Source organism: Thiohalorhabdus denitrificans (assembly GCF_001399755.1).
GTDB classification, from domain to species: domain Bacteria; phylum Pseudomonadota; class Gammaproteobacteria; order Thiohalorhabdales; family Thiohalorhabdaceae; genus Thiohalorhabdus; species Thiohalorhabdus denitrificans.
In genome coordinates, this window is the sequence record NZ_LJCP01000005.1 from 56,225 (window position 1) to 111,908 (window position 55,684).

53 protein-coding genes, 1 other RNA gene and 1 pseudogene (2 of these 55 cut by a window edge) are annotated in these 55,684 nt (G+C 68.6%); 21 read left to right on the plus strand and 34 right to left on the minus strand.

Annotated elements, in window-relative coordinates; genetic code table 11:
* The 9 genes from AN478_RS00720 to AN478_RS00760 all read right to left on the minus strand — a co-directional run.
* Positions 1-63 carry the start of a NuoB/complex I 20 kDa subunit family protein gene (locus tag AN478_RS00720; protein WP_054964706.1) on the minus strand. The gene continues 417 nt to the left of window position 1, outside the view, so only the first 63 of its 480 coding nucleotides appear in the window; its start codon is at positions 61-63; its stop codon lies beyond the left edge, outside the window.
* Positions 54-410, minus strand: a complete 357-nt coding sequence (locus AN478_RS00725) for an NADH-quinone oxidoreductase subunit A (protein WP_054964707.1) — start codon at positions 408-410, stop codon at positions 54-56. The genes AN478_RS00720 and AN478_RS00725 overlap by 10 nt, the downstream gene beginning before the upstream one ends.
* Positions 411-710: 300 nt before the next feature.
* Positions 711-1,085 (minus strand): preprotein translocase subunit SecG, encoded by a 375-nt coding sequence (gene secG / locus AN478_RS00730; RefSeq protein WP_054964708.1) that lies wholly within the window; start codon positions 1,083-1,085, stop codon positions 711-713.
* Positions 1,086-1,127: 42 nt separating this feature from the next.
* Entirely contained in the window at positions 1,128-1,892 is a 765-nt protein-coding gene (gene tpiA / locus AN478_RS00735; RefSeq protein WP_054964709.1) for a triose-phosphate isomerase, read from the minus strand.
* 368 nt (positions 1,893-2,260) lie between these two features.
* On the minus strand, positions 2,261-3,622 hold the full coding sequence (gene glmM, locus AN478_RS00740; protein WP_231627296.1) for a phosphoglucosamine mutase: 1,362 nt from the start codon (positions 3,620-3,622) through the stop codon (positions 2,261-2,263).
* Between the two features lie 86 nt (positions 3,623-3,708).
* Positions 3,709-4,548 (minus strand): dihydropteroate synthase, encoded by an 840-nt coding sequence (gene folP / locus AN478_RS00745; protein ID WP_054964711.1) that lies wholly within the window; start codon positions 4,546-4,548, stop codon positions 3,709-3,711.
* A gap of 104 nt (positions 4,549-4,652) precedes the next feature.
* Positions 4,653-6,563 (minus strand): ATP-dependent zinc metalloprotease FtsH, encoded by a 1,911-nt coding sequence (gene ftsH, locus AN478_RS00750; protein WP_054964712.1) that lies wholly within the window; start codon positions 6,561-6,563, stop codon positions 4,653-4,655.
* A gap of 167 nt (positions 6,564-6,730) precedes the next feature.
* On the minus strand, positions 6,731-7,345 hold the full coding sequence (locus AN478_RS00755; RefSeq protein WP_231627297.1) for an RlmE family RNA methyltransferase: 615 nt from the start codon (positions 7,343-7,345) through the stop codon (positions 6,731-6,733).
* 45 nt (positions 7,346-7,390) lie between these two features.
* Entirely contained in the window at positions 7,391-7,615 is a 225-nt protein-coding gene (locus AN478_RS00760; protein WP_054964714.1) for a hypothetical protein, read from the minus strand.
* Positions 7,616-7,626: 11 nt separating this feature from the next.
* On the opposite strand from AN478_RS00760, the gene yhbY reads away from it, so the two are divergent.
* Complete coding sequence (yhbY, locus tag AN478_RS00765) at positions 7,627-7,923, plus strand: ribosome assembly RNA-binding protein YhbY (protein ID WP_054964715.1); 297 nt, start codon at positions 7,627-7,629, stop codon at positions 7,921-7,923.
* 16 nt (positions 7,924-7,939) lie between these two features.
* Here the strand turns inward: yhbY and greA are convergent, their stop codons facing one another.
* From greA to hrcA, 8 genes are all read right to left on the minus strand, one after another.
* Positions 7,940-8,416, minus strand: a complete 477-nt coding sequence (gene greA / locus AN478_RS00770) for a transcription elongation factor GreA (protein ID WP_054964716.1) — start codon at positions 8,414-8,416, stop codon at positions 7,940-7,942.
* Positions 8,413-11,655: a carbamoyl-phosphate synthase large subunit gene (gene carB / locus AN478_RS00775; protein ID WP_054964717.1), complete on the minus strand. Its 3,243-nt coding sequence runs from the start codon at positions 11,653-11,655 to the stop codon at positions 8,413-8,415. Before carB ends, greA begins: the two co-directional genes overlap by 4 nt.
* 51 nt (positions 11,656-11,706) lie before the next feature.
* A complete protein-coding gene (carA, locus tag AN478_RS00780; RefSeq protein WP_143004163.1) occupies positions 11,707-12,879 on the minus strand; it encodes a glutamine-hydrolyzing carbamoyl-phosphate synthase small subunit in 1,173 nt (390 codons plus the stop codon).
* Between the two features lie 198 nt (positions 12,880-13,077).
* Positions 13,078-13,881 (minus strand): 4-hydroxy-tetrahydrodipicolinate reductase, encoded by an 804-nt coding sequence (dapB, locus tag AN478_RS00785; protein WP_054964718.1) that lies wholly within the window; start codon positions 13,879-13,881, stop codon positions 13,078-13,080.
* Positions 13,882-14,061: 180 nt separating this feature from the next.
* Positions 14,062-15,198, minus strand: coding sequence for a molecular chaperone DnaJ (gene dnaJ / locus AN478_RS00790; protein WP_054964719.1), 1,137 nt, complete (start codon positions 15,196-15,198; stop codon positions 14,062-14,064).
* Positions 15,199-15,289: 91 nt separating this feature from the next.
* Positions 15,290-17,233: a molecular chaperone DnaK gene (gene dnaK, locus AN478_RS00795; protein WP_054964720.1), complete on the minus strand. Its 1,944-nt coding sequence runs from the start codon at positions 17,231-17,233 to the stop codon at positions 15,290-15,292.
* A 59-nt stretch (positions 17,234-17,292) separates the two neighbouring features.
* On the minus strand, positions 17,293-17,907 hold the full coding sequence (gene grpE, locus AN478_RS00800; RefSeq protein ID WP_054964721.1) for a nucleotide exchange factor GrpE: 615 nt from the start codon (positions 17,905-17,907) through the stop codon (positions 17,293-17,295).
* Positions 17,908-18,084: 177 nt separating this feature from the next.
* Complete coding sequence (gene hrcA, locus AN478_RS00805; protein WP_054964722.1) at positions 18,085-19,140, minus strand: heat-inducible transcriptional repressor HrcA; 1,056 nt, start codon at positions 19,138-19,140, stop codon at positions 18,085-18,087.
* 240 nt (positions 19,141-19,380) lie between these two features.
* Between hrcA and AN478_RS00810 the strand changes: the two genes are divergently transcribed.
* A complete protein-coding gene (locus AN478_RS00810; protein WP_054964723.1) occupies positions 19,381-20,262 on the plus strand; it encodes an NAD(+) kinase in 882 nt (293 codons plus the stop codon).
* Positions 20,263-20,377: 115 nt separating this feature from the next.
* Positions 20,378-22,063, plus strand: a complete 1,686-nt coding sequence (gene recN / locus AN478_RS00815; protein WP_054964724.1) for a DNA repair protein RecN — start codon at positions 20,378-20,380, stop codon at positions 22,061-22,063.
* A gap of 105 nt (positions 22,064-22,168) precedes the next feature.
* On the opposite strand, the gene fur is transcribed toward recN, so the two are convergent.
* On the minus strand, positions 22,169-22,600 hold the full coding sequence (gene fur, locus AN478_RS00820; protein ID WP_054964725.1) for a ferric iron uptake transcriptional regulator: 432 nt from the start codon (positions 22,598-22,600) through the stop codon (positions 22,169-22,171).
* A 123-nt stretch (positions 22,601-22,723) separates the two neighbouring features.
* On the opposite strand from fur, the gene AN478_RS00825 reads away from it, so the two are divergent.
* Positions 22,724-23,074, plus strand: a complete 351-nt coding sequence (locus AN478_RS00825) for an outer membrane protein assembly factor BamE (RefSeq protein WP_054964726.1) — start codon at positions 22,724-22,726, stop codon at positions 23,072-23,074.
* An 82-nt stretch (positions 23,075-23,156) separates the two neighbouring features.
* Here the strand turns inward: AN478_RS00825 and AN478_RS00830 are convergent, their stop codons facing one another.
* The 3 genes from AN478_RS00830 to AN478_RS00840 form a co-directional block, all read right to left on the minus strand.
* Complete coding sequence (locus AN478_RS00830) at positions 23,157-23,492, minus strand: RnfH family protein (RefSeq protein ID WP_054964727.1); 336 nt, start codon at positions 23,490-23,492, stop codon at positions 23,157-23,159.
* Positions 23,493-23,514: 22 nt separating this feature from the next.
* Complete coding sequence (locus tag AN478_RS00835; protein WP_054964728.1) at positions 23,515-23,952, minus strand: type II toxin-antitoxin system RatA family toxin; 438 nt, start codon at positions 23,950-23,952, stop codon at positions 23,515-23,517.
* Between the two features lie 61 nt (positions 23,953-24,013).
* Entirely contained in the window at positions 24,014-25,681 is a 1,668-nt protein-coding gene (locus AN478_RS00840; RefSeq protein ID WP_054964729.1) for a sodium-dependent transporter, read from the minus strand.
* A gap of 205 nt (positions 25,682-25,886) precedes the next feature.
* Here AN478_RS00840 and smpB point away from each other — a divergent pair, with 205 nt between their 5' ends.
* Positions 25,887-26,351 (plus strand): SsrA-binding protein SmpB, encoded by a 465-nt coding sequence (gene smpB, locus AN478_RS00845; RefSeq protein WP_054964730.1) that lies wholly within the window; start codon positions 25,887-25,889, stop codon positions 26,349-26,351.
* Between the two features lie 188 nt (positions 26,352-26,539).
* Positions 26,540-26,899: a transfer-messenger RNA gene (ssrA, locus tag AN478_RS13410) on the plus strand.
* 333 nt (positions 26,900-27,232) lie between these two features.
* On the opposite strand, the gene AN478_RS00850 is transcribed toward ssrA, so the two are convergent.
* Both AN478_RS00850 and AN478_RS00855 read right to left on the minus strand, forming a co-directional pair.
* Positions 27,233-27,391: a YqaE/Pmp3 family membrane protein gene (locus tag AN478_RS00850; protein ID WP_074471451.1), complete on the minus strand. Its 159-nt coding sequence runs from the start codon at positions 27,389-27,391 to the stop codon at positions 27,233-27,235.
* 85 nt (positions 27,392-27,476) lie between these two features.
* Entirely contained in the window at positions 27,477-27,923 is a 447-nt protein-coding gene (locus AN478_RS00855) for a hemerythrin domain-containing protein (protein WP_054964732.1), read from the minus strand.
* A 564-nt stretch (positions 27,924-28,487) separates the two neighbouring features.
* Here AN478_RS00855 and AN478_RS00860 point away from each other — a divergent pair.
* The 13 genes and pseudogenes from AN478_RS00860 (at position 28,488) to AN478_RS00915 (ending at position 39,169) form a co-directional block, all read left to right on the plus strand.
* Positions 28,488-29,669, plus strand: coding sequence for an NAD(P)H-dependent flavin oxidoreductase (locus AN478_RS00860; protein ID WP_054964733.1), 1,182 nt, complete (start codon positions 28,488-28,490; stop codon positions 29,667-29,669).
* A 102-nt stretch (positions 29,670-29,771) separates the two neighbouring features.
* Positions 29,772-30,251 (plus strand): SUF system Fe-S cluster assembly regulator, encoded by a 480-nt coding sequence (locus AN478_RS00865; protein ID WP_054964734.1) that lies wholly within the window; start codon positions 29,772-29,774, stop codon positions 30,249-30,251.
* Between the two features lie 53 nt (positions 30,252-30,304).
* Positions 30,305-31,756 (plus strand): Fe-S cluster assembly protein SufB, encoded by a 1,452-nt coding sequence (gene sufB, locus AN478_RS00870; protein WP_054964735.1) that lies wholly within the window; start codon positions 30,305-30,307, stop codon positions 31,754-31,756.
* A gap of 91 nt (positions 31,757-31,847) precedes the next feature.
* The gene (gene sufC, locus AN478_RS00875) at positions 31,848-32,627 is read left to right on the plus strand and encodes a Fe-S cluster assembly ATPase SufC (protein WP_054964736.1); all 780 of its coding nucleotides are present in this window, start codon (positions 31,848-31,850) and stop codon (positions 32,625-32,627) included.
* A gap of 4 nt (positions 32,628-32,631) precedes the next feature.
* Positions 32,632-33,969, plus strand: a complete 1,338-nt coding sequence (sufD, locus tag AN478_RS00880) for a Fe-S cluster assembly protein SufD (protein ID WP_054964737.1) — start codon at positions 32,632-32,634, stop codon at positions 33,967-33,969.
* Positions 33,966-35,231: a cysteine desulfurase gene (locus AN478_RS00885; RefSeq protein WP_143004161.1), complete on the plus strand. Its 1,266-nt coding sequence runs from the start codon at positions 33,966-33,968 to the stop codon at positions 35,229-35,231. Before sufD ends, AN478_RS00885 begins: the two co-directional genes overlap by 4 nt.
* 70 nt (positions 35,232-35,301) lie before the next feature.
* A complete protein-coding gene (gene sufU, locus AN478_RS00890) occupies positions 35,302-35,760 on the plus strand; it encodes a Fe-S cluster assembly sulfur transfer protein SufU (RefSeq protein WP_054964739.1) in 459 nt (152 codons plus the stop codon).
* A 57-nt stretch (positions 35,761-35,817) separates the two neighbouring features.
* A pseudogene (locus tag AN478_RS14185) lies at positions 35,818-36,057 on the plus strand (gamma-butyrobetaine hydroxylase-like domain-containing protein); the annotation flags it as partial.
* A gap of 57 nt (positions 36,058-36,114) precedes the next feature.
* The gene (locus AN478_RS13415) at positions 36,115-36,438 is read left to right on the plus strand and encodes an SUF system Fe-S cluster assembly protein (protein ID WP_054964842.1); all 324 of its coding nucleotides are present in this window, start codon (positions 36,115-36,117) and stop codon (positions 36,436-36,438) included.
* A 197-nt stretch (positions 36,439-36,635) separates the two neighbouring features.
* Positions 36,636-36,956 (plus strand): Rieske (2Fe-2S) protein, encoded by a 321-nt coding sequence (locus tag AN478_RS00900; RefSeq protein ID WP_054964740.1) that lies wholly within the window; start codon positions 36,636-36,638, stop codon positions 36,954-36,956.
* A gap of 117 nt (positions 36,957-37,073) precedes the next feature.
* Positions 37,074-37,397: a Rieske (2Fe-2S) protein gene (locus AN478_RS00905; RefSeq protein ID WP_054964741.1), complete on the plus strand. Its 324-nt coding sequence runs from the start codon at positions 37,074-37,076 to the stop codon at positions 37,395-37,397.
* Between the two features lie 9 nt (positions 37,398-37,406).
* Positions 37,407-38,780: a deoxyribodipyrimidine photo-lyase gene (locus AN478_RS00910; RefSeq protein ID WP_054964742.1), complete on the plus strand. Its 1,374-nt coding sequence runs from the start codon at positions 37,407-37,409 to the stop codon at positions 38,778-38,780.
* A complete protein-coding gene (locus AN478_RS00915) occupies positions 38,777-39,169 on the plus strand; it encodes a DUF4389 domain-containing protein (RefSeq protein WP_054964743.1) in 393 nt (130 codons plus the stop codon). The genes AN478_RS00910 and AN478_RS00915 overlap by 4 nt, the downstream gene beginning before the upstream one ends.
* Before the next feature lie 90 nt (positions 39,170-39,259).
* Here the strand turns inward: AN478_RS00915 and AN478_RS00920 are convergent, their stop codons facing one another.
* Positions 39,260-40,267, minus strand: coding sequence for an NAD-dependent epimerase (locus AN478_RS00920; protein WP_054964744.1), 1,008 nt, complete (start codon positions 40,265-40,267; stop codon positions 39,260-39,262).
* A 4-nt stretch (positions 40,268-40,271) separates the two neighbouring features.
* On the minus strand, positions 40,272-41,615 hold the full coding sequence (locus AN478_RS00925) for a UDP-glucose dehydrogenase family protein (RefSeq protein WP_054964745.1): 1,344 nt from the start codon (positions 41,613-41,615) through the stop codon (positions 40,272-40,274).
* A gap of 151 nt (positions 41,616-41,766) precedes the next feature.
* On the opposite strand from AN478_RS00925, the gene AN478_RS00930 reads away from it, so the two are divergent.
* Complete coding sequence (locus AN478_RS00930) at positions 41,767-42,294, plus strand: DUF1269 domain-containing protein (RefSeq protein ID WP_231627298.1); 528 nt, start codon at positions 41,767-41,769, stop codon at positions 42,292-42,294.
* Between the two features lie 16 nt (positions 42,295-42,310).
* Here AN478_RS00930 and AN478_RS00935 read toward each other — a convergent pair whose 3' ends face one another.
* From AN478_RS00935 to galU, 9 genes are all read right to left on the minus strand, one after another.
* Entirely contained in the window at positions 42,311-42,895 is a 585-nt protein-coding gene (locus tag AN478_RS00935; protein WP_054964746.1) for a nucleotidyltransferase family protein, read from the minus strand.
* Positions 42,892-43,917 (minus strand): XdhC family protein, encoded by a 1,026-nt coding sequence (locus AN478_RS00940; protein ID WP_054964747.1) that lies wholly within the window; start codon positions 43,915-43,917, stop codon positions 42,892-42,894. Before AN478_RS00940 ends, AN478_RS00935 begins: the two co-directional genes overlap by 4 nt.
* A gap of 12 nt (positions 43,918-43,929) precedes the next feature.
* Positions 43,930-46,098 (minus strand): xanthine dehydrogenase family protein molybdopterin-binding subunit, encoded by a 2,169-nt coding sequence (locus AN478_RS00945; protein ID WP_054964748.1) that lies wholly within the window; start codon positions 46,096-46,098, stop codon positions 43,930-43,932.
* Positions 46,098-46,568: a (2Fe-2S)-binding protein gene (locus AN478_RS00950; protein ID WP_054964749.1), complete on the minus strand. Its 471-nt coding sequence runs from the start codon at positions 46,566-46,568 to the stop codon at positions 46,098-46,100. Before AN478_RS00950 ends, AN478_RS00945 begins: the two co-directional genes overlap by 1 nt.
* A 233-nt stretch (positions 46,569-46,801) precedes the next feature.
* Positions 46,802-48,220 (minus strand): SpoVR family protein, encoded by a 1,419-nt coding sequence (locus tag AN478_RS00955; RefSeq protein ID WP_317622989.1) that lies wholly within the window; start codon positions 48,218-48,220, stop codon positions 46,802-46,804.
* An 89-nt stretch (positions 48,221-48,309) separates the two neighbouring features.
* Complete coding sequence (locus tag AN478_RS00960) at positions 48,310-49,491, minus strand: DUF444 family protein (RefSeq protein WP_231627299.1); 1,182 nt, start codon at positions 49,489-49,491, stop codon at positions 48,310-48,312.
* Between the two features lie 218 nt (positions 49,492-49,709).
* Positions 49,710-51,665, minus strand: coding sequence for a PrkA family serine protein kinase (locus AN478_RS00965; protein WP_054964751.1), 1,956 nt, complete (start codon positions 51,663-51,665; stop codon positions 49,710-49,712).
* Positions 51,666-52,110: 445 nt separating this feature from the next.
* Positions 52,111-53,823 (minus strand): bifunctional sulfate adenylyltransferase/adenylylsulfate kinase, encoded by a 1,713-nt coding sequence (locus AN478_RS00970; RefSeq protein WP_054964752.1) that lies wholly within the window; start codon positions 53,821-53,823, stop codon positions 52,111-52,113.
* A 75-nt stretch (positions 53,824-53,898) separates the two neighbouring features.
* On the minus strand, positions 53,899-54,807 hold the full coding sequence (gene galU / locus AN478_RS00975; RefSeq protein WP_054964753.1) for a UTP--glucose-1-phosphate uridylyltransferase GalU: 909 nt from the start codon (positions 54,805-54,807) through the stop codon (positions 53,899-53,901).
* Positions 54,808-55,116: 309 nt separating this feature from the next.
* Here galU and AN478_RS00980 point away from each other — a divergent pair, with 309 nt between their 5' ends.
* On the plus strand, positions 55,117-55,684 hold the 5' portion of the coding sequence (locus AN478_RS00980; RefSeq protein ID WP_054964754.1) for a thioredoxin family protein. 290 nt of this gene lie beyond the right edge of the window; 568 of the gene's 858 nt are visible here — the first part of the coding sequence; the start codon lies at positions 55,117-55,119; its stop codon lies off the right edge, out of view.

The following is a 55,684-nucleotide window of genomic DNA, read 5'->3' on the forward strand; positions in this document are numbered from 1 at the left end:
GTTCACGAGTTGGTCGGCCGTGGTGGTGACCACGCCCTTCTCAAGCGCCCCTTCTACTCCCATTCCAAGGCTCCTTTTTTCCACTCGTACACGAAGCCGATCACCAGGATGCCCAGGAAGATCGCCATCGCGACGAAGCCGGTGGCGCCCATCTCATCGAGGACCACACTCCACGGGAAGAGGAAGGCGATCTCGAGGTCGAAGATGATGAACAGGATGGCCACCAGGTAGTAGCGCACATCGAAACGCATGCGCGCGTCCTCGAAGGCCTCGAAACCGCTCTCATAGGGGGACAGCTTTTCGGGGTCCGGGTTTCTCGGCGCCACCAGGCGGTTGATGGCAAGCGCCACGACCCCGATCAACAGGGCGAGCACCAGAAAGACGAGGATGGGCAGATACTGTTCCAGCATCAGCGTTCCTTACCCGGCTCAAGTGGAGAGATCGGGAACCCCGCCCATCCCTCGCGAGGGGCGGCGCGGGCCCGCGGCCAGTCCGTCGGCTGGTAAGCCAAGCGGAGTCTATGGGGTGCCCCTCCCCCTGTCAAGAAATGGCGACACCGCCGTTTCCTCCCGCAAATTTCCCGGCCACATCCGGTGCAACGCCGCCCAAAAAAAGACCGCCCTTTCCCTACGGAAAGGACGGTCGCGATGGGTCGGCGCGAAGGGGGCTACCCCCAGTCCGGCCTACGGCCGGGCGGACCTTCCCCGCCGCTAGTCGCCCGCTCCCTGGCCCGGCGTGGTTCCGGGGACGGGTGGGGCCTGCGGCTCGGCCGGCGGAGCGGAATCCGTCGGCGGCGTGGGCACGGACTCCTGCTGCCCGGGCGCTCCTTCCGGCTGCTCCATGAGGCTCTCATCCCCGCCCGTTGAGAATATCGCGAGGGTGAGCGACAGGAGGAAGAAGGCGGTGCCGAGGACCGCCGTCAGGCGCCCCAGAAACCCGGTGGACCCCTGGCTTCCGAACAGGGACTGGGAGCCCCCGCCGCCGAAGGCGGTCCCCATTCCGCCGGCCTGACCGGGCTGCATCAAGACCACCACGATCAACGCGATGGAGACGAGGATGTGAAGGATCCACAGAAACGTGACCATGCGGGCTCCCGCTTGGTTGTGAGGATGCGAGACCGGGGCTGGCTACAGGTCGGAAGCCACCGCCGCTCGCAGGATGCCGATGAATTCGTCCGCCTTGAGGGAGGCCCCGCCGATCAGGCCGCCGTCGATGTCCTCCTGGGCCATCAGCTCCGGCGCGGAGGCGGCCTTCATGGAGCCGCCGTAGAGGATCTTGAGGGACTGGCCGGTGATGGGATAAGCCTCTTTGATCAATCCACGGATCAGGGCGTGCATCTCCTGGGCCTGCTCGGGGGTGGCAGTGCGGCCGGTACCGATGGCCCACACCGGCTCATAGGCAATCACCGCGTCCCGGAAGACGTCCTCCTTGCCGTCGCCCAGGACGGCCTGGACTTGCTCGCGCACCACCTCCCCGGCCTTGCCGGCGTCGCGCTCCGCCTCGGTTTCGCCCACGCAGAGGATGGGGATCAGGCCGTTGCGCTTGGCGGCGAAGAACTTCTCGGCCACCAGTTCGTTGCTCTCGCCGAAGAGGTCCCGGCGCTCCGAATGGCCCACGATCACGTAGGTGCAGCCCAGATCCTTGAGCAGGGGCCCGGCCACCTCGCCGGTGAAGGCGCCGCTGTCCTCCTGGTGGAGGTTCTGGGCGCCCCAGCCCACCGGGGAGTCCTGCACCGCGCTGGCAACCCGGTCGATCAACGGGAAAGGCGGGCAGATCCCGGAGGACACATGCTCCCAGTCCACCTCGGCCCCGGCGATGGCCCGGGCCAGCTCCTCGGCCTCGCCGAGGCGACCGTTCATCTTCCAGTTGCCGACCACTAGCGGCTGGCGCATGCCTCCCTCCTTAGGTGGATCCAGCGGAAAACCGGGCATCTTATCCGCGCGGGGGAAGACGGTCAACGCGGGGGCGGCTTGGGCGGGAAAAGAAACGCAGGGACTGCAGGAAACGCCCGATTTTTACCGCAGAGGTCGCAGAGGGCACGGAGGACGGCAAGGAGAAGTCTCGGCGGCATCCTTAGGAGCGGCATCCGCCCCGCTACCGCGCCGTGTCACTGGAAGGCTCGTCCTTCCTGGCCAGCGCCCGCTGCCCCGGCGACTGGCGGTCGGCCAGCCTTCGCCACCTTTTTCCATTACCCTGTGGATAGGCGCCTTTTGCGTTTCCTCTGCGTCTCCGCGGTCCAGGGAACCGCCGGAGCGAAGCCTCAGACCTCTGCGGCGCCCACCTCGGTGCGCACCACCTCGGCGATTCGCTCGGCGAGGGCGCGGGTGCCGGCCTCCTCACGCCCCTCCACCATCACCCGGACCTTGGGCTCGGTCCCGGAGTTGCGCACCACCACCCGGCCCTGCTCGCCGAGCTCGGCCTCCACCTCCCGGATGACCTCGGCCACCGCGGGGAGGTCATCCACCTCGCACTGCTCGGTCAGCCGCACGCTCACCTGGGCCTGGGGGCAATGCGGCAGGTCGGCCACCGCCTCGTCCAGGGACTTTCCGGAATGGGCCAGCTCGGCGAGCACCATTAGGGCGGTGACGATGCCGTCCCCGGTGGTGTTGCGGGTCAGGCACATGACGTGGCCGGAAGGCTCGCCGCCCAGGATCCAGCCCCGGTCCTGCAGCAGCTGGAACACATGGCGGTCGCCCACCGCCGCGCGCTCGAAGGGGATCCCCGCCGCGGCCAGGGCCTGCTCGAGCCCCAGGTTGGACATGATGGTGCCCACCACCCCGCCGTTGAGCTCGCCGCGCTCCTGCATCTCCAGGGCGGCCAGGTAGAGGACCCCGTCGCCGTCCACGATGCGGCCCCGGGAGTCGGCGAACACCACCCGGTCGCCGTCGCCGTCGAAGGCCATCCCCGCGTCCGCGCCGTGGGTCACCACCTGCTCGGTCATGGCCTCCGGCTGGGTGGAGCCCACCTGCTCGTTGATGTTGAACCCGTCCGGACGGGTGCCCACCTCGATCACCTCGGCCCCGAGCTCGCGGAAGACCTGGGGCGCCACGCGGTAGGTGGCCCCGTGGGCACAGTCCACCACCAGGCGCATGCCCTCCAGGGTCAGCTCCTTGGGGAAGGTGTGCTTGCAGAACTCGATGTAACGACCGGCGGCGTCGTCCACGCGAGTGGCCTTACCCAGCCGCGCCGGCTCCGCCGTAAGCAGGGGGTCGGCCATGCGGGCCTCGATGGCCGCCTCCACCTCGTCGGCCAGCTTGCACCCCTCCGGGCCGAACAGCTTGATCCCGTTGTCAGCGAAGGGGTTGTGGGAGGCGGAGATCACCACCCCGGCGTCCGCCCGCAGGGCGCGGGTCAGATAGGCGATGCCGGGCGTGGGCATGGGGCCGATGAGGAGGACGTCCACCCCGGCCGCGGACAGCCCAGCTTCCAGGGCCGACTCCAGGAGATACCCCGACACCCGGGTGTCCTTGCCGATCACCACCCGCGGATGATCCCCGTTGTCCCCGGCCAGGACCCGTCCCGCCGCCCAACCGAGCTTCAGGACCTGGTCCGGGGTGACGGGCCATTCCCCCACCCGGCCCCGTACGCCGTCCGTTCCGAACAAGCTGCGTTTTCCGCTCAAGCCTGCCTCCTGCCGTTGCGCCGCCGCCCGGGCGGCGTTCTGCGGGGCGCGGCCGCCCCCTTTTTGTCTCGCGCCGGCCCGCCCGTTCAGGACCGGCCCTGCATGAGGATCTCCGTCATGCAGACCACATCATACATGGCCCCCACATCGTGTACCCGGACGATGTCCGCTCCGTGGCTGACGGACCACCCCACCAGGGCCGCGTCGAAGTACTGCCGCTGGTGGACCGCCCGGTTGAACAGCTTGCCGGCGAGGGACTTGCGGCTGGTCCCCACCAGCAAGGGATGGCCCAGGTCGGCAAAGGTGGACAGGGAGTGCATGAGGGCGAGGTTATGGTCCACCGTCTTGCCGAAGCCGATGCCGGGGTCCACGAGGATATTATCCGGGCGCACCCCGGCCCGCTTGCAATCCTCCACCCGCCTAACCAGGTACTCCCGGACCTCCCCCACCACGTCGTCGTAGCGGGGATCGTCCTGCATGGTCTCAGGAGTACCCTGCATGTGCATGAGACAGACCGCCACCTCCAGCTCGGCCACCGTCGTCAGGGCGTCGGGGTCGTGCTCCAGGGCGGAGACGTCGTTGATCAGGTGCGCCCCCGCAGCAACCGCCTCCCGCATCACCGCCGCCTTCCGGGTGTCCACCGAGACCGGCACCCCGAGCTTGGCCACCTCCTCCACCACGGGGACCACCCGGTCCAGCTCCTCCGCCACGGGCACCTCCTGGGCCCCGGGGCGCGTGGACTCGCCGCCCACGTCGAGGATATCCGCACCCGCCTCCACCAGGGCCCGCGCGTGGACCGCAGCACCCTCCGCATCGGCGTGGCGTCCGCCGTCGCTGAAGGAATCGGGGGTGACGTTGACGATCCCCATGATGCGGGGCCGATCAAGATCCAGCGTGGCGCCCCGAAGGTGCAGCTCCCTGGCCATCTCCACCTCCTGCCTGGTCTTCCCCGGGGGAAGAAATATGGTACGGCACAAAAAAGCGCGAACCGAGCGCATCGGTTCGCGCTAAAGGGGCTGGCTACTCCCGACTAGGGCTGTTCCGCGGGCTGTCCCCCGGTGGGCTCCACGGGACGACCGCCGTCACCGGCCGGCTCGGGCTCAGGGCTCGGCCCCCCGCCCTCCGGACCCTGGGGAGGCCGGGGATCACGCCCCTCCATGATGTCGTTGATCTGCTGGGCGTCGAGGGTCTCCCATTCCAGCAGCGCCTCGGCCATCTTCCCGAGCGTTTCGCGGTTGCCCTCGATGAGCTGCCGGGCCCGCTTGTACTCCGTCTCGATGATGGACCGCACCTCGGCGTCGATCTCCTGGACCGTGGTCTCGGAGATGTTCTTGTGCTGGGTCACCTCGCGGCCGAGGAAGACCTCCTCGTCCTTCTCCCCGTAGGTGAGCGGGCCCAGCTTCTCCGACATGCCCCACTCGGTCACCATCTTGCGCGCCATCTCGGTGGCCCGCTCGATGTCGTTGCCGGCGCCGGTGGTCATCTGGTCGAGGAAGACCTGTTCCGCGATTCGCCCGCCCATGAGGATGGCGATGTTGTTGAGCAGCTCCTGGCGCTCGTAGTTGTACCGATCCTCGTCGGGCAGCTGCATGGTCAGGCCCATGGCCTGCCCGCGCGGGATGATGGTGACCTTGTGCACCGGATCCGTGCCCGGAAGCAGCTTGGCCACCAGGGCGTGCCCAGACTCGTGATAGGCCGTGGTCCGCCGCTGCTCCTCGGAGAGGACGATGGACTTGCGCTCCAGGCCCATCATCACCTTGTCCTTGGCGGTCTCGAAATCCTGCATCTCCACCAAGCGGGCGCCGCGCCGGGCGGCCATGAGGGCGGCCTCGTTCACCAGGTTCTCCAGGTCGGCCCCGGAGAAGCCCGGGGTGCCGCGCGCGATGGTGTGGGCATCCACGTCATCGGCAAAGGGCACCTTCTTCATGTGCACCTGGAGGATGAACTCCCGGCCGCGCACATCGGGGCGCGGCACCACCACCTGCCGATCGAAGCGGCCGGGCCGCAGAAGGGCCGGATCGAGCACGTCGGGGCGGTTGGTGGCGGCGACGACGATGACGCCCTCGCTGCCCTCGAAGCCGTCCATTTCGGTGAGCAGCTGGTTCAGGGTCTGCTCGCGCTCGTCGTGGCCGCCGCCGAGCCCGGCGCCGCGCTGCCGGCCCACGGCATCGATCTCGTCGATGAAGATGATGCAGGGGGCCTGCTTCTTGGCCTGCTCGAACATGTCGCGCACGCGGCTCGCGCCCACGCCCACGAACATCTCCACGAAGTCGGAACCGGAGATGGAGAAGAACGGCACGCCGGCCTCCCCGGCCACGGCCTTGCCCAGCAGGGTCTTGCCGGAGCCGGGGGGTCCGGTGAACAGGACGCCCTTGGGGATGTGGCCGCCGAGCTTCTGGAACTTCTCGGGCTCCTTGAGGAAGTCGACGAGTTCCTCCACCTCTTCCTTGGCCTCGTCGATGCCGGCCACGTCCTCGAAGCGCACCTTGTTGCTCTCATCGGTGAGCATCTTGGCCTTGCTCTTGCCGAAGGACATGGCGCCCTTGCCGCCGGCACCCCCGCCCTGCATCTGACGCATGAAGAAGATCCACACGGCGATCAAGAGCAGCATGGGGAACCAGGAGATAAGGATGGAGACCAGCATGGAGGTCCCCTCCTCCGGCTTGGCGGTGATGGAGACCTCCTTCTCGCGCAGGGTCTTCACCACATCGGAATCCGCGGGCGCATAGGTGGAGAACCGCTGCCCGTCCAGGAGGGAGCCGTTGATCTGCTCGCCCTGAATGGTCACCTGGGTGACGTTGCCCTGCTCCACCTGGTGCATGAACTCCGAGAAGCTCACCTGGTTACCAGGCCGCTCGGTCTGGCTGAAACTCTGGAACACCATCACCAGTACCAAGCCGATAACCAGCCAAAGGGCAATATTCTTCGTAAGGTTATTCACAATCGCTCCTCGTCCGATCGCCGGCGGGGAGTCTCCCCCATTGGTCAATCAGCCGCACGTTCACTCTATGTTCAGGCGCTATCCGGATGCAACGCCTGCGCTACAGAACAGCTCCAAGGCTTCTCAACCGGAGCGCCGCTCTCTGTCTCTGACCGCTGCCCGTCGGCTCAGTTTCCAAGAAAGCCGCGAGCGACCAGATATTGCTCCGAACTTTCTCCCCGCGAGGCATCCGGCTTGCGCGCCGCCACGGAGCGGAACTCCGCGCGCAGGGCGCGCAGGAGCTCCTCGAAGCCCTCCCCCTGGAAGGCCTTCATGACCAGGGTACCCCCAGGCCTCAGCACCTCGCGAGCCAGTTCCAGGGCCAGCTCGCAGAGTTCCATAGCCCGGGCCTGATCGGCCACCTTGATGCCCGAGAGCTCCGGAGCCATGTCCGACAGGACCGCATCCACCTCCCCCCCGTCGATCTCCCGGCGTAGGGCCTCCAGGCCTTCGTCGGCGGCGAAGTCCGCCTCCAGCAGCGTGGATCCGGATACCGGGTCCATGGGCAGCAGGTCGATGCCGACCACCCGGCCGGAGGCCCCCACCCGCTCCACGGCCACCTGGGTCCAGCCACCTGGGGCGGCCCCCAGATCCACCACGACGGCCCCGGGACCCAGGAACCGGTCGCGGTCATCGAGCTGGATGAGCTTGAAGGCGGCCCGGCTCCGGTAGCCGGCCCGGCGGGCCTCCGCCACGTAGGGGTCGGCCGCCTGCCGGCGCTGCCAACGATTGCCTTTTCCCACCAGGAAAGCCTCAATGGATTGGGGAGTCCAGGGGCGGATGCTACCCTATCGGGCTTCGGAGAGCCCCCGCACGGCCCGCCGGGTCTGCCAGACAATCCAGGCCGCGGCGGCCAAGCCGTACAGACCGAGGGCGGCGGCCTGACCGGGCCCGGTCAGGAACAGCACCACCACCAGCACATAGAACGGCATTCCCACCAGCAGGGCGGCCACCTGGATCTTCACCCGCGCGAAGGCACGCTCGGTCTCGGGATCAGGGGCGGAAGCCGGCATACGAGGTATCCATGGCGTTAACGAACAAGCAGCGTAGCTTTCTCAAGAGCAGGGCCCATCCCCTCCACCCGGTGGTCCAGCTCGGCGAAGCGGGGCTGACGGAGGCCGTGGAGGCCGCCACCGAGGAGGCACTGGCCCATCACGAGCTGATCAAGGTTCGGTTCCAGCAGGGCGACCGGGCGGAGCGGCGGGAGCTGGCCCGGGATCTCTGTGAGCGGACCGGGGCCCAGCTGGTCCAGGAGATCGGCCGCATCGCCGTCCTCTACCGCCCCGCCGAAGATCCCCGGATCCAGCTGCCCTCCTCCTGAGGCCAACGGCCCGGGCCTACTTGTACTCGATCTCCACGATCTCGTAGGTCCGGGTCCCTCCCGGGGCCTGCACGTCCACCACTTCGCCCTCGCCGCGGCCGATCAGGGCCCGGGCGATGGGGGCGTTGATGCTGATCTTGTTCTGCTTGATGTCGGCCTCGTCGTCGCCGACGATCTGGTACTGGACTTCCTTGCCGGACTCCTCGTCCACCAGGCTCACCGTCGCCCCGAAGGCCGCCGTCTCCATGTCGATCTCGGCGGGATCGATCACCTGCGCGCGGGCGATCTTGTCCTCGAGCTCCCGGATCCGGGCCTCCACAAAGGCCTGCTGCTCCTTGGCGGCGTCGTACTCGGCGTTCTCGGAGAGATCGCCGTGCTCCCGGGCGGTGGCGATGGCCTCGACCACGCGGGGGCGCTCCTCGTGCTTGAGCCGGTGCAGCTCGTCCTTGAGCTGCTGCGCCCCGTGCTTGGTCATGGGAACTTGTTCGCTCATGCCGGTTTTTCCTCTCGCAACTGGGCTAGTTCCTGTAGCTTGCGCACCTGCATGGGGCCCTCCCGCAGCCGGGCGATGGCCGCGGCCGAGGCCTCGGCCCCGGCAAGGGTGGTGAAGTAAGTCACCCCATGCTGCAGGGCGGTACGCCGGATGGAATACGAGTCCGCCACGGCGCTCTTGCCGCTCGCCGTGTTGATGATCATGTCGATTTCGCCGTTCTTGATGCGGTCGACGATGTGGGGGCGACCTTCCTTGACCTTGTTGACCACGGCCACCTCCACCCCCGCGCCCTCCAGCGCGGCGGCGGTGCCGCGGGTGGCCACGAAATCGAAGCCGAGGCTGGCCAACCGCCGGACCACCGGGGTGAGCCCTTCCTTATCGGCGTCCCGCACCGAGACGAACACCCGCCCCTTCTCCGGGAGCACGACGCCGGCCCCGCTCTGGGCCTTGGCGTAGGCCGCCCCGAAGGTCTTGCCCACGCCCATGACCTCGCCGGTGGACTTCATCTCCGGGCCGAGCAGGGTGTCCACGCCCGGGAACTTGATGAAGGGGAACACCGACTCTTTCACGGAGTAGAAGGGCGGGATGATCTCCCCCACCACCCCCTGCTCCGCCAGGGTCTTTCCGGCCATGGCCCGTGCGGCGATCTTGGCCAGGGGCCGCGCCGTGGCCTTGGAGACGAAGGGGACGGTGCGGGCCGCCCGGGGGTTCACCTCCAAAACGTAAACCGTCCCGTTCTGCACGGCAAACTGGACATTGATCAGGCCCACCACGTGCAGGGCCTGCGCCAGCATCTTGGTCTGCCGCCGCACCTCCTCCAGGACCTCGCTGGACATGTCGTGAGGCGGAAGCGAGCAGGCGGAGTCCCCGGAGTGGACGCCCGCCTCCTCGATGTGCTCCATGAGGCCGCCGACCACCACCTTCTCGCCGTCGGCCACCGCGTCCACGTCCAGCTCGTCCGCCTCCACCAGGAAGCGGTCCAGGAGCACGGGGTGCTCCTCGGACACCCGGACCGCTTCGGTCATGTAGCGGTCCAGGTCCGCCTCCGAATAGACGATCTCCATGGCCCGGCCACCGAGCACGTAGGAGGGCCGCACCAGCAGCGGATAGCCCACCTCCCGGGCCGCCTCGCGGGCCTGCCCGGGGGTGAAGGCGATGCGGTTGGGCGGCTGCTTGAGGCCGAGGCGATGGATGAGGTTCTGGAACCGCTCGCGGTCCTCGGCCAGGTCGATGGCGTCCGGCGAGGTGCCAATGATGGGCACCCCCGCTGCCTCCAGGTCGTTGGCCAGCTTGAGGGGGGTCTGCCCGCCGAACTGCACGATCACGCCGGTGGGCTGCTCCACCTCCACGATGGCCAGCACGTCCTCCAGGGTCAACGGCTCGAAGTACAGCCGGTCGCTGGTGTCGTAGTCGGTGGACACCGTCTCCGGGTTGCAGTTGACCATGATGGTCTCGTAGCCGTCCTCGCGCAGGGCGAGGCTGGCATGGACGCAGGCGTAGTCGAACTCGATGCCCTGGCCGATGCGGTTGGGACCCGATCCCAGCACCATGATCTTGTCGCGGTCGGTGGGCCGGGCCTCGCACTCCTCCTCGTAGCTGGAGTAGAGGTAGGGGGTGAAGGACTCGAACTCCCCGGCGCAGGTGTCCACGCGCTTGAACACCGGGCGCACGTCCAGCTTGGCCCGCCGCGCCCGCACCGAGGACTCCCGGGTGCCGAGCAGGGCGGCCAGCCGCCGGTCGGCGAAGCCCATGCGCTTGTAGGCGCGCAGGGCCCCGGCGTCCAGGTCCTCCAGAGTCAGCCCTGCGAGCCCCTTCTCCGCCTCGATGATCCCCTCGATCTGGGCCAGGAACCAGCGGTCGATCCAGGTACGGTCGAACACCTCCTCCAAGCTCATACCGTGGCGGAAAGCGTCGCCCAAATACCAGAGCCGGTCCGGGCCGGGGTTGCGCAGGTAGTGGTCGAGCCGCTCGGGGATCTCCTCGGGCTCCTCCACCTCGCCGGCGATGCGCTCCTCCAGGCCGTAGCTGCCCTGCTCCAGCCCCCGCAGCGCCTTCTGGAAGGACTCCTGGAAGGTGCGGCCGATGGCCATCACCTCCCCCACCGATTTCATCTGAGTGGTCAGGGTCCGGTCCGCCTGGGCGAACTTCTCGAAGGTGAAGCGCGGGATCTTGGTGACCACGTAGTCGATGGACGGCTCGAAGCTCGCCGGGGTCACCTTGGTGATGTCGTTCTGCAGCTCGTCCAGGGTGTAGCCCACCGCCAGCTTGGCGGCGATCTTGGCGATGGGGAAGCCGGTGGCCTTGGAGGCCAGAGCCGACGAGCGCGACACCCGGGGGTTCATCTCGATGATCACCAGGCGCCCGTCCTCCGGATTCACGGCGAACTGGACGTTGGAGCCGCCGGTCTCGACGCCGATCTCGCGCAGCACGGCGAGACTGGCGTCGCGCATGAGCTGGTATTCCTTGTCCGTGAGCGTCTGCGCCGGCGCCACGGTCACCGAGTCGCCGGTGTGCACGCCCATGGGGTCCAGGTTCTCGATGGAGCAGACGATGATGCAGTTGTCCGCCTTGTCGCGGACCACCTCCATCTCGTACTCCTTCCAGCCGATGATGGACTCCTCCAGGAGGACCTCGTTGGTGGGGCTGGCCTCCAGGCCGAGCCCCACCATGTGGTCGAACTCCTCCCGGTTATAGGCGATGCCGCCACCGGAGCCGCCCATGGTAAAGGAGGGGCGGATGATGGTGGGGAAGCCCACGTACTCCATCACCTCCTGCGCCTCCTCCATGGAGTGGGCGAAGGCCGAGCGCGGCAGCCCGAGGCCGATCTTCCCCATGGCCTGCTTGAAGGAATCGCGGTCCTCGGCCTTGTCGATGGCCTCCTTGGAGGCGCCGATGAGCTCCACCCCGTGCTCCTCCAGCACCCCGTAGCGGTCCAGGTCCAGGGCGCAGTTCAGCCCGGTCTGCCCGCCCATGGTGGGCAGGATGGCATCGGGCTTCTCGCGCTCCACCACCTTCGCCACCGAGCGCCAGTTGAGCGGCTCGATGTAGGTGGCGTCGGCCATCTCCGGGTCGGTCATGATGGTGGCCGGGTTGGAGTTCACCAGGATCACCCGATAGCCCTCCTCGCGGAGGGCCTTGCAGGCCTGGGCCCCGGAATAATCGAACTCGCAGGCCTGGCCGATGACGATGGGCCCGGAGCCGATGATCAGGACGGATTCAAGGTCGGTGCGTTTGGGCATTCGGGCGCAACTCGGCGTCAAGGGGGTGAAAGGGGCGCGTGGACTGGCCGCTCAGGCCTCGCGACGGGCGGCGGTCCCTTCTTCGCCGCGTCTCTCGCGGATGAGGGCGAGAAACTCGTCGAACAGGTACTTGGAATCGTGGGGGCCCGGGCTGGCCTCGGGGTGGTACTGCACCGTGAAGGCCGGGCGGTTGCGGTGGCGCACCCCTTCGAGGGTTCCGTCGAACAGGGAGGTGTGGGTCACCTCCAGGCTCTCCGGAAGCGTCCCGGGATCCACCGCGAAACCGTGGTTCTGGGCGGTGATCTCCACCCGCCCGGAGGCGTGATGCTTCACCGGGTGGTTGCCGCCACGGTGACCGAACTTGAGCTTCTGGGAGCGGGCACCCTCCGCCAGGCACAGCAGCTGGTGCCCCAGGCAGATGCCAAAGATGGGCAGGTCCGAGTCCAGCAGGCCGCGCAGGGTCTCCACCGCGTAGGTCACCGGCTCGGGGTCCCCCGGGCCATTGGACAGGAAGACGCCGTCGGGCTCGGCGGCCAGCACCTCCGCGGCGGTGGCGGTTCCCGGCATGACCGTCACGCGGCATCCCCGGTCCACCAGCAGGCGCAGGATGTTGCGCTTGCAGCCGTAATCCAGGGCCACCACGTGGTAGGGCAGCTCCTGGGGCTGCCGGGGCGCCGGCATCCCGCCGCCCTCCAGATCCCAGGTACCCTGGGTGTAGGTGTAGCTGTGGGGGGTGGTTACCTCCTCCACGAGGTCCATACCGGTGAGGCCCTGGAATCCCCGGGCCTCGGCCACCAGGGCCTCGGGATCCAGCTCCTCCCCGGCGGCGATCACCCCGCGCATGGCGCCGCGATCCCGCAGGTGGGTCACTAGCTTGCGGGTGTCCAGGCCGGCGATGGCCACCACCTCGTTGCGCCGCAGGTACTCGGTAAGCCCTTCCGCAGCCCGCCAGCTGCTGGTTTGCACCGGCAGGTCCCGGATGACCAGACCGCTGGCGAACACCTCCCGGCTCTCGTCGTCCTCCGGGTTGGCGCCCACGTTGCCGATGTGGGTATAGGTCAGGGTGACGATCTGGCGGGCGTAGGAGGGATCCGTGAGGATCTCCTGATAACCGGTCATGGAGGTGTTGAAGCACACCTCCCCTACCTTCTTGCCGGGCACTCCGATGGAGCGCCCCTCAAAGATGGTCCCGTCTTCCAGGGCCAGGATGGCTGGTCCGCTCACCACATCCCCCAAGGAGGTCTCGATCGGGAAAAACTGGAGTCCGGGGGCAGGCCCCACGTCGTCCGGACACACAAAAGCGGGAGCGTTGCTCCCGCATTCGCTCCCGACCCCTGCGGGGGCCGGGCGAGCCCGCGTGAGGCGGGCCGGGTATGCGCTTTTGTGCTTGGCCGCACAGGCTAATTGGGCGCGGCACGCCTGTCAACGCAGGCCCAGCAGGTCCTGCATATCGTAGCGGCCGGGCGGCTGGGTTACCACCCACTTGGCGGCCCGCAGGGCGCCGCTGGCGAAGGTCATGCGGCTCGAGGCCTTGTGGCCGATCTCCACCCGCTCGCCGGACCCCGCGAATAGGACCGTATGCTCGCCCACGATATCCCCGGCACGGATGGTCTCGAAGCCGATGGTCCGGCGATCGCGCACCCCCGTGCGGCCCTGCCGCCCGTAGATGGCGTCCTCGGCGAGGTCCCGGCCCAGGGCCTCGGCCACCACCTCGCCCATGCGCAGGGCGGTCCCCGAGGGCGCGTCCACCTTGTTGCGGTGGTGAGCCTCGATCACCTCCACGTCGTAGTCGTCGCCCAGGGCCTGGGCCACCATCTCCAGCACCTTGAAGGTCAGGTTCACCCCTACGCTCATGTTGGGGGCCACCAGCACCGGGACCCGCTCCGCGGCGGCGTCAAGGCGGGCCTGCTGCGCCTCGTCGAAGCCGGTGGTGCCCACCACCAGGGGCACGCCGGCGCTGGCGCACTGATCGGCGTAGACCGCGGTGGCCTCGGGCAGGGTGAAATCGATGACCGCGTCCGCCCCTTCCAGCACCGGGGCCAGGTCCTCGCTGACCTTTACCCCCACCGGGCCGGTGCCCGCCAGCTCGCCGGCGTCCCGACCCACGGCCTCGCCGTCGGGGCGGTCCACGGCCCCGGCGAGCGCGGACTCCTCGTCCTCGGCCACGGCCTGCAGGAGGGTCCGACCCATGCGGCCCGTGGCACCCGTAATCACGATCCGGGTCATGCGCTGCCTTTCCTTGTTCCGTCCAGACACGGTTCCGCCAACACGATTGTCCCGGCGGCTCCGGCCGGAGCCGTAGGAGCCCGCTTCAGCGGGCGATCCCAGGGAGGGCACACAGCCCCGCTTGGCAAATCGCCCACTGAGGCGGGCTCCTACGGGACGCCTCTTCCGGGCGCCCGGCCCTTAGGAGGCCAGGCGGTCGAGGAAGTCCCGCACCTTGTCCCACCAGGACTTGCTGTGCGGGTGGGAGCCGTTCTGCTTGCCGGCCTCCTCTTCCAGCTCCCGCAGCAGCTCCTTCTGCCGGTCGTTGAGGTTCACCGGGGTCTCCACCCGCACCGTACAGAGCAGATCGCCGGGCCGGTTGGAACGTACCCCCTGGATGCCCTTGGCGCGCAGTCGGAAGGTCTTGCCCGACTGGGTGCCGCCGGGGACCTTCATCTTGGCCTCCCCTTCCAGGGTGGGCACGGTCACCTGGTCGCCGAGGGCCGCCTGGGTGATGCTGATGGGCACCTCGCAGCGCAGGTCGTCGCCGTCGCGCTCGAAGATGGGGTGCGGCTGGATGCGCACCTCCACGAACAGGTCGCCGCGCGGGCCGCCGTACTCCCCGGGCTCGCCCTCGCCGGAAAGGCGGATGCGGTCGCCGGTGTCGACCCCCGCGGGGATGTTCACCTCGAGGCTCTTCTCCTGGCGCTGGAAGCCCGTGCCGCGGCAGTCGGTGCAGGGCTGGTCGATCTTCACCCCCTCGCCGCCGCAGTCGGGGCAGGGTTGGGTGACCGAGAAGAAGCCCTGCTGCATGCGCACTTGGCCCATGCCGCCGCAGGTGGTGCAGGTGCTCTTGGAGGTCCCGGGTTTGGCCCCGGAGCCCTCGCAGGTGTCGCACTTGACCTTGCTCGGCACCTTGATGGTGACGGTGGTGCCCCGGGCCGCCTCCTCCAGGGAGAGGTCCAGGGAGTAGCGCAGGTCGGCGCCGCGGTAGGCCCGCTGGCGCCCCCGGCCGCCTCCGCCGCCAAAGATGTCGCCGAATATATCGCCGAATATATCGCCGAACCCGCCGAACCCTTCGGCACCGCCCCCCGGTCCCCCGGCTGCGGCGCCTTCCACGCCGGCGTGACCGAAGCGGTCGTAGGCGGCCCGCTTCTGCGGATCCGACAGGACCTCGTAGGCCTCCTTGGCCTCTTTGAATTTCTCCTCGGCGTCCTCGTCATCCGGATTGCGGTCCGGATGGTACTTCATGGCCAGGCGCCGATAGGCCTTCTTGAGCTCTTCATCGGAGGCGTCCTGGCTGACTCCGAGGATCTCGTAGTAATCCCGTTGAGCCATGAAAGCCCTTTCCCGTTCAGTGGCTTCTTAAACGGCAATCAGGCGCGGGAGGACCCCACGCCTGATCGCGGCCGGTTACGGCGACGTTACCTTACTGGTTCTTCTTGTCCTGGTCATCGCCTTCGGTGAACTCCGCGTCGATCACGTCCTCGTCGGAGCTGGAGCTGGCCTGCTCTTCGCTAGCCCCGGCGGTCTGCTCGGCCCCGGCCTGCTGATAGGCCTGCTCGGCGAGCTTGTGCGAGGCCTGGGCCAGCTTCTCCATGGCCTGGTCGATGGCCTCCTTGTCCTCGCCTTCCATGACCTGCTCCAGCTCGGCGATGGCCGACTCGATGTTCTGCTTGTCCTCGTCACTCACCTTGTCGCCGTAGTCCTCCAGGGACTTGCGGGTGGAGTGGATGAGGCTGTCGGCCTGGTTGCGGGACTCCACCAGCTCGCGCTGCTTCTTGTCCTCGTCGGCGTGGGCCTCGGCATCCTGGACCATCTGCTCCACTTCCTCCTCGGAGAGGCCCGAGCCGGCGCGGATCTGGATGGACTGCTCCTTGCCGGTGCCCTTGTCCTTGGCGGAGACGTTGAGGATACCGTTGGCGTCGATGTCGAAGGTGACCTCGATCTGCGGCACACCGCGCGGCGCCGGCGGGATATCGCTGAGGTCGAAGCGACCCAGGGACTTGTTGCCGTTCGCCATCTCGCGCTCACCCTGCAGGACGTGGATGGTCACCGCGTTCTGGTTGTCCTCGGCGGTGGAGAACACCTGCGAGGCGCTGGTGGGGATGGTGGTGTTCTTCTCGATGAGCTTGGTCATCACCCCGCCCAGGGTCTCGATGCCGAGCGACAGCGGCGTAACGTCCATGAGGAGGACGTCCTTGACGTCGCCGGCGAGCACGCCGCCCTGGATGGCCGCGCCGATGGCCACCACCTCGTCGGGGTTGACGTCCTTGCGCGGCTCCTTGCCGAAGAACTCCTGGACCTGCTCCTGGACCTTGGGCATGCGGGTCTGGCCGCCCACCAGGATGACGTCGTCGATGTCCTTGGCGGAGACGCCGGCGTCGTTCAGCGCCGTCTTGCAGGGCTCGATGGACCGCTGCACCAGGTCCTCCACCAGCGACTCGAACTTGGCCCGGGTCACCTTGATCTCGAGGTGCTTGGGCCCGCTCTGGTCGGCGGTGATGAACGGCAGGCTCACCGTGGTCTGCTGGCTCGAGGACAGCTCGATCTTGGCCTTCTCGGCGGCGTCCTTGAGCCGCTGCAGGGCCAGGCGATCGCTGCGCAGGTCGATGCCCTCGTCGGACTTGAACTCGTCGGCCAGGTGGTCCACCAGACGCAGATCGAAGTCCTCGCCGCCGAGGAAGGTGTCGCCGCTGGTGGCCATCACCTCGAAGGAGGACTCGCCCTCGATGTCGGCGATGTCAATGACGGAGATGTCGAAGGTGCCGCCGCCGAGGTCGTAGACCGCCACCTTCCGGTCCTTGGCCTGGCCGCTCTCCTTCTTGTCCAGGCCGTAGGCCAACGAGGCCGCGGTGGGCTCGTTGATGATGCGCTTGACCTCGAGCCCGGCGATGCGGCCGGCGTCCTTGGTGGCCTGGCGCTGGGAGTCGTTGAAGTAGGCCGGCACGGTGACCACCGCCTCGGTGACTTCCTCACCCAGGTAGTCCTCGGCGGTCTGCTTCATCTTCTGCAGCACCATGGCCGAGATTTCCTGCGGGGCGTACTTCTTGTCGTCGACCTGCACCCAGGCGTCGCCGTTGTCGGCCTCCACGATCTGGAAGGGCACCTGCTCGATGTCCTTCTTGGTGGTGGGGTCGTCGAAGCGGCGGCCGATGAGGCGCTTGATGGCGTACAGGGTCCGCTCCGGGTTGGTCACGGCCTGCCGCTTGGCGGCCTGCCCAACCAGCCGCTCGCCGTCCTCGGTGAAGGCCACCATGGACGGCGTGGTGCGGTCGCCTTCGCTGTTCTCGATCACCCGCGTGCGCTCGCCTTCCATGACGGCGACGCAGGAGTTGGTGGTTCCCAGGTCAATGCCGATGATCTTACCCATGGCCTAATCCCCTTGGCTTAAATTCGGAAATACAGATTCGGTTCGGTGGAACGGCGCCCCTACTCGGAGCCGCCCTCCCCCGCGTCGTCTTTCTGGCTACTGTCCGGCCGCACGGAGACCTCCACCATGGCCGGCCGTACCAGACGGCCGTTGAGCAAATAGCCCTTCTGCATGACGGAGACCACTTGGTTGGGGTCCCCCTCGGTCTCTACGGTGGTCATGGCCTGGTGGTAGTTGGGATCGAAGGGCTCCTCCACGGGGTGGACCTCCTCGACGCCGTGCTTGGCAAGCACCTCGTTGAGCATATCGAGGGTCATGCTGACGCCCTTGTGGAGCTTCTGCGCGCTGTCCGCACCCTCCACTTCGACCTGGAGGGCCATCTCCAGGCTGTCCTTCACCGGGATCAGCTCCTTGAGGAAGCCCTCCAGGGCGAACTTGCGGGACTGCTCGGCGTCCTTCTCCGCCCGGCGGCGCGCATTCTCCCCCTCGGCCCGCTCGCGCAGGACCTGGTTCCAGTAATCGGTGACGGTGGCCTCCAGCTCCTGGATCCGGCCCTTCAGGGTCTCGGGATCGTCGGGCAGGGGCTCGCTCGCGGAGGACTCGGCCTCCTGCGGCTCGGGCTCCTGGTCCGGGAAGTGCTCTTCACCCTCGTTCTTACGGCTGGAGTCGGTCATTGCTCCCTCGTTGGTCGTAGGCACCCTTCGGTCAACCCCGAAGCCGTCCGATCGGGCGGCTTCTCGGATTAGTTGGGGGTCCGGAGCGGGGGTTTCAACCGGGACGGGCGAATTTTTCACGAAAAAACCGATCCTGGAGGATCGGTTTCGGGGAATCGGCGGGGCGCGGCCCGGGTCTCAGGCGGAGTCCCGCATGCCGGGCGGGGTGTTCTGGGACAGCACCGAGGAAAGCTGCCGGGCCGTGCAGTCCACGAAGGGGATGGTGGAGGCGTAGTTCATGCGGGCCGGCCCGATCACCGCCACGGTGCCCAGGCCGTCGTCCTCGGTGGTGTAGCTGGCGGTGACCACGCTGCAGTGCTCGAGGGCCTCGTGCCCCACCTCCTCGCCGATCATGAGCTGCACCCCCGAGCCGCCCTCCGGGGGCGTCTCCAGCACGCGGGTGAGCTCCTCCGGCTCCTCCAGCACCTCGAACAGCTCCCGCAGGCGGCCGTCCTGGGCGAACTCCGGGTAGTCCAGGAGGTTGCCCTGGCCCTCGATGAAGAGCTCCTCGTCCTCCTCGTAGTCCAGGGCGGACCAGCCGATCTCCGCGGCAAGGGCCTCCAGGGATCCGGGCGCCCCCTGGGCCTCGGCGGCCAGGGCGCCCTTCACCTCCGTAAGCAGGCGGCCCTGGAAGCGCTCGTTGAGGTAGTTGGCCGCGCGCTCCAGCTCCGACTCGGAGATGGGCCGGCCCGCCTCGACGATGCGATTCTGCACGATGCCGGTGGTGGTCACCAGGATGGCGAGGATGCGCACTCGGGACAGGGTCAGGAACTGGATCTGCCGGAAGCGCCCCTGCGCCAGCCGCGGCACCAGCACCAGGCCCACGTAGTGGGTATGGCCGGAGATCAGGCGCCCCACGGCGTGGTAGAGCTGGTAGATGTCCGAGGCCTGCTGGTAGAGGCTCTCGCGGATGCGGGCTTGCTCCTCCGAGCCCAGGGGCCGCATTTCCAGCATGATGCCGACGAACAAGCGGTATCCCCGGCTGGTGGGCACCCGTCCCGCGCTGGTATGGGGGGAATGCACCAGCCCCATCTCCTCCAGGTCGGCCACGATGTTGCGCACCGTGGCCGCGCTGACCTCCAGCCCGGACTCGCGAGCCAGCACCCGGGAGCCCACCGGCGCGCCGGTCTCGATGTACAGGCGGACCAGGGTCTTCAGAACCTGTTCGGATCGGGCGTCCAGCTCGGAATGCAAGCGCGCCTACCTCTATCTGCCTTGGGTCCCCCGTCGGCGCCGGAAGCTAGCAGCCGCATCGCGAGAGTGTCAATTGAAGGCCCAGGGGGCCATGGACAGTTTTATACCTTATTTTCCGCTTGCAGGACAGGCCGCCCGCCGAGGCCCCGCTTGGCGGGCGACGGCCCCCATGCTAGGTTGATCCCACCGCGCCGGGATGGTTCCCGGCGCCCCCTTCCCCACAGACGGCGAACCCGAACGGTGCAGGCGCAAAACTTCCAAACCGTCGGCCTGATCGGCAAGTACGGCGACCCCCAGGTTAGCGAATCCGTGGCCCATCTGGTGGAGATGCTGGCCGCCGAGGGGGTGACCGTGCTGGTGGAGCGCGCCACCGCCGGCTCGCTGCCCACCGGCGCCGCCCAGGAGCCGGCCAGCCTGGCGGCCATCGGCAACCGCGCCGACCTGGCCATCGTCGTGGGCGGGGACGGCACGCTGCTGGGGGCGGCGCGCCATCTCTGCGAGTTCGAGATCCCCATCGTGGGGGTGAACCTGGGCCGGCTGGGCTTCCTTACCGAGACCAGCCTGGCCAACATCGAGGACAGCCTGGAGAACCTGCTGGCCGGGGCCTACCAGGTGGAGGAGCGCATGATGCTGCACGTCCGGGTGCAGCGTCAGGCCGGGGACCTGGCCGTGGAACGCGCCTTCAACGACGTGGTGATCCACCGCGGCAACATCGCCCGCATGGTGGAGATGCAGACCTACGTGGACGGCCTGTTCGTGTTCTCGCAGCGCTCCGACGGGCTGATCGTGGCCAGCCCCACCGGCTCCACCGCCTACGCGCTGTCCGCCGGGGGCCCCATCGTGCACCCCTCCATGCGAGCCTTCACACTGGTGCCCGTGTGCCCCCACACCCTCACCAACCGGCCCCTGATCCTGCCGGGCCACAGCCACATCGAGGTGCTCCTGACCAACAATCCCGGCGAGGTCCAGCTCACCCTCGACGGCCAGACCAACTTCGCCCTGCAGGACGGCGACCGCATCCACGTGCAGCGCGACGAGCACACCGTCCACCTGCTCTCGGACCCGGGCCGGAGCTACTTCGACGTCCTGCGCGAGAAGTTCAGCTGGGGAGAGCGGAATTGAGATCGGTTGGGGGCCCGGCCCTTCCCCCTCCCGCCGCGGCGGAACAGGCCGGGGAGCCGGGGCCCCACCCCCACTACTAGACGGCCGGACCCTTTCCAGCAAACGGGCGGGCGATATGCTCCAACACCTCTCCATCCGCAATCTCGCCGTCATGGCGGCCTGCGATATCGAGCTGGGTCCTGGATTCACCGTGCTCACGGGTGAGACCGGGGCCGGCAAGTCCATCCTGGTGGACGCCCTGGGGCTGGTGCTCGGCGACCGCGCCGACCTCGACCAGGTGCGCGGCGGCACCGAGCAGGCGGAGATCACCGCCGCCTTCCAGCTGCCCGCCGACAGCCCCGCGCGGGGCCTGCTGCGCGAGCAGGCACTGGAGGGCGACGACGGCGAGTGCATCATCCGCCGGGTGCTGGCCCGTGAAGGCCGTTCCAAGGCCTTCGTGAACGGCCGGCCCACCCCCGTGCAGACCCTCAAGGAGCTGGGCCAGTGGCTGGTGGATATCCACGGCCAGGGCGAGCACCACACCCTGCTTAACGGATCCACCCAGCGCGACCTCCTGGACGCCTTCGCCGGTGCCACGGAGCAGGCCGGCTGGGTGGCCGAGGCCTGGCGGACCTGGCGGGCCGCGCAGGAGAAGCTGGGGGAGCTGGAGCGGAGCCAGGGCGAGCGGGAGGAGCGCCGCGAGCTGCTGCGCTTCCAGGTAGGCGAGCTGGAGGAGCTGGCCCTGCAGCCGGGGGAGACGGAGCAACTGGAGGCCGAGCGCGCCCGGCTCGGGTCCGTTCACCGCCTGATGGAGGGAGCCCAGGGCCTGGTGCAGCTCCTCTACGAGGAAGAGGGCTCCGTCTCCGAGCGGCTGGGCCACGCCCAGGCGGAGCTGGAGGGCTTGGCGGAAACCGATCCCGAGCTGGCCGAGGCCCGCGACCTGGTGGCCAATTCCGCCGCCCAGGCCGAGGAGGCCGCCGAGGCGGTGCGCGGCTACCTGAACCGCCTGGAGGCCGACCCCGAACGCCTGGAGGTGGTCCAGGAGCGGCTCGACACCGTCTACCAGCTCTCCCGCAAGCACCACGCGGATCCCGAGGAGCTGGTGGACCTGGCCGGCCGGCTCCGCGCCGAGCTCGACGAGCTGGAGGAGCTCGGCCCCCGCCTGCAGGCGGCCCGCGAGGAGGTGGAGCGCACCCGGGGGATCTACGCCGACGCCGCGGCCGACCTCAGCCGCATGCGCAAGGCGGGGGCGGAGAAGCTCGCCGAGCGGGTCACCGAGGAGATCCAGGTGCTGGGCATGCCCGACGCGGCCCTGGAGGTGGCGGTGGATACCGCGGAGGATGCCGAGGAAGGGGGGGGCCACGGCATGGACCGCGTGGAGCTGCGGGTGCGCACCAACCCCGGCGAGCCGCCCCGGCCCCTGGCCAAGATCGCCTCGGGCGGCGAGCTGTCCCGTCTGTCCCTGGGGATCCAGGTGGTCCTGGCCCGCCACACGGAAGTGCCCACGCTCATCTTCGACGAGGTGGACGTGGGCGTCTCCGGGGCGGTGGCGGAGAGCGTGGGCCGCAAGCTGCGGACCGTGGGGGAGCGCAGCCAGGTGCTGGCGGTGACCCACCTGCCGCAGGTGGCCGCCCAGGGCCACCACCACCTGCGCATCTTCAAGGAAACGGACGCCGAGGGCGCCTACACCCGGGTGGAGCCGCTGACCCGCGAGGAGCGGGTGGAGGAGATCGCCCGCATCCTGGGCAGCCGCAACGTCACCGACTCCACCCGGGCCAACGCCCGGGAGATGCTGACGGAAGCGGAGACCGCCGAATCCTAGTCCCTGGCCCGCGCCTGCATCCCCCGGGGCCGGCGTTAGCGGACGGTTGCCCGTGCCGGGCCCGATCCGAAATCGCCCGCTAAGGCCGGCTCCCGCGGCGGGCGCCTACCCCTCCTGCTTCTCCCGGAGGCAGTCGGCACAGAGGCCGTAGAGCTCCATGCGGTGGTCCGTGAGCCGGAAACCGTGCTCCTTGGCCACCTCCTGCTGCAGGCGTTCGATCTGCTCGTTGTAGAACTCCTCCACCCGGCCGCAGCGGACGCAGACCATGTGGTCGTGGTGCTTGTTCTCGTCGAGCTCGAAGAAGGCGCGTTCGCCGTCGAAGTGGTGACGCTTCACCAGGCCGGCCTGCTCGAACTGCGTCAGGACGCGGTAGACCGTGGCCAGGCCCACCTCCTCGCCGGCGTCCAGCAGGCTGCGGTAGACCCCCTCGGCGGTGAGGTGGCGCTCCTCGGAATCCTCGAGCAGTTGTAATATCATCAATCGCGGCCGCGTCGCCTTGAGGCCGGCCTGCTTCAGATCGCTGGTTTCCCGGCTCATGCACCCGCCTCCTTACTCGGGAAGCCACCCGGAATAAAATCGGGAATCAGTTTCGTTCCGTATTGTATACCTGGGGGGTCGGTTACGCGAAAGCCGGCCCCGGTCCCACGCAGGGAGCCTGCCATGCCTAAAGCCGACCCCGCGTATCCCCCTCGCCTGCTGCCCGCGCTCGGGCTCTGGCTCGTCCTCCTACTGGCCCTGAGCGGCTGCGCGCGGATGGAGGTGGAGCAGGGGAACTACCTGACCAAGGCGCAAGTGGAGGGCGTGGAGCGCGGCATGAGCCAAGCCGCGGTGCGCCGGTCCCTGGGCGAGCCCCTGCTGCGGGACCCGTTCCGGCCCGACCGCTGGGACTACGTCTTCCTGCTGACTTCGGAGGCGGGGGAGCGCACCTACCGGCGGCTGACGGTCTTCTTCAACGAGCGGGGACGGGTGGAGCGCCTGGAGCGGGCCGGGAAGGACTTCCCCGAGGGGTAAGACCGGGGAGCTGCGGGGCGCCCCGCCGGGGACGTTTCCGGCCCTTGCGGCCTAGGGGGCGTAGCCCGGCGGGGCTCCGGGGTTACTCTCCTTCCCCGGTGGAACCGGAGCCGTCGCCTCCCGCGTCACCCTTGTCCTCTTCCCCACCTTCGGCGGACTTGCGCTTGCGGGTGCGCGCCTTCTTGGGATCCGCCTGGAGCGGCCGGTAGATCTCTACCCGGTCCCCTTCCCGCAGTTCCTGGTCGTCCTTCACGGGCTTGCCGAAGACGCCGAGCTTCTTCCCCTCCAGCTCCAAGTGGGGGAACTTCTCCAGGATCCCCGACATCCGCACCGCCTCCTCGGCCGTGATGCCCTCCGGGGCCTCGAACTCCACCCATTCCTGATGGTCGGGCTCGGCGTACGCCACGCTCACCTGCATCCTTGCTCCTCCTCCGTCCCGCTCAGTAGCGGCCGTAGACCACCTCGGCCCGCTTGCGGAAATCGGCCACCAGGGTATCCACCGCCCGGTGGAAGACCGGTCCCACCATCATGGACAGCATGCGGTTGACGAACTCGAACTGGATGGACATGTGCACCCGGCTCCCCCGGTCCTCCAGGGGCTCGAAGGTCCAGACCCCTTCCAGGAAGCGGAACGGTCCCTCCAGCAGCCGCATCTCCACCAGCTTGGGCCGCTGGAAGGTGTTGCGGGTGGAGAAGGACTTCCGCAGGCCCTTGAACTCCAGGGTGAGCTCCGCCGTCAGGGAGTCCTCTTCCCGGGTCAGGATCCGGCCGTGGCTGCACCAGGACAGGAACTCCGGATAGGACTCCACGTCCATGACCAGTTGGTACATCTGCTCGGCGGTGTGAGGAACGACCTCGCTGCGCTCCAGGGACGGCATAGGCGGACTCTTCCTCCGGTTGGTTGCTTACTCGGATGGGTCCCGGCCGGGCCCGCTCCCTTCAATCGGCCCGGGAGCGCTCCTCCTGGCGCCAGGAGTGTAGATCGATCACCACCGCCACCAGCAGGGTGACCACCAGCCAGCCTACGCCGATCCCCACCACGGCCCAGGGCGAATAGCCCCCGTAGGGCTCCAGGAGCTCCTGGGCCAGGGCGCGGTCCAGCAGGCCGAGAAGCGCCACGGGGATGATGACCTTCAGGCTGTAATCCAGCCAGGAGCGCTGCAGCCACACCCCGGCGATGGAGAGCAGCACGAACAGGCGCGCCAGGAAGGTGCCCAGCCCGTCCTCGGCCTGGTGCAGGCCGAACCAGGTGAAGGCCAGCGCCCCGGTCATGAGCAGGCGCATGAAGGTGCCGTAGTGGCTGCTGAAGCGGAAGCTGCCCGCCCCTTCGATGTGGGAGCCGAGGCGCTCGCCGCCGAACACCCAGCCCACGATGAGGGCCTCCAGCAGCCCCACCAGCACCAGCCCGTAGCTGGTCAGGAAGTGGTCGACGATGTCCAGCCAGGCGATCCCTGCGCCGGTGGTGAACACCATGCCCAGCAGGAAGCCGATGGTGCACAGGGTGCCCACCACCTTGGTGCGGTCCACCTCGTATTTGTCCGAAAGGGCCGAAACGAAGGCCTGGATCAGGGAGATGGAGGAGGAAAGCCCGGCGATGGCCAGCGCGCTGAAGAACAGGACGCCGAACATCGTGGGCAGGAAGGGCAGCTCGCTGATCACCTGCGGATAGGCGACGAAGGCGAGGCCGATGCCGCTGGTGACGACGTCCTCCACCCCCTGCCCCTGCGCCTGGGCCATGAAGCCCAGCGTGGCGAACACCGCCACCCCCGCGAAGATGGCGAAGCCGCTGTCGGCGAAGGCGGTGATCAGGGCGTTGCGGGTGATGTTGGAGCGCTCCGGCAGGTAGGAAGCGTAGGCGATCATGATGCCGAAGCCCAGGGAGAGGGTGAAGAAGATCTGGGTAATGGCCTCCACCCAGACCCGCCAGTCGGCCAGCTTGGCCCAGTCAGGCGACAGGTACCAGGTAAGGCCCTGCCCCGCCCCGGGCAGGAACAGCGACCACACCACCAGAACGATCATGAGCAGGAACAGCAGCGGGATGAACACCCGGATCACCGGCTCCACCCCCGCGCGCAGGCCGCGGCCCACGATGACGCCGTTGATGGCCCAGACGGCGGCCAGGGCCACCAGCACGGTGAGGTTGGGGCCGGTCAGATCGAAGGGCCCACGCAGCCCGTCCTCGGTGGCGGCCCCCAGGAACTCGCCGAAGAAGAAGGCGTTGGCGCCGCCCTCCACGCCCGTCCACGGCTGGTAGAGGGCGAAGAAGATGAAGCTCAGGCACCAGGCGATTACCACGCAGTAGTAGATCAGGATGCCGAACATGGTGAAGCCCACGGCCCACCACCCCACCCACTGGAAGCGCCGGTCGATGCGGAACAGGGAGACGGGGGCCGAGGCCTTCATGTAGTGGCCGATGCCGAACTCCAGCAGGAGCAGCGGGATGCCGACAATGAACAGGGCCAGGACGTATGGGATCAGGAAGGCCCCGCCACCGTTCTCGTAGGTGACGTAGGAGAACCGCCAGATGTTGCCGAGTCCCACCGCCGAGCCGACGGCCGCCATGATGAAGCCCGCGGTGGACTGCCACTGCTCCCGTTGCTCGCTCATGGGCTCGCTTTCCCCTTTTGCCGTGAGCGGCCCCCGCCCGCGGGGCCGAAGAGGTGAGCTGGGCCGCCGATGAGCGGCGGCGCGACAAGCGCGCCCAGCCTACCAGACTTGTCCAGGACGTGCCGGGGGCGGAATTGAGGCCCGTCCCGCTTCGGGGTAGCATGGCCGGCTAAACCGCAGGTCAGTCCGCCGAGAACGGGAGCCCATGGGAGCACCACCACGCCAGATCGCCCAGAACAAGAAGGCCCGCTTCGACTTCCACATCGAGGAGGAATTCGAGGCGGGCATCGAGCTGCAGGGCTGGGAGGTGAAGGCCCTGCGTGCGGGACGGGCGAACATCAAGGAAAGCCACGTCATCATCCACCATGGCGAGGCTTGGCTGGTGGGCGCGCGCATCTCCCCCCTGCCCGAGGCCTCCACCCATGTGAACCCCGACCCCACCCGCACCCGGCGCCTGCTCCTGCACGCCCGTCAGCTCCGCACCCTGATCGGCCAGACCCAGCAGAAGGGGTTCACGATCGTTGCCCTGGACATGCACTGGACCCGGGGACTGGCCAAGGTGCAGATCGCCCTGGCCAAGGGTAAGAAGAAGCAGGACAAGCGGGCTGACATCAAGGAACGCGACTGGCAGCGGCAGAAAGAGCGCATCATCAAGGAGAAGAACCGCTAGTCTCCGCCCGGGAACCGCGGGCGATGGCAAGGGTCCTGTAGGCAGGACGATGCTGCCCGGCCCTGCAGCGGAAGGGGCTCCGGGCCCTGCGGGGAACTTCCCGGAAAGACCCCAGTCTTATTGGGTGAATCCGGCCGAGAGATGGCCCCTTGGGGGCAAGTCTGATAGGCTGGATAACAGCTTGCGAAGGGGGCGATTCTGGATTCGACGTGAACCCGCAAGCTATTGGTGCATGCCGAGGTAGCTGGGTAACCTCGTAAATCCTCCCAGCGGGCAAAGATACCTGCCGACAACGAAGAGTTCGCCGTAGCCGCATAGCCGGCTGCCCCGCTTCCCGAGCTGCCCGTGGCAAGGGATCAAGCGGGTCGACCTTCACGGGATCGCGGTAGCGCCCCGCCCGGGGCCACCTACCGTTAAAGCCAATCCGGGCTAACCGGTCACATCCCCGTCACCCGGGACCGTGATCGGGAAACCAAAGGGTGACTAAGCATGTAGATCCAATAGTGGACGGTTCGCGGACGCGGGTTCGAGTCCCGCCGCCTCCACCAACAAAAAAAGACCGCCCGGGCGCCCGGGCGGTCTTTTTTTGTTCTCGGCGAACTAATGCTCCGGCCAGCCCCCCCTTTCCTCCCGGGTCAGTGCGGCTGCCCCCGCAGCTCGCGGACCGGATGCTCCCCCGCGGGTTGGCTGCGGTATTTCTCCCCCTTGGCCTCCCGGTGCGTGCCGACCTTGCTGGACACGGGGCGGGATTCCCCGCCCGACCAGCCAGAACCGCGGTTCCCCGTGGTTGCGGAGCCGCTCGGGGAAAAGGCCGGGAAGCCATAGGCTCCCGCCATTTGCAGCGACACCCTCAGGGAAGTGGTCGCCGGAACCAGCACTTGCTAGCGCCTGGCGATCACCCAAACGGCGTGAATGATCCCGGGTATGAACCCCAGGAGGGTAAGCAGGATGTTCAGCCAGAAGGCGCCCTTCAGCCCCACCTGGAGAAAGACCCCCAACGGCGGCAGGAGGACGGCGGCGATGATGCGCAGAATGTCCATGGCTATGCTGTCTTCTCGTGCTTCCATCTCTCACTCCTGGGCAATGCCACGGCCTTCATGAAACTTCCTCCCAAGCTGCGGGCCCCTAATGCTGGGGCCTCTGGGCCTTCTCCTGGGTGAAGCTCTCCCCGATCTCGTTGGCCTGCTGATCGTCCAGGATCCCCTGGGCCTCGGGGAAGATCTGGTTTTCCCCTTCGTCCACGTGGGATTCCACGCTCTGCTTGAGCTCGCGCAGCTTGGAAGCCCATTCGGGCGTGGAACGGTCGAGGTGGGTGAGCTCCAGAAGGAGGTTCTCCACCTCGCTGTGCTCCTGCATGGCGTGCTGGGCGTCCCCCTTGCTTTCCGAGTGCTGGCGCAAGGCGTTATAGAAGGTAGCGTCCTCCGCCCGGGCGTGCGCCAGGAGCTCCTCCTTCACTTTGGGGAACAGGGCATCGCGTCGACCGGGATCGCTTTCGGCGATATTGTTCAGCTGCTCCAGCATCTTCGATGTTTCCCGATGATCTTCGGCCAGTTTTTGGTAGATATCCGTCATAACCGTTCTCCTCGTTTGTTTGTTGCACGTTTCCCCCCGAGCCCGTGGGCGGTCTATTGGGGGCAGCCGCACAAACCCTGGCATTTGCCCGCAAGAAGGACCGCCCCGGGAAGCACGGCCAGGGAATCGAACCGGCCTCTGAACCACGTGGGGGGAAGATCCGGCGGAGGGGGTGCCGGGCGCCTGACACCGGGAAGGCAAGTACCGCTTGGGGAAGGGGGCAATAAGGAACGGCCATGGACGCTGGCCCGGAAACGCCGCCGGACCGCGCAGGGGTCCGGGCCACCCACCCGCGGCCGGGCACCGTCCCTTCAGCCATCCGGCAACGAGGCACCCGTGGGGAGCAGGCTGTCCGCGGCCCACCGTGCCGCCTTTTTGCCGGACATGCTGTCCGAGAGCCGAGGGGTGGCCGGACAAAGCGAGCAAAGCCGCCCTTGAAATGGCAACCCAAAATCCGTATACAAGGTACCCTGCAGGGCTCCTTTTGATCCCCGTCAATTCACGGACAGGCCCCTGCGTTTAGCCTGTTTCTTGGTTCACCCATATATAGAGCTGTATCGCACCATGATCGACCATGCTTTCCCTGCGCTCCGCATCCGCGGCAGGAACCTTCTCCCCATCATTCAAGGCGGCATGGGAGTGGGCGTCTCCGCCCACAACCTGGCAGGCACCGTCGCCGCCGAAGGTGCGGTGGGAACCATCGCCAGCGTGGACTTGCGCCAACTGCACCCGGACCTGCTCGCCGCCGACAAGCGGAGTCGGGACGTGGATGCCTACACGGCCTCCAATCTTGTGGCGATCGACCGCGAGATCCGCGCGGCCCGGGAGATCGCCGGCTCCGAGGGCTTTATCGCGGTGAACGTCATGCGCGCCCTGCGCGACTACGCCGAGCAGGTCCGCCAGGCCTGCGCCAGCGGGGCCAACGCCATCATCATGGGGGCCGGCCTGCCCCTGGAGCTGCCGGCGCTCACCGCCGACTACCCCGACGTGGCCCTGATCCCCATCGTCTCCGACGGGCGGGCCCTCCGGATCACCCTGAAACGCTGGAAGCGCCAGAACCGCCTGCCGGACGCCGTGGTGGTGGAGAATCCGCGCTACGCCGGCGGGCACCTGGGCATCGCCAGCGTGGGGGACGAGAAGGACCCGCGCTACGACTACCCCACCGTCCTCCCGGAAGTCCGGGCCACCCTGGCCGAGTTTGGCGAGGAGGCGGCCCGCATTCCGGTGATCGCCGCCGGCGGCATCAACGGGCCCGCCCGGCTGGCCGAGGTCATGGAGCTGGGCGCCTCCGGTGCCCAGGTGGGCACGCCCTTCGCCGTCTCCGCGGAAGGCGATGCCCACCCCAACTTCAAGCAGGTCCTCCTGGGCGCCGATCCCGCAAGCGACACCACCACCTTCATCAGCGCCGCCGGCCTCCCCGCACGGGCCGTACGCACCCCCTGGCTGGACCGCTACCTCGGGCTGGAGGAGGACCTCCTGAACCGGGCCTCCCCCGAAACGGCCGTCTGCCCCACCTTCGTGGAATGCCTCTCCCACTGCGGCTTCAAGGACGGCAAGCCGGCCGCGGGGCAGTTCTGCATCGAGACCCGGCTGGCCGCGGCCCAGAAGGGGAAGGTCAGCCAGGGCCTGTTCTTCCGCGGGGGCGCCTCCCTGCCCTTCGGCGATCAGATCCGGCCGGTGCGGGACATCCTGTGCCACCTCCTGGATGCCACCATCCCCCAAGAGCCCGCCATCGCCACGCCCTGAGGAATACCCGACCAAAAAAATCGGACCATTAGTATTGCATTGGAAACTAAATAGGACTAGATTAGTCCTAGTTCACCGGCAGGGCCAATGGAGCGGCACCGGATGCTACGCATCAGCAAGATGACCGATTACGGCACGGTGGTCATGACCCACCTCGCCAAGAACCCCGAGCAGCGCTTCAGCGCCCGGGAGCTGGCGAGCGACCTGCATATCGGCGTGCCCACGGTGAGCAAGATCCTTAAGGTCCTGGAGCGGGGCGGTCTGCTGGTGGCCCAGCGGGGCAAGAACGGCGGCTACTCCCTGGCCCACGACCCCGGTGAGATCTCCGTGGCCCAGGTGATCCGGGCCATGGAGGGCCCCATCGCCCTGACCGAATGCGCCAGCGACGCCCTGCAGTGCGACCAGGAGCAGTCCTGCTCGGTGCAGAGCAACTGGCAGCGCATCAACCACGCCATCATGCAGGCCCTCGAGGGGGTCTCCGTGGCGGAGATGACCGAACCGATCTCTGTGCAGGGGGTGCAGACGCGCACCCTGGAATTCCTGGGGGTGGCCGAGGGCGACCCCCTGGCCCAGACGGAATAAACGACCCGGACCCGGTCCGGAGGGATTTCCCAATTTCCGGGATGGAGGCAACCATGGCGTCTTCGAGCCAGATCGACGAAGTTCTCAATCGGGGCTACACCCCCGGCTTCTATACCGACATCGAAGTCGATGCGGTCCCTCCGGGACTGAACGAGGACATCATCCGCATGATCTCGGCCAAGAAGGAAGAGCCCGAGTTCATGCTGGAGTGGCGCCTCAACGCCTACCGTCATTGGCTGGAGATGACCGAGCCGCGGTGGGCCAACATCCGCCACCCCTACATCGACTATCAGGACATCGTCTACTACTCGGCCCCCAAGTCCATGAGCGACGAGGACCGGCCGCAGTCCCTGGACGAGGTGGACCCCAAGCTGCTCGAGACCTACGAGAAGCTGGGCATCCCGCTGGACGAGCAGAAGCAGCTCGCCGGCGTGGCCGTGGACGCGGTGTTCGATTCCGTGTCGGTGGCCACCACCTACAAGGAGAAGCTGGCCGAGGAAGGCATCGTATTCTGCTCCTTCTCCGAGGCCCTGCAGGACTACCCGGAACTGGTGGAGAAGTACCTGGGCACGGTGGTTCCGCCCGGGGACAACTACTTCGCCGCTCTGAACTCGGCGGTGTTCTCGGACGGCTCCTTCGTCTACGTGCCCAAGGGCGTGCGCTGCCCCATGGAGCTGTCCACCTACTTCCGCATCAACGCCTCGGAGACCGGCCAGTTCGAGCGCACCCTGATCGTCGCCGACGAGGGGGCCTACGTGAGCTACCTGGAGGGCTGCACGGCGCCCGCCCACTCCAAGAACCAGCTGCACGCCGCGGTGGTGGAGCTGGTGGCGGAGAAGGACGCCGAGATCAAGTACTCCACGGTGCAGAACTGGTATCCGGGGGATGAGGACGGCCAGGGCGGCATCTACAACCTGGTGACCAAGCGCGGCGAGTGCCGCGGCGACGATTCCAAGATCGCCTGGACCCAGGTGGAGACCGGCTCCGCCATCACCATGAAGTACCCCTCCGTGGTGCTGCGCGGCGACCGTTCCGTGGGCGAGTTCTACTCGGTGGCGGTGTCCAACAACTACCAGCAGGCGGACACCGGCACCAAGATGATCCACCTCGGGGCGGACACTAAGTCCACCATCATCTCCAAGGGAATCAGTGCCGGCCACGGTCAGAACTCCTACCGGGGCCTGGTGCAGGTGGGCAAGAACGCCGAGAACGCCCGCAACTACACCCAGTGCGACTCCATGCTCATGGGCAACAAGTGCGGCGCGCACACCTTCCCGTACATCGAGACCAAGAACCCCACCGCCCAGGTGGAGCACGAGGCCTCCACGGCGAAGATCGGCGAAGACCAGATCTTCTACCTGACCCAGCGGGGCATCGACCCCGAGGATGCCGTCTCCATGATCGTGAGCGGCTTCTGCAAGGAGGTCTTCCACGAGCTGCCCATGGAGTTCGCCGTGGAGGCGCAGAACCTGCTCGGGGTGAGCCTCGAGGGCAGCGTCGGGTAAAGCAAGCGTCGCCGCGGGCGGCGCCCGCGGAAACCGAAATGGCCGCGGGCCCGCCCCCGGCCGGGAACCGAATCATGGAGAGGACGGCACCGTGCTCAGCATCAAGAACCTGCACGCGAGCGTGGAAGATACCGAGATCCTGAAGGGGATTGACCTGGAAGTGGGCGACGGCGAGGTCCACGCCATCATGGGGCCCAACGGCTCCGGCAAATCCACCCTCGCCGGCGTGCTCGCCGGGCGCGATGGCTACACCGTGGGAGACGGCTCGGTGGCCTTCGACGGCAAGGACCTGCTGGAGATGGAACCGCAGGAGCGGGCCAACGAGGGCCTGTTCCTGGCCTTCCAATACCCGGTGGAGATCCCCGGCGTCAGCAACATCTACCTGCTGAAGTCGGCGGTGAACGCCGCGCGCAAGCACCGCGGCGAGGAGGAGCTGGACGCCATGGACCTGGTGGCCTTCATCCGCGAGAAGATGAAGCTCACCGGCATGGGTGACCAGCTCCTCTACCGCTCGGTGAACGAGGGCTTCTCCGGCGGCGAGAAGAAGCGCAACGAGATGCTGCAGATGGCGGTTCTCGAGCCGAAGCTGGCCATCCTCGACGAGACCGACTCCGGGCTCGACATCGACGCCCTGAAGACCGTCGCCGATGCGGTGAACCAGCTGCGCGACGAGAAGCGCTCCTTCATCCTCATCACCCACTACCAGCGCCTGCTGGATTACATCGTCCCCGACCAGGTGCACGTGCTGTACAACGGCCAGATCGCCAAGTCCGGCGACGCCAGCCTGCCGCAGGAGCTGGAGAAGACCGGTTACGCCTGGCTCACCGGCGCCGAGCAGGCGCCCGCCGAGGAAGCGGTACAGGGGCAGTAAGGCCATGAGCGAGCAAACCGAGATCGTCGACCGCTACACCGCCCTGTTCGAACAGGGCCGCGAGCGGCTCCCCGGGGCGGACGCGGGCTGGGTCGCCGAGCGGCGGCGCGCGGCCATGAACCGCTTCGCCGAGACGGGCTTTCCGGCGCCGCGCAACGAGGAGTGGAAGTACACCTCCCTGCGGCCGCTGGAGAAGCGCGCATTCGCCCTGCCCGAGGCGGAGGCCCCCGGCCTGCGGCCGGAGGAGATCGCCGAGTACACCTTCGACGAGCCCGCCGCCCTGCGGCTGGTGTTCGTGGACGGCGTCTACTCGCCGAGCCTGTCCCGCCCCGCCGATCTGCCCGAAGGGGTGGTGGTGCGGCCCATGAGCGAAGCGCTGGGCGAGCCCTCCGAGGTCCTGCAGCGCCACCTGGGCAGCTACGCCGACCCGGAGGGCACGCCTTTCGTTGCCCTGAACACCGCATTCATGGGCGACGGCGTCTACGTCTCCGTTCCGGCCGGCGTACAGGTGGAAACGCCCATCCACGCCCTGTTCCTCACCAGCGCGGGCGCCGACGGCGTGGGCCCCCACTACCGTAATCTGGTCGTGGCCGAGGAGGGCGCCTCCGTGACCGTACTGGAAGACTTCGTCGGCCTCGGCGAGGGCGCCTACTTCAACAATACGGTCACCGAAGCGGTGGCGCCGAAGGACGCCCAGGTGGAGGTCTACAAGCTCCAGCAGGAGGGGCCCGGCGGCTACCACGTGGCCACCTTCGAGGGCTACCAGGGCGAGAACAGCGTCCTGACGCACCACAACATCGCCCTGGGCGGCCGGCTGGTGCGCAATGACGTCAACGACGTCCTGGACGCTGAGGGTGCCCTGGTGAACCTCAACGGGCTGTACCTGGGCGACGGCCGCGAGCACGTGGATAACCACACGCGCATCGACCACCTGAAGGCCAACGCCGAGTCCCGGGAGTACTACAAGGGCATCCTGGACGGGCGCGCCCGCGGCGTATTCAACGGCAAGGTGGTGGTGCAGCCCGAGGCCCAGGGCACGGAATCCGACCAGCAGAACCGCAACCTGCTGCTGTCCCGCAACGCCGAGGTGGACCCCAAGCCGGAGCTGGAGATCTTCGCCGACGACGTCTCCTGCACCCACGGTGCCACCGTGGGCCAGCTCGACGAGGACGCGCTGTTCTTCCTGCGCTCCCGCGGCCTCGGCTACGAGGACGCCCGCAACCTGCTGATCTTCGGCTTCGCCAACGAGATCATCGAGCGGGTGCGCATCGAGCCGGTGCGGGCGCGGCTGGAAGAGCGGCTGCTGAAGCGGCTTCCGCATACCGAAGCGATGGAGGAATGAGCGTGGCCGTGGAAGAGATGCGCAGCCAGGCGGAGCAGGTGACCGACGCCGACGCCGACCGCTACCGGCAGGACTTCCCGTGCCTCCAGCAGGAGGCCCACGGCAAACCGCTGGTCTATCTGGACAGCGCCGCCACCAGCCAGAAGCCCCGCGCGGTGATCGACGCCATCAGCCGGTTCTACGAGACCAGCTATTCCAACGTCCACCGCGGCGCCCACCTGCTCTCCGAGCGGGCGACCGAGGCCTACGAGGGGGCGCGCTCGCGGGTGGCGCAGTACATCGGCGCGGCCGATCCCCGCGAGATCGTCTTCGTCCGCGGCGCCACCGAGGCGATCAACCTGGTGGCCGCCAGCTACGGGCGGGCCAACCTCCAGGCGGGCGACGAGATCCTGCTCACCGAGATGGAGCACCACTCCAACATCGTCCCCTGGCAGCTGATAGCCGAGCAGACCGGCGCCGTGATCCGGGTGGTCCCCATCAGCGACGACGGCGAGCTGATGATGGACCGCTTCGACGAGCTGCTCAGCGAGCGCACCAAGCTGGTGGGGGTGGGCCACGTCTCCAACGCGCTGGGAACCATCAACCCCGTCAAGGAGATCGTGGACAAGGCCCACGCCCAGGGGGCGGTGGTGCTGGTGGACGGCTGCCAGGCGGCACCGCGCGTGCCGGTGGACGTGGCCGAGCTGGGCTGCGACTTCTATGCCTTCTCCGGCCACAAGCTCTACGGGCCGAGCGGCATCGGCGTGCTCTGGGGCCGCCACGAGCTGCTGGAGGCCATGCCCCCCTACCAGGGCGGCGGCGAGATGATCCAGCGGGTGACCTTCGAGCACACCACCTACGCCAAGGTGCCCCAGAAGTTCGAGGCCGGCACCCCCAATATCGCCGGCCCGGTGGGCCTGCACGCGGCCATGGACTACGTCACCGCCATCGGCCTGGAGGGCATCCTCGCCCACGAACGCGACCTGCTGGCCTACGCCACGGACGCCATCCAGGAGGTCCCCGGGGTGCGCCTGATCGGCACCGCCGCCGAGAAGGCCGGGATCCTGTCCTTCGTCATGGAGGGCATCCACCCCCACGACATCGGCACCATCCTGGACAACCAGGGCATCGCCGTGCGCACCGGCCACCACTGCGCCCAGCCGGTGATGGACCGCTTCCAGGTGCCGGCCACCACGCGGGCCTCCTTCGGCCTGTACAACACCCGGGCCGACGTGGACGCCTTCATCCGGGGCCTCCACGAGGTGCGGGAAATCCTCGGCTGAGGGATCCCCGATGCGGGAAGCACCACTCAACCACCCGCGGCACAGCCGTTCCGGAAGGAGCTAGAGTCCCATGGCGGACGTTCGCGACCTCTACCAGGAAGTGATCTTCGAGCACAACAAGAACCCGCGCAACTTCGGGGTCCTTGCCGACCACAACCGCCACGCCGTGGGCCACAACCCCCTGTGCGGGGACCAGCTCACGGTCTACCTGATGGTGGACGACAACGACGTGGTCCAGGACGTGAAGTTCGAGGGCTCCGGGTGCGCCATCTCGGTGGCCTCCGCCTCCCTGATGACCCAGATCCTCAAGGGCAAGTCCAAGCAGGAGGCCGACGAGTTCTTCCAGGCCTTCCACGACGTCTGCACCAAGGAGCGGGAGGCCGAGGACGTGCCCGATCTCGGCAAGCTGGCCGTGCTTACCGGGGTGCGCGATTTCCCCTCCCGGGTGAAGTGCGCCACCCTGGCCTGGCACACCGTCCACGCCGCCCTTGAGCACGACGAGGAAGGCGCCAGCGTTACCACCGAGTAACGTCCCCGTGCCGGTGCTGCCGGCAGCGGGCCAACGGCTGCCTGAGGAGCGAGCCCGATGAGTGAACCGCGTGAACAACCCCAGGAGATCCGCCCCCACACCAAGTCCAAGCGCTTGGAGATCGAGTGGGGCGACGGGCACATCTCCGATTTCCCCTATAGCTTCCTGCGGGAGAACGCCCCCTCCCTGCCCGACCGGGCCGACGCCTCGGGGATCGATATCACGGACTTCCAGCCCGTGGGCCACTACGCCATCCAGATGACCTTCGACACCGGCGAGTCGGCCACCTACACCTGGGAGGCCCTGCGCAATAGCGACCCCACGGACGAGGCCAACGCCGGCGACGAGGAGGAGGTGGATCTCTCCGAGCTTCCGGAGATCGAGGAAGACAAGATCGTCGAGGCCCTGCGCCAGGTCTACGACCCCGAGATCCCGGTGAACATCTACGACCTCGGCCTCATCTACAACCTCGACACCCACCCCAATCACAAGGTGGACGTGAAAATGACCCTCACCACGCCGGGCTGCCCCGAGGCGGCCACCTTCCCCGGCAAGGTGGAAGCGGCCGTGAAGTCGGTGCCCGGGGTGGTCGACGCCGAGGTGGAGCTGGTCTGGGATCCGCCGTGGACCAAGGACCACATGTCCGAGGACGTGAAGCTGGCTCTGGGCATCTGGTAATACAGCAGAAGATCAACCGCCAAGTACGCCAAGGGCGCCAAGAACGGCAACCAAATTGCTCCCGGACTGGTTTTCGGGAGCTATCACAGTGGCCGGGTGGCGCCTTTCCGTCGGATTGCGTTGGTTTCTCTTCGTTGTCTTGGCGATCTTGGCGTCCTTGGCGGTTCGATGTCTTTCCCATCAGAGGAGACAACCGCATGGCCGACTGGGTCGAGGTGGGCGCCACCGAGGACCTTCCGCCGGGATCCTACACCTCGGTGGACGTGGACGACGTGCAGATCGCCGTGTTCAACTGCGGCGGCACCTACTACGCCATCGAGGACGTCTGCACCCACGACTACGGGCAGCTCACCGGCGGCGAGATGGAAGACTGCCGGATCGTCTGCCCGCGCCACGGCGCCAAGTTCGACGTCACCTCGGGCGAGGCCCTGACCCCGCCGGCCTACGAGCCGGTGGAAACCTTCCCCGTTCAGGTGGAGGACGGCAAGGTCTACGTCGCCGACGATCGTTGGGACTAGGAAACTGGTGGGTCCGAGGGGGCGCGGAGCGGATGCCGCCGGGGCGGAGCCCGACCCCGGACCGAAGCTAAGGCCTTTTCCTCCGGGAAAAGGCCTTTCTTTTCAGGAGGTTTAGCCATGAGCGACTGGTGGCAGGTGGCCCGAATCGAGGACATCCCGCCGGGCTCGGTGGCCCGGGTGGAGGCCGATGATGTCCCCATGGCGGTGGTGAACCTGGGCGGGGAGCTCTACGCCCTGGCCAACCTCTGCACCCATATGGAGGCCGAGCTCCACGAAGGCGAGCTGGACCCCGACGGCGAGCTGGAGTGTCCCGTCCACGGGGCCCGCTTCGATGTACGCACCGGCGAGGCCCTGACGCCCCCGGCCTTCGAGGCCCTGGAGACCTATCCGGTCCAGGTGGCGGACGGCCTCGTCTACGTACGCCCCGACCCCGACGACTGACCCCCGCCCATGGTGGCCCCGGACCGCATCCAAGACCTCCGTCCGGGCCCGCCACGCCCCGGCCGCTACGTCCTCTACTGGATGCAGCAGGCCCAGCGCGCCTCCGACAACCCCGCCCTCGATCTGGCCGTCCACCGCGCCAACGAGCTGCACCTGCCGGTGGTGGTCGCCTTCGGCCTCACCGCGGACTACCCCGAGGCCAACCTGCGCCACTACACCTTCATGGTGCAGGGGCTGGCGGAGGTGGGCGCCCACCTCCGCCGACGGGGCATCGCTTTCCTCCCCTTCCACGACGCCCCGCCCCAGGCCGCCCTCCGGTTGGCGGAAGGGGCCGCCCTCCTGGTCTCCGACCGGGGCTACCTGCGCCACCAGCGGCAGTGGCGCCGGGAGGTGGCCGACCGCGCCCCCTGCCCGGTGGTGGAGGTGGAAACGGAGGTAGTGGTCCCGGTGGAGATCGCCTCCCCGAAGGCCGAGACGGCGGCCCGTACCCTGCGCCCCAGGATCGAGCGCCAGCGGAAGGAGTTCCTGGCGGAATGCCCCGCCGTGGACCCCAACCTCTCCGCCCGTCCCCTCGACCTCCGGGGCGACTTCGACCCGGAGGACGGCGAGGCCCTCCTCCGGGACCTGCCCCTGGACCGCTCGGTGGCGCCGGTCCCCGCCTTCCGGGGCGGTTACCGCGAGGCACGCCGCCGCCTGGACCGCTTCCTCCGGGAAGGGCTCCCGGGCTACGCCCGCCGCAGCAGCGACCCGGTGGCGGAGGCCACCTCCCACCTGTCCCCCTATCTCCATTTCGGTCAGATCGGCGTCGGGGAGGTGGCGCGGGCCGTCCAGGGGGCGGAAGCCCCCGCGAAGGACCGGGAGGCGTTCCTGGAGCAGCTCATCGTGCGCCGGGAGCTGTCCATGAACCACGTCTGGTACCGTCCCGACTACGACGCCTACACCTGCCTCCCCGACTGGGCCCGCCGCACCCTGGCCGAGCACGCGGACGACCCCCGCGACCCCTGCTATTCCCGGGAGCCCCTGGAGGCCGCGGAGACCGCCGACCCCTACTGGAACGCCGCCATGATCGACATGCGCACGCGGGGCTTCATGCCCAACTATATGCGCATGTACTGGGGCAAGAAGGTACTGGAATGGATGGCCGACCCCCAGACCGCCTTTGCCACCCTCCTGGCGCTGAACAACCGGTACTTCCTGGACGGGCGGGACCCGAACGCCTTCGCCAACGTGGCCTGGTGCTTCGGCCTGCACGACCGGGGGTGGCCGGAGCGGCCGGTTTTCGGCAAGGTACGCTACATGAACGCCCGCGGGCTGCGCCGCAAGTTCCCCATCGAGGACTATGTCCGGCGGGTATGGGACAACAGCGACCCGGAGACGCCATGAGCCCAGAGGTGCGCAAGAACGTCTCCCGCGGAGCCACCTGGATCCGCGGCCTGTACATGCTGCTGTTTGCCCTGATCTTCAACCTCGCCGAGCTGGTGCTGGCGGCGGTGGCCCTGTTCCAGTTCGCCGCCCACCTGCTCGCTGGGAAACCCAACACGCGGCTCCGGGACTTCGGGGCGAAGCTGGGCGCCTATCTGCAGGAGATCGCGGCCTTTCTGACCTACGCCAGCGAGGACCGGCCCTTCCCTTTCGCGCCCTGGCCGGGCGGCGGCGAGTCCCAGCCCGTCAGCGGGGACCACGGGGATGAGGCACCCGAGGAGAGCAGGGGGAAGGTCGGGGACGAGGGCGACGCGGGCGGCGGGGAGCCCAACGAGGCCGGGGTGCGCTGACCTTCGGCTACCCCCCGGAACGGAAAAGCCCCGGCTCGGAAAGCCGGGGCTTTTTGCTGGATCAACCCGCCCTTGGCGAGCTCTTTCCCGTCAAACGCCGTAATACGCCCGGTACCAGGCCACGAACCGTTCGATGCCCGTTTTCAGGGGCGTTTCCGGCGAAAAGCCCACCGCCTCCTGCAGGTCGGCCACGTCGGCGTAGGTGGCCGGCACGTCGCCGGGCTGCATGGGCAGGTAGTTCTTCGCCGCCTCCATACCCAGGGCGTCCTCCAGGGTGCCGATGAAGTCCATCAGCGAGACGGGGCTGTGGTTGCCGATGTTGTAGACCCGGTAGGGGACGTAGGAGCTGCCCGGGTCGGGGGCGTCGCCGGTCCAGTCGGGGTTGGCCGTGGCGACCTGGTCGGCGGTGCGCACCACACCTTCGACGATGTCATCGATATAGGTGAAGTCCCGCCGCATCTCGCCGTGGTTGTAGACGTCGATGGGCCGGCCCTCGAGGATGGCCTTGGTGAACATGAACAGGGCCATGTCCGGGCGCCCCCAGGGGCCGTAGACGGTGAAGAAGCGCAGCCCGGTCATGGGGGTGCCGTAGAGGTGGCAGTAGGTGTGGGCCATCAGCTCGTTGGCCTTCTTGGTGGCCGCGTACAGCGACACCGGATGGTCCACGTTGTGGTGCACCGAGAAGGGCATGGTGGTGTTGGCGCCGTACACCGAGCTGCTGGAGGCGAACACCAGGTGCTCGACGTCGTGGTGGCGGCACCCCTCCAGGATGTTGAGGAAGCCGGTGAGGTTGCTGTCGGCGTAGGCGTGGGGGTTCTCCAGGCTGTAGCGCACCCCGGCCTGCGCGGCGAGGTGGATCACCCGATCCGGCTGGTGGCGCGCGAAGACCTCGGCCACCGCCTCGCGGTCCTCCAGGGAGACGCGGGCCTCGGTGAAGCCGGGCTGGTCGCTGATGCGCCCCAGGCGGTCCTCCTTGAGGCGCACGTCGTAGTAGGGGTTGACGTTGTCCAGCCCCACCACTTCGTCGCCGCGCGCGAGCAGGCGCTCGGCGACGAAGTTGCCGATGAAGCCGGCGGTTCCGGTTACCAAGAAGCGCACGGGCCTAGCCCTCGCCCGCGGTGGTCTGGGGCCGGCCGATGGCCACGTGGGCCAGGCCGTGGGGGGCCAGGACGGCCGGGTCGTAGATGTTGCGGCCGTCGAAGATCACCGGGTCCCTCAGGGTGGCGGCGATGTGGTCGAAGTCGGGGCTGCGGAAGGGCTTCCACTCGGTGACCAGCACCAGGGCGTCGGCGCCCTCCAGGGCGGTGTAGCGGTCGTCCACAAGGGTGAGGTCAGCGCGCTCGCCGTAGATCCGCCGGCATTCGTCCATGGCCTCGGGGTCGTGGGCGCGCACGGTGGCGCCGCGTGCCCACAGCCCTTCCATGAGCCGGCGCGCGGGGGCCTCGCGCATGTCGTCGGTGTTGGGCTTGAAGGCCAGTCCCCACAGGGCGAAGGTCTTGCCGGTAAGGTCCTCGCCGTAGCGCGCCACGATCTTGCGCTCGAGCACGGTCTTCTGCTCGGCGTTCACCGCCTCCACGGCCTGCAGCATGCGCGCGGTGTAGCCGTGGTCGCGGGCGGTGCGCTCCAGGGCGGCCACGTCCTTGGGGAAGCAGGAGCCGCCGAAGCCGGCGCCGGGATAGATGAAGGAGAAGCCGATGCGGGGGTCGCTGCCGATACCCTGGCGCACCATCTCGACGTCGGCGCCCACCCGTTCGCAGAGGTTGGCCACCTCGTTCATGAAGCTGATCTTGGTGGCCAGCATGGCGTTGGCGGCGTACTTGGTCATCTCCGCGGAGCGCACGTCCATGGTGATGACGCGCTCGTGGTTGCGGTTGAAGGGGGCGTAGAGCTCGCGCAGCAGGGCCCCGGTGCGGACGTTGTCGCAGCCTAGGATGACGCGGTCGGGCTTCATGAAGTCCTCCACCGCCGCGCCTTCCTTGAGGAATTCGGGGTTGGAGACGACGTCGTATTCGAGGTCCTGGCCCCGCGCCGCCAGCTCCTCGCCCACCGCCGAGCGCACCTTGTCGGCGGTGCCCACCGGCACGGTGGATTTGTCGATGATCACGCGGTAGTCGTCCATGCGGGCGCCGATGCCCCGGGCCACGTCGAGCACGTAGCGCAGGTCCGCCGAGCCGTCCTCGTCGGGCGGCGTGCCCACGGCGATAAACTGGAACAAGCCGTGGTCCACGCAGGTGTCCATGTCCGTGGTGAACCGCAGCCGCCCGGCCGCCACGTTCTCGGCCACCAGGGGCTCCAGGCCCGGCTCGTAGATGGGCACCTCGCCGCGCTCCAGCGCCGCGATCTTGTCCGCGTCCACGTCCATGCACACCACGTCGTTGCCGGCCTCGGCCAGGCACGCCCCCGTCACCAGCCCCACATAGCCCGTGCCGACCACGGAAACCTTCATTCCAACCCCCGCGTTGCTTGCCTCGGATGCTCCGGGACGAACCCCCGGCTCGTCCATGAAAACCCTGATCGCCGCGCCGCCCCCTTGACCCCCCACCCGCCCGGTGCTAACGGGTGGAAAACGATCCCCGCGCGCCCGGGAGGAGACGGCCATGACCATGAGCCACCGAAGGCGGCGACTATACTTCATCCTTCCCGACGTTCAAATCACCCGGGACGTTGTCAACGAACTGCTTCTGGCCCGGGTGGATGAACGCCATCTGCATTGTCTGGCCCGGGAGGACCTCGACCTCGGGGACCTGCCCCAGGCGGACGTCTTCCAGCGCAGCGACATCATCCACGGCGCCGGTCTGGGGCTGGCCCTGGGCGGCGCCACCGGCGCCATCGCCGGGGTGGCCACCATCCTCTTCCAGCCCTCGGGCTGGGCACAGAGCGGCGGCCTGGTGCTGGCCATCGCCCTGGTGGGCGCCCTGGTCGGCATGTGGGCCTCGGGCATGATCGGCACTTCGGTGCCCAACTCCCGCCTGAAGGCCTTCCAGAAGGACCTCGACGCCGGACGGGTGCTGCTCATGGTGGACATCCCCGAGGACCGCGTGGAGGAGATCCGCGAGCTAGTCAAGAAGCACCACCCCGAGGCATCGGATCGCGGCACGGATCCGCATATCCCCGCGTTCCCCTGAGGCGCCGTCCAGGGGATCAGCCCTCCCCGGCCCCCGCCGGGGGCGACAGATCCTCCGGATTGTCCACGTCGCGCAGGATACCAGGATCCGTCACCGCGATCCGCTGGACCCACCCCGCATGGGCCTCCAGGACCCCGCGGGCGCCCCGGTCCCCGTCCAGCGCCGCCAGGGCGGCGCCGTGGTCCCGGGCGAAGCCCACCGGGTGACCCGCCCTGCCCCGATGGACGGGCCGCACCAGGGAGGCCCCGGCGCGCAGGCGCTCCGCCACCGCCGCCGCCGTTTCGCCGCGTACCCACGGCATGTCCCCCAGGGCGATCAGCCAGGCGTCCGCCTCCGGGATCGCGCGCACGCCGGCGGCCAGGCTCGCGCCCATGCCCCGCCCGCTTTCGGGAGCCAGCAGCACCCTGGCGCCCGCCCCGGCCAGAAGCTCCGCCACCCGCTCCTCGCCGGGACGCGCCACGGCCAGGACGTCGTCGGCCCCCGCGGCCAGCGCCTCGACGGCGGCCCGGGCCACGGGCCGGCCGTCCGGCAGGCGGGCCAGCAGCTTCTGACCGCCGAAACGGCGCCCGAGGCCGGCGGCCAGCAGGACCCCCTGGATCATGGCTGGGTGAGGCGCTCCTCCGCCGGGGACGGGGGCGCCGCGCGGTCCGGCTCGCCGCGCCCGTTGCGGATGGCGGTCATCTCCGCCAAGACCGAGACGGCGATCTCCGGCGGGGTCCGGCTGCCGATGGGCAGGCCCATGGGTCCCCGCAGCCGCTCGACGGCGGCCGGATCCAGGCCCAGCTCCGCCAGCCGGGCCCGCCGCCGATCGTTGTTGGCCCGCGAGCCCAGGGCGCCCACATAGAAGGCGGGGGAGGCCAGGGCCTCCAGCAAGGCCAGGTCGTCGAGCTTGGGATCATGGGTGGCGGCCACCACAGCGGCGTGGGGGTCCGGGCACCAGGCTGCCACGGCGTCGTCGGGCATGCGGGTGTCCAGGGCGACCCCGCGTCCGCTCCAGGCCTCGGCGTACTCCCGGCGGGGATCGCAGACCGTGACGGCGTAATCCAGGGCCAGGGCCATGTCGGCGAGATAGCCCGCCAGCTGCCCGGCGCCGATGACCATCAGACGCCAGCGCGGGCCGAAGGGCTTGGTCACCTCCTCCGCTCCCGCCACCAGGGCCGCCTCCCCTTCCCGGTCCGGACGCACCTCCACCTTGCCGGTCCCCCGGTGCACCGTCCGGCGGATGCGGGCCCCGGCGGCCAGGGCGCGGCCCACCGCCTCCAGCCCGCCGTCCCGGCCCGGCCCCAGAGGCTCCACCAGGAGCTCCAGCGTGCCGCCGCAGGGCAGGCCGAAGCGGGCCGCCTCCTCGCGGCGCACCCCGTAGCGCAGCGAGCCGGGCTCGTCCCCCGGCAGCCGGCCGGCCAGGGCCAGCTCCCGCAGGTCCTCCTCCACGCAGCCGCCCGAGACCGAGCCCTCCATGCGCCCGTCCTCCCGGAGGGCCAGGAGGGAGCCGGGGGGGCGCGGCGAGGAGCCCCAGGTGCCGACCACGGTCACCAGGAACAGCCGGTTACCGGATTCCAGCCAGCCGAGGGCCGCCTCGATGACGGCCTGATCCGTGCCGCGGGGTGGCTCGCCCGGACCCATGCGGATCCCCCCTCAGGCCGGCCGGAAGCCCGCGCGGGACAGCGGCAGGCGGCGCACCGGCTCGCCCTTCAGGGCAAAGATGGCGTTGGCCACGGCGGGGGCGATAGGGGGCGTCCCCGGCTCGCCCACCCCGCCCGGCTCCTCGTCGCTGTCCACGATGTGCACGTGGACCTCGGGCATCTGGTTCATGGTGAGGATGGGATAGCTGTCGAAGTTGGCCTGCTCCACCTGGCCCCGATCCACGGTGACGGCCTCGTGGAGGGCCGCGGAGAGCCCGTAGGCCACCCCGCTCTCCATCTGCTCGGTGATGATCTCCGGATTGACCGTCTGGCCGCAGTCGATGGCCACGTCCACGCGGTGCACCCGCACCTCCCGGTTGTCGCTCACCGAGACCTCGGCCACCTCGGCGCAGTAGCTGCCGAAGGAATGCACCACGGCGATGCCACGGGCGCGGCCCTCCGGGAGCTCGCCGCCCCAGCCGGCCTGCTCGGCGGCCCGTTCCAGGACGCCGAGGTGCCGGGGCTGGTCCTGCAGGAGCCGGCGGCGCAGCTCGTAGGGGTCCTCCCCCGCCGCCGCGGCCACCTCGTCGAAGAAGGCCTCGCGGATGAAGCCGTTCTGGGACGCGCCCACGGAGCGCCACCACCACAGCGGCACCGGGGTGTTGGACATGGCGTAGTCCACGTGGACGCTGGGCACCGCGTAGGGCACCTCCTTGGCCACCTCCACCGAGGAGGAGTCCACCCGCTGGCCCTCCTGGAGCATGTCGTTGTAGGCCATGATGGAGGGGCCGGCAATGCGGTGGCGCCAGCCGGTGACCTCCCCGGAGCCGTTGACGGCAGCGGCGAGGCGATTGTAGGTGGCCGGGCGGTAGCGGTCGTGGCGGGTGGTGTCCTCCCGGGTCCAGACCACCTTAACCGGGGCCCCGGCCTTCTTGGCCGTCTCCACCGCGTCCGCCACGAAGTCGGTGTGGGAGCGCCGACCGAAGCCGCCGCCCAGGAAGGTGGTGTGCACGTGCACGTTCTCCGGGTCCAGGCCGCTGATCTCCACCGCCACCTCCTGGGTGGAGGTCTGGTCCTGGGTGGGGGCCCACACCTCGCAGACGCCGTCGGCGATACGCGCCGTGCAGTTCATGGGCTCCATGCAGACGTGGGCCAGGAAGGGCACCTCGTACTCGGCCTCCAGACTCTGCGCCCCCTCCGCCAGGGCCTGCTCGATGTCTCCTTCCTCGCGAACGGCGGCGGCATCATCGGAATCCGCGGCCTCGCGGAACTGCCGCGCGATCTGGGCCGAGGTCAGGCCGGCGTGCTCCCCGTAGTCCCATTCCACCCGCAGGGCCTCCCGGCCCTTCTGGGCGGCCCAGAAACCCTCCGCCACCACGGCCACCCCGGCCTCGATCTCGAAGACGTCCTTCACGCCGGGCACCCGCTTGGCCGCCTCGCCATCGACGCGGGCCGGGCGTCCGCCGATCACCGGACAGCGCACCACCTGGGCGGTGAGCAGGCCGGGAAGCTTGACGTCCATGCCGAAGGTGGCGGAACCGTCCACCTTGGCGGCGCTGTCCAGCCGGTCCCGGGGCTGGCCGAGGAGGCGGAACTCCGAGGGCTCCTTGAGAAGGACCGCCTCGGGTACCTCTTGGCCTGCCGCCGCTTCGGCGAGATCGCCGTAGGTGGCCTCCCGCCCGCTCCCCGGGTGGCGCACCACCTGGTTGGCGGCCTCCAGGGAGCCTGGATCCACGTCCCATTCCCCGGCGGCCGCAGCCACCAGCATCGCGCGGGCGGCGGCACCCGCCTCGCGCAGGGGGCGCCAGGCGGCGCGCACGGCGGTGCTGCCGCCCGTGGCCTGGCGTCCCAGCAGGGCGTTGGTGTAGGCCTCGTCCGCCGGGGCGAATTCGGTCCGGATGCGGTCCCAGTCCGCTTCCAGCTCCTCGGCGACGAGCATGGGGATCGCGGTCATAACCCCCTGCCCCATCTCCGAGCGGTCGACGAGGACCGTGACCTGGTCGTCGCGATCGATACGGACCCAGGCGTTGGGCGCGAAGGCCTCCCCGCCGTCCGCCTCCTCCGCGGCGCGGGCGTTGCGCCCACCCACGGGGAGGCGGACGCCCAGCAGCAGCCCGCCGCCCACGGCGGCGCTGGCCTTGAGGAAGGAACGGCGCGTCGTCTTGACGGGGCTTCCGGGCATCAGCCTTGCTCCTGCATGTCCTGGGCAGCCATCCGGATGGCCTGGCGGATTCGCTGGTAGGTACCGCAGCGGCAGAGGTTCCCCTCCATGGCGGCGTTGATCTCGGCATCGGAGGGATCGGGGCTGCGCTCCAGCAGCGCCGCGGCGCTCATGAGCTGGCCGCTCTGGCAGAACCCGCACTGGGGCACGTTGGCCGCCACCCAGGCGCGCTGCAGGGGGTGGTCGCGGTTCTCGGACAGCCCCTCCACGGTGGTGACCTCCCGGCTTCCCACCTCGCTCACGGGGGTCACGCAGGCCCGCACCGGCTGGCCGTCCAGGTGGACGGTGCAGGCACCGCACTGGGCGATGCCGCAGCCGTACTTGGTCCCGGTCAGGTCCAGATTGTCACGCAGCACCCAGAGCAGGGGCGTGTCGGAGGGGACGTCCACCTCGCGGGCCTCGCCGTTCACCTTGAGGGAAACCGCCGTCATGGATATGCGCTCCTGTGTGGGAAGATAGGGGCCGAATCGGGAAGGCGTAACCCCCTTGGTAAAGCATCCCGGCGGGCGTGTGCAAGGCTTAACGGGGGAGCCGGCACCGGAGCGGGCCGGACAAGGGGAGCCAGACGATGGGGACGGGACCCGGCGGGTCGGGCCTGGGTCCCGCACGCTGGGCTGGGCCAGGCGGGCCTCGGTGCGGCGGCCGTGCCGCTGGCGGAAGAGCCTCAGTCCCGCTCCAGGACCTGCTCCCGGCCCTTGCCGTCCACGGTGACCATCTGCACGGGCCGCCGCCAGACGCGCTGGATGTACTCCAGGACCTTTTGCGCCCGATCCAGGTCCAGCCCCTTGCCGTCGGTCTGGTGGTCGTGCTGCAGCAGGAGGCCGCCGTCGGTGCCCATCTCCGAGACGTACACCCGCGGCGCGCCGTAGTTGAACTTGGGATGGAGGATGGCCTCGCGCAGGGCGTGGATGTCGCGGTCCTGGATGACGTACTGCTCCTCGCCGCCCCGCCCGCGCCGGGTGGTGTAGGAGAACAGCTGCAGCTCCTCGGCCAGATCCTCGTCCAGCCAGTTGCGGACGAAGCTGAAGTCGTCCTCCTCCGCCCGCAGCTGTAGGGCCGTCTCCAGGCCGTGCTCGGCGATGATCCGCTCCCACATGTGGAAGCCCAGGTGGTAGGGGTTCACGGACAGGGAAACGGATTTCTCGCCGGCGTAGGGGCGCACTACGTCGGAATGGGCCTTGATGGCGTCGAGGTAGAGCTGCTGCGGCAGGAAGTCGGCCTCGCGCAGCAGGCGGGCGTGCCAGTAGGAGGCCCAGCCCTCGTTCATGATCTGGCAGGCGAACACCGGGTAGAAGTAGAAGGACTCCTCCCGCACCGACAGGAAGATGTCCTGCTCCCAGCCCTCCAGGTCCGGGGCGTAGTGGGCGATGAACCAGAGCAGGTCGTACTCCGGACGCGGCGGTATGGGGGCCCGCACGGAGCCGCCGCCCCCTTCGGTGTCCAGCTCCTCCGCCTCGCCCGGCAGCTCGCCGAAGCGGCCCTGGAAGCCGCTCTTGCTCCCGGTCTCCTCCCCGCGCCGGCGCTCCATGCGCTCCGGGAAGCCGGGGCGATTGATGGGGAAGTTGATGTCGATGTTCTGCTCCAGGGCGAGGGCCGCGTCGAGCACCGCCTCCACCCGCTTCTGGCCGTACTCGTCGATGGCCCCGTCGATGCGGTGGGCGCGCTCGGCCGCCTGCTCCACGATGTGGTAGCCCACCTGGGACTGCATGCGGGCGAACAGCTCGTTGTTCTTGGAAAAGTCGGCGTGCCCGAGCACGTGGGCGGTAACCAGGGTGTTCTCGGGCAGGGAGTTGTTGTTCACCAGGTAGGCCCGGTTGGGGTTGCCCGGGAACACCACCTCGAAGATGCGGGAGCCGCCCATGCGGTGCTGGATGTACTGATAGATGTAGCGCACCCCGAAGGACCAGTGGGGCATGCGCACGGGCAGGCCGTACACCGCCACCTCCATCATGAACGACGGCGGCACCACCTCGAAGTCCACGGGGTAGAAGTCCAGGCCCTGAGACTGGGCCAGCTCTTCCAGTTTGGGCGTATATTCGACTAGTTCGGCGTTGCTCATGGGACTCTTGGGACCGAATGGCACGTGTGTTTCCTCCTCGTCCCGCCCGTGTCGGGCCTTGCGCCCAGGCGGTGCCGCCGCGCGGCGGCGTCCGCCCCGGTTCCCGGTTCGGCTCAGGCTACCTCCTCCGCCTGGTGGCGGAAGAACTCCCGGATGGCGTCCCAGATATCCCCCTCTTCGTGGACGGTGTAGCTGCCCACCGGGTAGTCCCGGGCGGCCAGGGCCTTGAACAGGCGGCCCATCTCCGACTTCGAGGACTCCAGGGGGTTCTGGGGCGTCTCGACGAAGCCCATGAAGTTCACCAGGCCGCCGAGCTCCGCCAGCAGGGCCTCGGCGCTGCGCCGATCGTCCCCGAAGTTATCCCCGTCGGAGGCGTAGAACAGGTACTGGTTGTACTGCCCCGGATCGTAGCGGTCGCTGAAGATGTCCAGGGCCAGGCGGAAGCCGCTGGAAGCCACCGTGCCGCCGGTGGCCGACACCTGGAAGAACTCCTCCTCGGAGAACTCCCAGGCCTGGTTGGTGTGGGCGATGAACACCGCCTCCACGTCGCGGTACTGCCGGCGCAGCCCCTGCATGGCCCAGAAGAAGAAGGACTTGGCCAGCTTGCGCCGGGTCTCGTCCATGGAGGCGGAGACGTCCAGCAGGAAGCACACCACGGCGTTGGTGGCGGGCCGCTTGCGCCGGGCGAGCTGGCGGAAGCGCAGGTCCTCGTTGGAGAAGGGCGTGGGCTCCTCCTGCACCGAGCGGCGCTTGATGGCCTCCTTCACCGTGCGCCGGCGATCGAGGCGCGCCCGCGGTCCGCGCTTGTCCCAGCCCTCCTGAATCAGGTCCTCGTCGGTGAGGGCGTCGGTGGTCTTGGGCTGGAGGTCGGGCAGGGCCAGCTCCTCCCAGATCCAGTCGACGATGTCGTCCACCTTGAGCTCCAGGACGAAGCGCAGCTCGCCGCCGCCGCTGCCGCCCTCCGTGCCGCCCTCGCCCTCGTCGGGCTTGGCCCGGCGCAGGACATCGCCCGGCTGACCGTCCCCCTGACCCGCCTGGGGCTCGCCGCCGTCCTGGTCGTCGCGCAGGCGGAACCGGTAGTGCTCCAGAAAACGTACCGGGACCTGGACGGTCCGGTCGGAGGGCCGGGACAGCACGTCGGAGCCGGAGATCAGGTTGGGCAGCTCCTCCTTGACGGTCTCCCGCACCTTCTCGTTGTGCCGCAGCCAGTCCCGGGAGCCGCGGGAGAACAGGTCGTACCAGCGGTTCTCCATGGCCATCCGGGATGGGGCTCTATATTCCGTGCGCTCGCTCATGACTCTCCTCATGGTTTCCGCCCGGGCCGGACCGGCGGGCCGGCCATCCCGGGGGTTAGACCACGCCGCGGGAAGGGTGATCTCGGCGCGCTCCCCTTTCTTCCCACCCTAGACCCTCGACGCGCGGGCGGTCTGCCCCCGGTCGACAAAAAAAGCCGGCCCCTGGGGGACCGGCTCGCTGGCGCCCGGACGGGAATGGGGATCGCCCAATGGCCCGCTCACTCCTGGGAGAGGAGCGTGGTGACGTAGTTGAGGGCCTCCCGGGCGGAATGGGGGTTGTAGCCGTACTCGGCCACCAGCCGGTCCTCCACCGCGGAGATCTTCTGCTGGGCCTCCTCGTCGGGCCGGGCGCTGGAGGTGACCAGCCGCAGCACGTCGCGGCGCTCCTCGAACAGGTACTGCTCGATGGCGTCGTGGAGCCGGGCGTGGCTGTCCAGGGTGAACCGCTCCCCGCGCTTGTAGGCCCCCATGGCCTTGCGCACCACCTCCTGGCGGAAGGACTGCTTGCCCGAGTCGGAGATGGAGATCTTCTCCTCCACCGAGCGCAGGAAGCGCTCGTCGGGCTCCCGGTCCTCGCCGGTGATGGGGTCGGTCACCTTGCGGTTGTCGAGCACCGCCTCCACCTCGTCGAGGTACTTGTCGAGCAGCTCCTGGGCCTCGTCCTCGAAGGAGACGAACAGCGCCTTGTGCACGTCCTCCTTGACCCACCGGTTGTAGAAGTCCTTGCGCACCGTGACCAGGAAGTCCACCCAGTTCTTCTTCTGCTTGGAATCCATGCGGGCGTCGGACTCGATGGTGTCCTTGAGGGCCAGGAGCACGTCCATGGAGGTGAGGCTCTTCTTCTCGGAGCGGGAGATGGCCCCCGCCAGGGCGTTGACCACGAACCGCGGGCTGACGCCCTCGAGGCCCTCCTCCGGATGCTCGGCCTTGATGCGGTCCACCTCGGACTGCGAGGTGCCCTCCACGTCCTCGCCGGCGTACAGCCGCACCTTCTTGGAGAGGTCCAGGTCCTCCCGCTCCGAGGGGTGCAGCCGGGTCAGGACCGCGAACACCGCCGCCACGTTCAGGGCGTGGGGATCGAGGTGCACCTCCTGGAAGGTGGGGGTGGCGGAGATCAGCTTCTCGTAAATGCGCGCCTCGTCGTGGTAGCGCAGGGTGTAGGGCACCTGCACGATCACCATGCGGTCCAGAAGCGCCTCGTTCTCCTTCTCCTGCAGGAACTTGCGGAACTCCGCCAGGTTGGTGTGGGCGACAATGGTCTCGTCGAGGTAGATGAGCGGGAAGCGGGAGACCTTGACGTTCTTCTCCTGGGTCAGGGTGAGCAGGAGGTAGAGGAACTCCCGCTTCACCTTGAGGATCTCGATCATCTCCAGCATGCCGCGGGACGCGGCGTACACCGCCCCCGACCAGGACCAGGCGCGGGGATCGCCCTCGTCGCCGTACTCGGCCACCTTGGACAGGTCCACGGAGCCCACCAGGTCGGCGATGTCGGCGGTGGTGGGGTCGTGGGGCGCGTAGGTGCCCACGCCGGTGCGCCCGGCCTCGTTGATGAAGATGCGCTCCACCGGCATCTTCATGAGGTCGCCGTCGAACTCCTCCTCCAGCCGGGTGCGGCAATAGGGGCAGATGTCGCCGTTGATCTCCACGCCGTAGGTCTCGCGGAACTCGGCCCGCTTGGTCTGCGGCACTAGGTGCAGGGGCGACTCGTGCACCGGACAGCCCTGGATGGCGTAGAGGGCGCCCGCATCGGTGTGGCTGTACTCCTCCAGCCCGCGCTTGAGCAGGATCACCAGGGAAGATTTGCCGCCGGAGGGCGGCCCGAGCAGGAGCAGCAGGCGCCGCCCCACCTCGGAGCCCTCGCTGGCGGCCTTGAAGTAGTTGGCCACCCGTTCCAGCGCCTCGTCGACGCCGAACAGGTCGTTGGCGAACAGGTTGTAGCGGGTGACGTGGTCCCCCTCGTCCGAGGTCTCGGAGCCGTACCACTGAATCATGTCCCACATGTACTGATGGCTGGTACGGGTCATGCCCACCGGGTCCGTGGGCAGCACGTCCTGGAGGAATTCCCCGAGGGTCCCTTCCCAGTGGCGTGCCTTATGCTCCTGGGTGAAGCTCACCAGGGAGTCCAGAAAGCGGTTCTGCTTTTCCGAATCCTGCTTGCCGCCGTTACCTGCCATGCGACCCTCCTTGGGCTCAACGCGGCCATTCCCTTGCTACCCGTTTAGAGTCGCAGCCCCGTGCCTCCGTTCAACATCCAGGGGCGAGACGGAAGCCCGAAGACGCGCCTCCGCGGGAGCGCGGTAGCGGGTCGGGGCAAGCCACCCGGGTCCGGATGCCTTGCATCCCCCTGTTCCGTTTTTAAACCACTTCGGGGGCCCGTTAAAGGGCCTTCGCCGCCGCTAGCGGGAAACGTGACTCCAGGAACTCCCCGGAACACGGGCCCCTATACGATTGTAGGCATTCACCTACCCGGGAGGGAGTAGGGGATCCCCCCAACCCTCATAGGGCCGGACAGGAGGGGCTCCACCAACGGTGATTTTTCCGTAGTGCATGAAAAGGCCCGGCGGCTCGTCACCGAGCCGCCGGGCCTCTGGTACGCCTCCAGGTCCGGCGCGGATTCGCCTAGCGCAGATACCCCGCCTTCTCCAGGTGCAGGAGCACCTCCTGCGCCGCCTCCATGGGCGTGAGGTCGCTGGTGTCGATGGCCACCTCGGGGTCCACGGGCTCCTCGTAGGGGTCGTCGATGCCGGTGAACTCCTTGATCTGTCCGGCCCGCGCCTTGGCGTAGAGGCCCTTGCGGTCGCGGGCCTCGCACACCTCCAGGGGCGTTTTCACGTGCACCTCGATGAAGCCGCCGTAGCCCTCGATGAGCTCCCGGTTCTCCTCCCGGACGTGGCGGTAGGGGGCGATGGGCGCGCAGATGGCGATGCCGCCGTTCTTGGTGATCTCGCTGGCGACGAAGCCGATGCGCCGCACGTTCAGGTTGCGGTGCTCGCGGGAGAAGCCCAGCTCGCTGGACAGGTGCTGGCGCACGATGTCGCCGTCGAGCAGGGTGACCGGGCGGCCGCCGATCTCGCGGAAGCGCGCCAGCAGGACGTTGGCCACGGTGGATTTTCCGGAGCCCGACAGGCCGGTGAAGAAGATGGTCAGGCCTTGCTTGTGCTTGGGCGGATGGGAGCGGCGCAGCTCGGCCACCACGTTGGGGTAGGAGAACCATTCGGGGATCTCCAAACCCTCCTTGAGGCGGCGGCGCACTTCGGTGCCGGAGAGCTTCTTGACGGTGGCGTCGGCCGGGACCTCGTCCACGGGGAGGTACTCGGCGCGCTCCTCCACGTAGGCCATCTCCTTGAAGGGCACCATGCGGATGCCGAGCTCTTCCTCGTACTCGGCCACCAGCTCCTGGGCGTCGTAGGGGCCGTAGAAGTCCTCGTCGTCGCCGTTCTTGCCGGGGCCGGCGTGGTCGCGCCCGACGATGAAGTGGGTGCAGCCGTAGTTCTTGCGGATGAGGGCGTGCCACAGGGCCTCGCGCGGGCCGCCCATGCGCATGGCCAGGGGCAGCAGGGCCAGGGTCATCATCTTGTCGGGGTAGTGCTCGGCGAGGGCCTGGTAGCAGCGCACCCGGGTGAAGTGGTCGATGTCGCCGGGCTTGGTCATGCCCACCACGGGGTGGATGAGCAGGCCGGCCTCCTGCTCGCTGGCGGCGCGCAGGGTGAGCTCCTGGTGGGCCCGGTGCATGGGGTTGCGGGTCTGGAAGGCCACCACCCGCCGCCAGCCGCGCTTGGCGAACTCGGTGCGCAGCTCGGCGGGGGTCAGCCGCAGCTCGGTGAAGTCGTAGTGCAGCGGCAGCTGCAGGCCTTCCACCCGGCCGGCGAGGTAGACAGGGCCGGAGCGGTCGAGCAGGTAGGCCACGCCGGGGTGGTGACGGTCGGAGGTGCCGAACACCGCCTCGGCCTCGCGTTCCTTGTCCGGGCGGTAGGTCTCCTCGAGGTGGAGCACGGCGAGCATGAAGCCCTCGGGGTCGCGCAGCGCCACCGGCTGCCCCGGCTCCAGTCCCGCCGCCGTGTCCTCGGCGACGTCCAGGGTGATGGGCATGGGCCACACCGTGCCATCGCTCAGGCGGCATTTCTCCAGCACGCCGTGGTAGTCCTCCTCGCCGAGGAAGCCCGTCAGCGGCGAGAACCCCCCGTTCAGGAGCAGCTCCAGATCGCACAGCTGGCGATCGGACAGGGTCACCGAGGGGTAGTCGATGGAGGCCGCCTTCAGCTCCTCCGCCCGCTCGTCATCCACCTGCAAGTCACACAGCACCCCCCCATGGGGCTCGATCAAGTGATCCATAAAGTCCTCTGATAAACCAATGACAGACGAATTGCATTAGTAACCGGAAGGGATCCTGTCCCCTGGAGGCCCTCCTCAGTCCATGCCCGGAAGGGCCTTATTGTCCATCCTTGTCAACCGCTCGCGGAGGAACGTCTCCAGCTCCTCGCCGAACTCGGCGTGACGCAGGCCCAGTTCCACCTGGGCCTTGAGGTAACCGGCCTTCGAGCCGCAATCGAACCGGACCCCCTGGAAGGGGAAGGCGTGCAGGGACTCCCCGTATTCGGTGATCAGCGCCTGGAGGGCGTCGGTGAGCTGGATCTCCCCACCCGCCCCGCGCTCGGCGCGGCCCAGCGGCTCGAAGACCGTTGGGCTCAGGATGTAGCGCCCGATGACGCCGAGGTTGCTGGGGGCCACCGCGGGATCCGGCTTCTCTACCAGGCCACGCACCGGATAGCTCGCGCTGTCCTGGACGTCCGTATCCACCACCCCGTAGGACTTCACCGCCTGCGGGTCCACGGGCTCCACGGCCACTTGGCTGCTGCCCCCGGTGGCCTCGTAGGCCTCCTTCATCTGGGCGATGGCGCCTGGCTCGGCGTCGATCAGGTCGTCCGGCAGGAGGACGGCGAAGGGCTCGTCGCCGATCACGTGGCGGGCGCACCAAACGGCGTGGCCCAGGCCCAGGGGCTGCTTCTGCCGCACGTAGGTAACGTCCGCCATATCCGACACCTCGCGGTACACCTGGGCGAGGTGCTCCTTGCCCTGCTCCAGCAGGAGCGTCTCCAGGCCGTTCTGGTGGTCGAAATGGTCCTCGATGGAGCGCTTGCCCCGCCCGGTGACGAAGACCACCTGGTCGATCCCCGCCGCCACCGCCTCCTCCACGGCGTACTGGATGAGCGGCTTGTCCACCACCGGGAGCATTTCCTTGGCCATGGCCTTGGTGGCGGGCAGGAACCGGGTCCCCATGCCCGCCACGGGGAAAACGGCCTTGCGGATGGTCCGCATCGCGGCCCTCCTCGTTGGTACGCTTGCCTCAGGATCCGCCCCCCGTCCGGACCCCCCTATCTGCATGAAACTTGCCTAGGCTCGGACAAACCCTCTAATGGTGCCTGCCCGAACGCCCCCGCACAAACGCCGGCCCTCCGGGAACCCCTCCGGCGCGCCGACGTCCGAGCTATTGCGACTCCACCTTTTATGGCCCACCTGTAGCCCATATCTCCGGCGAAGGCAACGCGGACCCGAGGGAGGCCTATTTATCATAATTTGCTAATATTTCGGAATCGCCTTTTCGACCCGACCCTGGAGGGATCATCCATGCCGGAGACCGTTCTCGATGTGGACAGCCAGGACTTCCAGAGCCAAGTCATCGAGCGCTCCCATGAGGTCCCCGTGGTGGTGGACTTCTGGGCCGCGTGGTGCGGGCCGTGCCAGGCCCTGGGTCCGGCCCTGGAGCGTGTCGCGGAGGAATACGGCGGGCGCTTCCGGCTCGCCAAGGTGGACGTGGACCGGAACCAGGAGCTGGCCGGGCGGCATGGTGTCCGAGGCATTCCCGCGGTCAAGGCCTTCGTGGACGGCGAGGTGGCGGACGGGTTCACCGGCGCCCTGCCCGAGCCCCAAATCCGCCGCTTCATCGACGGCCTGATCCCTTCCGAGTCCGACAAGGCCGTGGCCGAGGCCCGCGACCTCCTGGACCAGGGCGAAACCGACCGCGCCGAGGATATCCTGGCGGAGGTGCTCGAGACGGAGCCGGACCATTCCCGGGCCCTCCTGACGCAGGCCCGCCTGCGGCTGCTCCAGAACCGCACGGAGGAGGCCGAGGCCATCCTCGGGCGCCTGCCGGTCTCCTACGCCGGTGACCCCGAGGTCAAGGGCCTACGCACCA

Coding starts and splice junctions, on each gene's coding strand:
- dapB (WP_054964718.1), bottom strand. CDS start 13,881: ATGACCCGGATCGTGATTACGGGTGCCACGGGCCGCATGGGTCGGACC.
- AN478_RS00725 (WP_054964707.1), bottom strand. CDS start 410: ATGCTGGAACAGTATCTGCCCATCCTCGTCTTTCTGGTGCTCGCCCTG.
- greA (WP_054964716.1), bottom strand. CDS start 8,416: ATGAGCGAACAAGTTCCCATGACCAAGCACGGGGCGCAGCAGCTCAAG.
- carB (WP_054964717.1), bottom strand. CDS start 11,655: ATGCCCAAACGCACCGACCTTGAATCCGTCCTGATCATCGGCTCCGGG.
- dnaJ (WP_054964719.1), bottom strand. CDS start 15,198: ATGGCTCAACGGGATTACTACGAGATCCTCGGAGTCAGCCAGGACGCC.
- AN478_RS00945 (WP_054964748.1), bottom strand. CDS start 46,098: ATGCCCGGAAGCCCCGTCAAGACGACGCGCCGTTCCTTCCTCAAGGCC.
- AN478_RS00905 (WP_054964741.1), top strand. CDS start 37,074: ATGAGCGACTGGTGGCAGGTGGCCCGAATCGAGGACATCCCGCCGGGC.
- AN478_RS00970 (WP_054964752.1), bottom strand. CDS start 53,823: ATGGATCACTTGATCGAGCCCCATGGGGGGGTGCTGTGTGACTTGCAG.
- AN478_RS00760 (WP_054964714.1), bottom strand. CDS start 7,615: ATGCCGGCTTCCGCCCCTGATCCCGAGACCGAGCGTGCCTTCGCGCGG.
- AN478_RS00850 (WP_074471451.1), bottom strand. CDS start 27,391: ATGGACATTCTGCGCATCATCGCCGCCGTCCTCCTGCCGCCGTTGGGG.
- yhbY (WP_054964715.1), top strand. CDS start 7,627: ATGGCGTTAACGAACAAGCAGCGTAGCTTTCTCAAGAGCAGGGCCCAT.
- smpB (WP_054964730.1), top strand. CDS start 25,887: ATGGGAGCACCACCACGCCAGATCGCCCAGAACAAGAAGGCCCGCTTC.
- sufB (WP_054964735.1), top strand. CDS start 30,305: ATGGCGTCTTCGAGCCAGATCGACGAAGTTCTCAATCGGGGCTACACC.
- AN478_RS00915 (WP_054964743.1), top strand. CDS start 38,777: ATGAGCCCAGAGGTGCGCAAGAACGTCTCCCGCGGAGCCACCTGGATC.
- AN478_RS00930 (WP_231627298.1), top strand. CDS start 41,767: ATGACCATGAGCCACCGAAGGCGGCGACTATACTTCATCCTTCCCGAC.
- AN478_RS00860 (WP_054964733.1), top strand. CDS start 28,488: ATGATCGACCATGCTTTCCCTGCGCTCCGCATCCGCGGCAGGAACCTT.
- dnaK (WP_054964720.1), bottom strand. CDS start 17,233: ATGGGTAAGATCATCGGCATTGACCTGGGAACCACCAACTCCTGCGTC.
- AN478_RS00965 (WP_054964751.1), bottom strand. CDS start 51,665: ATGGCAGGTAACGGCGGCAAGCAGGATTCGGAAAAGCAGAACCGCTTT.
- grpE (WP_054964721.1), bottom strand. CDS start 17,907: ATGACCGACTCCAGCCGTAAGAACGAGGGTGAAGAGCACTTCCCGGAC.
- sufD (WP_054964737.1), top strand. CDS start 32,632: ATGAGCGAGCAAACCGAGATCGTCGACCGCTACACCGCCCTGTTCGAA.
- sufU (WP_054964739.1), top strand. CDS start 35,302: ATGGCGGACGTTCGCGACCTCTACCAGGAAGTGATCTTCGAGCACAAC.
- folP (WP_054964711.1), bottom strand. CDS start 4,548: ATGGCCAGGGAGCTGCACCTTCGGGGCGCCACGCTGGATCTTGATCGG.
- galU (WP_054964753.1), bottom strand. CDS start 54,807: ATGCGGACCATCCGCAAGGCCGTTTTCCCCGTGGCGGGCATGGGGACC.
- AN478_RS00960 (WP_231627299.1), bottom strand. CDS start 49,491: ATGAGCGAGCGCACGGAATATAGAGCCCCATCCCGGATGGCCATGGAG.
- AN478_RS00900 (WP_054964740.1), top strand. CDS start 36,636: ATGGCCGACTGGGTCGAGGTGGGCGCCACCGAGGACCTTCCGCCGGGA.
- recN (WP_054964724.1), top strand. CDS start 20,378: ATGCTCCAACACCTCTCCATCCGCAATCTCGCCGTCATGGCGGCCTGC.
- AN478_RS00830 (WP_054964727.1), bottom strand. CDS start 23,492: ATGCAGGTGAGCGTGGCGTACGCCGAGCCCGACCATCAGGAATGGGTG.
- secG (WP_054964708.1), bottom strand. CDS start 1,085: ATGGTCACGTTTCTGTGGATCCTTCACATCCTCGTCTCCATCGCGTTG.
- AN478_RS00940 (WP_054964747.1), bottom strand. CDS start 43,917: ATGGGTCCGGGCGAGCCACCCCGCGGCACGGATCAGGCCGTCATCGAG.
- AN478_RS00840 (WP_054964729.1), bottom strand. CDS start 25,681: ATGAGCGAGCAACGGGAGCAGTGGCAGTCCACCGCGGGCTTCATCATG.
- AN478_RS00855 (WP_054964732.1), bottom strand. CDS start 27,923: ATGACGGATATCTACCAAAAACTGGCCGAAGATCATCGGGAAACATCG.
- AN478_RS00950 (WP_054964749.1), bottom strand. CDS start 46,568: ATGACGGCGGTTTCCCTCAAGGTGAACGGCGAGGCCCGCGAGGTGGAC.
- AN478_RS00835 (WP_054964728.1), bottom strand. CDS start 23,952: ATGCCGTCCCTGGAGCGCAGCGAGGTCGTTCCTCACACCGCCGAGCAG.
- AN478_RS00865 (WP_054964734.1), top strand. CDS start 29,772: ATGCTACGCATCAGCAAGATGACCGATTACGGCACGGTGGTCATGACC.
- AN478_RS00910 (WP_054964742.1), top strand. CDS start 37,407: ATGGTGGCCCCGGACCGCATCCAAGACCTCCGTCCGGGCCCGCCACGC.
- AN478_RS00885 (WP_143004161.1), top strand. CDS start 33,966: ATGAGCGTGGCCGTGGAAGAGATGCGCAGCCAGGCGGAGCAGGTGACC.
- AN478_RS00825 (WP_054964726.1), top strand. CDS start 22,724: ATGCCTAAAGCCGACCCCGCGTATCCCCCTCGCCTGCTGCCCGCGCTC.
- AN478_RS00935 (WP_054964746.1), bottom strand. CDS start 42,895: ATGATCCAGGGGGTCCTGCTGGCCGCCGGCCTCGGGCGCCGTTTCGGC.
- fur (WP_054964725.1), bottom strand. CDS start 22,600: ATGAGCCGGGAAACCAGCGATCTGAAGCAGGCCGGCCTCAAGGCGACG.
- tpiA (WP_054964709.1), bottom strand. CDS start 1,892: ATGCGCCAGCCGCTAGTGGTCGGCAACTGGAAGATGAACGGTCGCCTC.
- AN478_RS00925 (WP_054964745.1), bottom strand. CDS start 41,615: ATGAAGGTTTCCGTGGTCGGCACGGGCTATGTGGGGCTGGTGACGGGG.